The sequence below is a fragment of the Brevundimonas sp. NPDC090276 genome (assembly GCF_044772165.1).
Lineage (GTDB): Bacteria > Pseudomonadota > Alphaproteobacteria > Caulobacterales > Caulobacteraceae > Brevundimonas.
This window is the reverse complement of sequence record NZ_JBIVYK010000001.1, coordinates 1129482-1187152: the sequence shown is the minus strand read 5'-3', so window position 1 is coordinate 1187152 and position 57671 is coordinate 1129482. Positions and strand designations below refer to the sequence as shown.

Genomic DNA, 57671 nt, shown 5'->3' with positions numbered 1-57671 from the left:
CGGTGGACAGGCCATGCGGGGCCGCGCTCTGAACCGTGGTGCTGGGCGAGGCGTCGCTGGTCGAGCCGGCCAGAGTGGCCGCCGACGCCGTCAACACCGCATCATCGCCGCGCGGGGCGGTCGAGACGACGCCCTCGGGGTCCATGTTCGCCAGCAACAGCGCGGCGGCGGCCAGTTCGATCATCATGCGCCCATACTCCCGTTCATCCCCACCCTAACTGCAAATGCGGCTAAGGTCAGGCGGTCCCATCGCCGCGCCCCAGGGGGTCAGGCAAGGCCTCGCCCTCGGGCACGAAGCTGAGGGCCACCGAGTTGATGCAGTAACGTAGACCGGACGGCGGCGGGCCGTCCGGGAAGACATGACCCTGATGGCTGTCACAGCGGGCGCAGCGGGTCTCGACCCGGACCATGCCGTAGCTGTCGTCACGGACAGCGCGAACATGGGTCTCGTCCACAGGAACGCTGAAGCTGGGCCAGCCCGTGCCGCTCTCGAACTTGGTGGCCGAGCGGAACAGCGGAAGGCCGCATTCCCGGCAGCAGAAGACGCCGGCCCGCTTCTCGCCCAGCAGGGTGCCGCAGAAAGGCGCCTCCGTGCCGTGGGCCAGAAGGACTCGCTTTTCCTCGGGCGACAGATCGGCCTCCAGCGCCACGCGCTGGCTCTCGCTCGGCGGCGTCAGATCAAAGCCCGAAGGCGAACGCAGCGGCGTGGGAGATTCAGTCTGGGTCATAGGCCCAAAATAGGAAGGGCCGGACGATGTTTCCACCGTCCGGCCCCATAACCATCTTACTTGCCTTAAACGGGCCTCAAGTAGCCCGAAGGGCGATAGGCCCTAGAAAAGTGTGCCAACCCAGGTGCGGACAGCGGCTTCATCGGTCGGGTTGCCGGTGTAGGCCAGGCCCTGAGCAGGGACATAGCCCTTGTTGTTGCCGCGCTGACGCGTGGTCCAGGCCTTGTGACCGTAGCTGAGGTCCGAATAGTTCGAAGGCAGGCGCTGCACCGTCGGTTCGATGAAGATCGAGTCCACGGCGGTGGCCGAACCCGCCAGCTGCACGTTCGGCAGCCGGGTCAACAGGTCGAGCGTATCCAGGCAGCCGTTGGTGCAGCCGCCGTCGACCAGAACCACGACCTTGCCTTGCACCGGGTTGGCGGCGCCGGTGTCGGGCACCGACGGGCGGCCCGGCATGACGAAGGTCTGCTGACCGGCGGCCAGGGCGGCGTCAAAGGCGGCGACGATGGCCTGGGTCTGTTCGATGACCGGGGCCGATTCCTGCACGAAGCGCGGGTCCGATTGCATCCGGTTCAGAGTGTCAGCGAACCACTGGCGGTTGGCGGGGGTGGCGCGATAGGTGATCTGACCGGCTTCCGGCTGGCGGCTGACGGTGAACTCAGGCGTCCAGATGCGGTTGGCCAGGCCATAGCCGCGCGAGGTGGCGTTGACCGAGTCGCCCTCGGCGCCGCGCAGGTCGATGACCAGGCCCTGCGCACCGCGCAGAGCGCCGATCTGGCCTTCCACCTGGGCGAAGAAGGCGTCCCAACCGGCATTGTCTTCCAGCGAGTTGACGTGAACCCACGGACGGCCGTCGACCTGTTCGATCGACAGCTTGGTCGCGCCCGGCGTGAAGACCGAAGCGCGGTAGGCAGCTTCCAGGTTGGCGGCGGTCGCCGGTTGCGGGCTGAGGGTATATTCGCGCGAGCGGCGGCCGACCTGGAACTCGCAGGTCGAAGGCACGCCGCCAGCCATGGGGTTGTTGCGGTTCCACAGCAGGTAGGGCGCGGTGCGAACGCGGGCAGCCTCGGTCGTCAGGTCGCCCTCAAAGCCATCCAGCTTGGCCTTGGCGAAGTCGGCGATGGGCTGAAGGTTGCAGGTCTTGACCACGGCGCCGACCGGCGGCGCGCCGCGCACGCCCGGCTGGACGTAGGAGACGACGTACTCGCCGTTGCGCCAGGCGGTGGCCACGCCGGGCCAGCCGGTGGCGAAGAAGGGGCTGGCCCCTTCGAAGGTCGGGCTGGTGGCGATGTTCGAGTCGCGGAAGCCGTTGGCGTAGTAGCGCAGCAGGTAAGCGTGGCTTTCGCCGCTGTTGACCTGACCGGCCTTGGCCATGGCCTGCTGCAGACCGGCGCCGATCCAGCCGCGGAAGGCTTCACTGGCGGCGCCCGGCACCACGGCGGCGGGGTGGTTGGCTTTCAGAGCGTCGTGCGTGGCCTGAAGGTCCTGACGCGCGAGGTCGCTGAAGTTCTGGGCCGAAGCGCTGCCGGCCGCGAAGGCCAGAGCGATAACAGCCGCTGAAGCGGTGAGCAGACGTTGCATGAAGGGATCTCCCAGAGGGCCGTCGAAACGCGGTTTCGCCGTGTTTAAACCCAAGAAAGGCCCCCGTTAAAGCCCCGCGACGAATTGACCGCCGCGCTTGGCGCCGTCGCCGCCCGTTTACTCGAGGCGAGGTGGGCCCTAATCCGAGCGGATGCACCGCTTCTCTGACCTGTTCCTGACGTCCAGCGGCCGCATCGGTCGCATCGCCTTCCTTGTCGGGGCAGGCGCCGTGCTAGCGCTATGGGCGGCGTTCGACCTCTTGGCGTCGCTCAAGGCGCATGACCTCGTCGGCTGGCTCGTCGCGGCGGCCCTGCTCTATTGCGGCGCCTGCCTGCTGTCGCAACGCCTGCACGACCGGGGGCGGTCGGGATGGTGGAGCGGCTTGATCCTGCTGGCTTTCTCCATGGCCTGGCCGCGCCCGGCGGCGCCAGCCGACTGGGTCGCCCTGGGGCTGCTGAGTCTGGTCGCCGTCGATCTCGCCCTGCTGCCAGGACATAGGGCGTTCAACCGCTACGGCGCGCCTCCCAAAGCCTGACGTCCAAAGGTCAGAGCGGCGCTTCGCCCGCCTCGACAGAACCGAACACCCGCCGGAACGAAGCCTTCAACGCCCCGTCCGCCTCGTCCATCGTGGCCAGAACGCCCAGATCGACCAGGCTGGTGACGCCATGCTCGGTGATGCCGCACGGCACGATGCCGCCGAAGTGGTCGAGGTCCGGCTCCACGTTCAGGCTGATGCCGTGGAAGCTGACCCATTTGCGGACCTTGACGCCGATGGCGGCGATCTTGTCCTCGCGGCTCCAGCCCGCTCCCTTGCGCTCGACCCAGACGCCGACGCGGCCTTCACGCATCCCGGCCTCGACGCCGAACTGATCCAGCGCGCCGATGATCCAGTCTTCCAGCCCATGCACGAAGGCGCGCACGTCCTTGCCGCGCCCGTTCAGGTCCAGCATAACATAGGCCACGCGTTGGCCCGGCCCGTGATAGGTGAACTGCCCGCCCCGCCCTGTCCGGTGCACCGGGAAACGCTCGGGGGCCAGCAGGTCGTCGTCCTTTGCCGAGACCCCCGCCGTGTAGAGGGGCGGATGCTCCAGCAGCCAGACCACCTCCTCGGCCTCGCCCGCCGCGATGGCCGCGACGCGGGCCTCCATGGCCGCGACGGCGGGTTCATAGTCGACATAGCCGGTCGACACCGCCCATTGAACGGGGCGACCGTCAGCGCGGATCAAAGAAGGTTCGGGGATACTTAACGGGTCGGCAAGCATGACGCTTCAATGTGTCTCTCTACGCGGCGGCGCAAGGGCCTCCCGCTGTTTGTGAGTATCGTCTTGAGCCAGATCGAAGCCGTTGATGTCGAGATTTCGGTCGTGCTGGGCCGTTCGGTCCTGCCGATGCAACAGCTGCTGCGCATGGGGCGCGGCGCTGTGATTCCGCTCGACGCCTCGGAACGCGACGAGGTCTGGATCCTGGCCAACAACCACCCTGTGGCGCGCGGCGAGATCGAGATTCGCGATGACCGCATCGCCATCACCGTGACCCGCACCGCCGACATCTACGACTTTATGGCCGGCGCGGCTTAATTCTTAGCCGCGCTCAAAAGGCTCCGGGCTTTCTTGTTGAGCCGCGGTCAGAAGGCCCCGCCTTCCCGACCCGACGCGGCTTGCTTGCTCCCCACGAGACGGCAAATGCACAGGAAAAGCCGAGACTTCGCCTATTTCCGTAAAAGCCTCTTTTCTTTCCGCCGCCTCTCCGCTATTGCCCGCCCTCCGATGCGAGCGGTCGTGGCGGAATTGGTAGACGCGCAGCGTTGAGGTCGCTGTGGGGCAACCCGTGGAAGTTCGAGTCTTCTCGACCGCACCATCTGATCTGACAGGGCGAAACTCGGCTACTACCAGGCTGAACATCGGGGAGGCAGACACGTGACCAACACGGATTCCGCCTCCTCGGCCCCTGCTCCCGAAATCGAAACCGAAGATCACGTCGCCCTCGGCGAAGACTATGCCCTGACGGCGTCCTTCGTCGAAAAAGTCGTGGACGCCGCCGACGACGGCGACGGCATGCGCCTGCGCGGCCTGCTGGAAGACCTGCACCCGGCCGACGTCGCCGACCTGATGGGCTTCCTGACGGCCGAGCACCGCGCCGTGGTGGTCCAGTGGCTGCCCCCGGACCTTCTGGCCGACACCCTGCCCGAGCTGGACGACGGCATCCGCGAAGAGGTCCTGGAACGCGTGCCCTCGGCCACCCTGGCCGAAGCCCTGCAGGAGCTGGACTCCGACGACGCCGCCGCCGTGGTCGAGGACCTGGAAGACGACCAGCGCGAAAAGGTGCTGGCCGCCATGCCCGAGGGCGATCGCGCCGCGATCGAAAGCTCGCTGGGCTATGCTGAGGATTCCGCCGGCCGCCTGATGCAGCGTGAGGTCATGGCCGCGCCGCAGTTCTGGAATGTCGGCGACACCATCGACCACGTCCGCCGCCAGGGCGAGGACCTGCCCGAGCTCTTCTTCGACATCTATGTGGTCGATCCGGTGAACCGCCCCGTCGGCGGCGTGGCCATCAGCCGCCTGCTGCGCGCCCCGCGCGAGACGCCGTTGTCCGAGCTGATGGAGCCGGTCAACGCCATCGATGTCGATGTCGACCAGGAAGAGGTCGCCTACATCTTCGAGAAGTATAACCTGATCTCGGCCCCGGTCGTGGACAGCGGCGGACGCCTGGTCGGCCAGCTGACGGTCGATGACATCGTCCACATCATTCAGGAAGAGAACCGCGAGGACATCCTGCGCCTCGCCGGCGTCTCGGATGAAGACCGGTCCTCGGGCGTGCTGGAGATCGTGCGCGGCCGCGTGCCCTGGCTGGGCATCAACCTTTTCACCGCCATCCTCGGCGCCGGTGTCATCGCCTTCTTCGAGGGCACGATACAGCAGATCGTCGCCCTGGCCGTCCTGATGCCCATCGTCTCGGCCATCGGCGGCAACGCCGGCACCCAGGCCCTGACCGTCACCGTGCGCGCCCTGGCGACGCGTGAGCTGACCTCCTCCAACGCCGTGCGAACCTTCTGGCGCGAGATGACGGTGGGGCTGGCCAACGGCATGGTGCTGTCGCCCCTGGTCGGTCTGGCGGCGGGCTTCTGGTTCCACGACTGGCGCATCGGCGCGGTCATCGCCACGGCCATGATCCTGAACCTGCTGGTCGCGGCCACGGTCGGCGTGCTGACCCCGCTGACCCTGTCGAAACTGAAGTTCGACCCCGCCGTCTCCTCGGCCGTCTTCGTCACGGCGACGACGGACTTCTTCGGCTTCCTGATCTTCCTCGGCCTGGCGACCATCGTCCTGCTCTGAAGCGGGACGACGCTCTTCGGAACGCGGCTTGCTGCTTCGCCTGACGGGCGAGCGCGCCCGTTCCGAATTGGGTCAATCCGTGTCCGCAACTCCGTCCCAGCGTCTGAAGGTGTCCCGCGAGGGCCTGCTTCTGATCAAGAGCTTCGAGGGCTTTCGCCCCCGGACCGTGCGTCGCCGCGACGGCACGCCGGTCATCGGCTATGGCCACGCCAAGTCCGCCCGCCCGGGCGCCACGATCACCGAGGCCGAGGCCGAGTTGCTGCTGCAATACGACCTGCTGCCCATCGTGGAGGCTATCAACAGCCGCGTCTCGATCCCATTGAACCAGCATCAGTTCGACGCCCTGGCCAGTTTCATCTTCTCCGTCGGAATCCAGCGCTTTGACGGCTCCAACGTGCTGGAGCAATTGAACGCCGGCGCCCCCGCGCGCGCCGCCGAGGCCATGAGCGGATGGCCCGACCGCGTTCAGCCCCCCATCGACGCTCCCTATCGTCGCCGCTCGGCCGAGCGCGCCCTATTCGAGACTGCGCCCGACCGCGCCGCGCCGCTCGACCTGCTGCTTACGGCCCCGGTTCAGGGGCCAGGCGCCAAGGCGGAGCCCCCCGCCGAGGACGAGGCCCCCGCCACGGTTCAGGTCCTGCGACATGAAAGGCGCGCCGCGGCTCCTGTCCTCAACGACACCGGCGCGGTCGTCTTCATCGGCGGAATCGGCCTGTTGGCCTTCGCCGCCGGCGTGGTCGCCTTCCGCCGTGCTCTGGCGGCTCAGCAGGCGACCGACGGCACCATCGTGATCGGCGGCGTCCTGGCCGTCATCGGCCTTATTTTCATCGGCACGGCGGGCTGGAACCTGACGCGCAAGCGGAACAATAAACGCGCCGCCTGAGGCCGCTATGCGAAGCGCGTGCGCGATGCTACGCCTTGGGGCATGAGCATTCCCTTCGCGCCCCAATCCATGGAATTCGGCCTCGGCGAGAACGCCGACGCCATTCGTGAAACCACCGCCCGCTGGGCCGCCGATCGGCTGGCCCCCCTGGCCGCCGAAATCGACGAGAAGAACGAGTTCAAGCGCGAGCTCTGGCCCGAGATGGGCGAGCTGGGCCTGCACGGCATCACCGTCGAGGAAGAGTTCGGCGGCCTCGGCCTCGGCTACCTCGAACACGTGGTGGCGATGGAGGAAGTCTCGCGCGCCTCGGCCTCGATCGGCCTCAGCTACGGCGCCCACTCCAACCTGTGCGTCAATCAGATCCGCCGCTGGGGCACACCCGAGCAGAAGCACAAGTACCTGCCCAAGCTGATCTCGGGCGAACACGTCGGCTCCCTGGCCATGTCGGAGGCCGGTTCGGGCTCGGACGTCATGTCGATGCGCACCCGCGCCGACAAGAAGGGCGATCGTTACGTCCTGAACGGCACCAAGTTCTGGATCACCAACGCCCCCTCGGCCGATACCCTGGTCGTCTACGCCAAGACCGATCCCGAGGCCGGTTCCAAGGGCTGCACCGCCTTTCTGGTGGAGCGCGGCATGAAGGGCTTCTCGGTCTCCAAGAAGCTGGACAAGATGGGCATGCGCGGCTCCGACACCGCCGAGCTGGTGTTCGAGGACTGCGAGATCCCGGAAGAGAACGTCATGGGTCCGGTCGGCGGCGGCGCCGGCGTGCTGATGAGCGGTCTGGACTATGAGCGCGCCGTCCTGTCGGCCGGTCCCCTCGGCATCATGCAGGCCGCCCTGGACGTGGTCCTGCCCTACGTCCGCGAGCGCAAGCAGTTCGGCAAGGCCATCGGCAACTTCCAGCTGATGCAGGCCAAGGTGGCCGACATGTATGTCGCCCTGAACAGCGCCCGCGCCTATGTCTACGCCGTGGCTCGCGCCTGCGACCAGGGCAAGACCACCCGCTATGACGCGGCGGGCGCCATCCTGCTGGCCTCGGAAAACGCGGTGAAGGTCTCGCTGGAGGCCGTCCAGGCCCTGGGCGGCGCCGGCTACACCAAGGAATGGCCGGTCGAGCGTCTGGTTCGCGACGCCAAGCTCTATGACATCGGAGCCGGCACCAATGAAATTCGCCGCTTCCTGATCGGGCGCGAGCTTCTGGGCTGATGTGACGAAACATTAAGCCGCACCCCATGCGTCAGGGATGGCGCATGGGGGACGCCGCCCCTAACTTGGCGAAACTTCGCTCCCCGAGTCTCGCCTGATGACGCTTGTTTCCACGCCGCCGCCGGATGAGAGCCGGACGTTTTCGGACGTTCTGGAATCTCTCGGCCATGGCGCTGATCCCAAGCTAACCTTGAAGGAAATGGTCGAGGCTTTCGGCGAGCGCGGCTTTGGCGCCGTCATCCTGATGCTGTCGCTGATGGCTCTGCTGCCCTGGCCGCCGGGCGGAAAGGCCGTCTTCTCGGCTCCCATCATCCTGATCGCCGCCGAACTGGCCCTGCAACGCGACAAGGTCTGGCTGCCGCGCTGGCTGATGAAGGCCACCATCGGCCGTGAGACCTACAGGCGACTTCTGGCCTCCCACTTCGCCGCGCCGCGCTGGTTCCGGCGCTGGGTGCTTCTCGGCGGCTTTTCGGTCGGCTTCGGCCGCTGGCGGACGCGCTATGGCTTCTCGGATTGGGTCCGGCAAGTCGTCAGGAAGAAGCCCGACAGTCCCACGACCATCGAACTGGTCCGCCGCGCCGAACGCCTGACCCGCCCGCGCTGGCCGATCATGACGGGCGAGGCCGCCGACATGGTCGTCGGCGTCATCTGCATCCTGCTGGCGATGATGATGGCTCTGCCCGTGCCGTTCGGCGACGCCCTTCCGGGCCTGACACTGGCCATCTTCGCTCTCGGCATCATCCAGAGGGACGGCGTCTTCATTCTTGCTGGTCTGATCGGCACGGCGATCTGCGGCGTCTATGTGACCCTGGTCTGGACCACGGTCATCGCCGTCATCCACGGCATCGCCAACTGGTTCGGCACGCTGTTCTGACCGCACTCAAGCAGCGCGAAGGGCGGTAGCGCACAAAGATACAAAAAAGCGCCGCCGGGTTGCCCCAGCGACGCTTCATTGTCTGACCGCGAACGGTCTAACCGCTGCCTCCCCGAAGGATCAGGCCCGGACCTCCCTCGAGGTCCAGATCGCGGCTGTCGCTCGCGATTGATGACAATGAGACACTGGCCACCTCCTTTCAGCTGCTGAAACAGGAAGGTCAGGCTAGGACCGGTCGCGGCCCGTCGTAAAGGCCGCTCCCGCCATCGTGATCGGACCGCGTTTAGGCGCCTTGGGTCTGGGGCGCCAGGCCCTGCATGACCATGCGGTTGATGTCGATGAGGGTCTCGAAATCCCCGTCGCCGCGCATCACCGCCGAGCTGTGGCGGCCGATGAACAGGTCCAGCGAAATGATCTGCGCCCGCAGCGCCTGGGGCATGGCGTTGGACGGCTCGCTGCACGAGGTGGACAGGGTCGACCACAGCCGACGGTTCCAGTCGATCGCATCAATCCGGGTGGTGATATCCGACTTGTCGACCGTGGACGCGTGCATTAGCGCGCGCGTCACCTGGCCGAACAGCCGGTATTCCATTTCGCGCGGTGATTCAGCCCGCGTCGCCGCCGTCTTGTACGCCTGAAGCGACATTGCCGAGCCTTTGGTCTTCGTAATCGACGATTTTACGGGCGCCCATCAGGGCCTTGTAGTACTGGCGCGCCAGCACGTGCTTGGAGCAGGACACGCATTCCGCCAAGATATCGGGATTGCGGATCGCCCCCATGAACTCGGTCAGGCGCAGGGCGAATTCATCATAGAATTTCGGCGCCTCGGTCTCGTCCAGATACATCATCATGACGGGGAAATAGATGCGGCGCGCGGGCGTGGTCACGTCCTCGGGCTGCATGATGTCCTTTTCACGCAGGACGCTGGCCTTGTTCTGCAGGACCAGGACGCCGCGCCGGTCGCCATTCTGGACGACGGCGCCGTTCAGGACGAATTTCTCGCCGGGCTTAAGCGATAATTTCAGCGGCAAAGGGAATCTCCGTGACGCCCCAACCTGAACGGTCGGCGACTGAAGAACTGTAAAGCAGCGTGGTTAACCATCTCTTCCCGCCGCCCTTCGACGGCCGTCCCTGAGCCAAGGCGGAACGCCGCCCCGACCTGGGCCGTTGTCCTCAAGAATAGGGAGGTACAGGCCGTGGCGCATACGGACATCGAGTTCGACGCACAGGATCACGCCGAGATCTATGACGAAACCCACGTCGACGACGAAGGCGACGGGGACATTTCTCTGGACGAGGCCGACGATGTTCTGGACGTGACCCAGGCCGACGGAGACGCCGACGACGAGCCGTTCGACGAGAACGAGCTGGATCTGGACATGGAGTTGGCCCTGGCCGGCGTCGAGGCCGAAGCTGACGCCCTCCTGGGCGTGGAATCGCCCCGCATCAGCGAGATCGACGCCGACGGCGAGGTCGCCTCCGCCCCCGATGAGGTCGAGCTGGTCTACGCCGGTCTGATGCGTAACCAGCGCGGCGCTCAGGCCAGCGCCGCTCACTGGGAGGCGAAACGCCTGTCCGATGACGACATCGAGGACCTGGGCTACGGCCCCGACAACGAGGAGCGAGCATGAGCGAGCATCACCCCACCAAGACCCATGAAGACGCCGACCCCAACACGCCTCCGGCCAAGCCCGCCGCGCGCGAAGAAGGCAAGCCGGATCAGCTGAAGGACAAGGAAAAGGAGGCCGAGAATCGTCAGGAAGCCCTGATCGACGAGGGCGTCGAGGAAACCTTCCCCGCCAGCGACCCCGTCTCGGCCAAGCGCATCACCTGACCGTTCTCCAGACAGCCTGTTCAGGCGCGTCCTGATAAGCTACCTGCTGCTCTTCCCCCGATTGGAGCAGGTTTTCATGAGCCGGTTCGAAGGCACGTCCAACTACATCGCCACCGAGGATCTGAAGGTGGCGGTCAACGCGGCGGTGGCGCTGGAGCGCCCGCTGCTGATCAAGGGCGAGCCGGGCACGGGTAAGACGGTCCTGGCCTATGAACTGGCGCGTGCGCTGAACGCGCCGCTGATCACCTGGCATATCAAGTCGACGACCAAGGCCCACAATGGGCTTTATGAGTACGACGCTGTCAGCCGCCTGCGCGACAGCCAACTGGGCGACGAGCGGGTCCACGACGTCCGCAACTATCTGAAGAAGGGCAAGCTGTGGGAGGCCTTCACCGCCCCGGCCCGCCCCGTCCTGCTGATCGACGAGATCGACAAGGCCGACATCGAATTTCCCAATGACCTGTTGCAGGAACTCGACCGCATGGAGTTCTACGTTCAGGAGATCGACGAGACGATCCGCGCTGAAATCCGCCCGGTCGTCGTCATCACCTCGAACAATGAGAAGGAACTGCCAGACGCCTTCCTGCGCCGCTGCTTCTTCCACTACATCCGCTTCCCCGACGCGGAAACCATGCAGGACATCGTCGAGGTCCACTTCCCCGGCATCAAGGCGCGTCTGGTCTCCGAGGCGCTGAAGACCTTCTACGAAATCCGCGACACGCCGGGCCTGAAGAAGAAGCCTTCGACCTCGGAACTGCTGGACTGGCTGAAACTGCTGTTGGTCGATGATGTCTCGCCCGAGACCCTGCGTGAGAAGACGCCGGGCAAGCTGATTCCGCCGCTGCACGGCGCCCTGCTCAAGAACGAACAGGACGTGCACCTGTTCGAGCGGCTGGCCTTCCTGAACCGTCGCGAAGGCGCCCGTCCCGGTTCCTGAGACGGCCGTGATCCCGCCGCCTTCGATTACCGCGATTTCACTGGAATAGCCGCGCCTTGCGCGCACAATCGGACCCGAACAGGAGCCGACCATGCATCATCTCCTCTGGCCCGTCTGCGCCCTCGCGCTGATGACCGCCGCCTGCGACAACGCTGGCACGGTCCGCATTACCTCGACCTCGTCCGGCAAGGACGCCGGCGTGCTCAAGGTCGTGGACGCCCTGCAATGCCCACAGACCCAGGGCGTACTGACCCGCAAGGGCTCGGCCCAGGCTGACGGGACAACCTGCGTCTACAGCGGCCCACGCGGCTCCGAGGTCACCCTGCAACTGGTGAGCTTGAACGGCGGTTCGGTTCAGGACGCGCTGAAGCGGTTCGAAGACCGGCTGTCGGCCGATCTGCCGGAAGCTCTGGCCGAGGCCCGCGCCAACGAGGATCGCGCCCGCGCAGAGGCCGTTCGCGCCGAAGCCGACGCCGCCCGGGCCGAAGCCGAGGCGGAACACGCCGGCGCCGACGCCGAACGCGCCGCAGCCAAGGCGGAAGCCGCGGCCGATGCCGCAACGGATTCCGCCCACGTCAGCGCGCCCGGCGTGCGGATCGACGCACACGGCGACAAGGCCACCGTCCACCTGCCGGGCATGAGAATCGACGCCGACGGCGACCGCGCCAACATCAAGATCGGCGGCATCACCATCCGCGCCGACGACAAGAACAGTCAGGTGAACGTCCGCTCGACCGACGAGGTCGTCAGCATCGACGCCAATGACAACACCGCCCGCATCCGCACCAGCGCTCCGGGCGAGGCCGTTCGCGCCACCTTCCTGATGACCGCCGACCAGTCCTCGACCACCGGCTGGCGCGTCGTCGGCTATGAAGCGCGCGGCCCTTCCGGCGGCCCCATCGTCGTCGCCACCGTGCGGGGCAAGGATCGCAATGAAAACCGTGTGTTCGAGGCCGCCAAGGCCCTGGTGACGCTGAACGTCGGGGATTAACCCCCACGAATCGCAACGCTTGCCCTTGATCGGGCGTTCGGGATGGGTCACCTCACCTGCCCCATGCGCAGGACCCCGAACTTGGCCGAAGAACACGAAGACCTGGCGCCCAAGCCCAAGCCCAGAACCCCCAAGCCCCCGCGCGCCTGGCAGCGGATGCTGTCCGGCCGCCGCCTCGACCTGCTCGACCCGTCGCCGTTCGACATCGAGATCGAGGACATCGCTCACGGTCTGGCGCGCGTCGCCCGCTGGAACGGTCAGACCATCGGCGAGCACGCCTTCTCGGTCGCCCAGCACTCGCTGGTGGTCGAGGAGATCGCCGCCCACATCCGTCCAGGGCTGGAACCCAAGTGGCGCCTGGCCGCCCTGCTGCACGACGCCTCGGAATATGTGATCGGCGACATGATCTCACCGTTCAAGTCCGCGCTCGGCGCCGGCTACAAGGACTTCGAGGCCCGGCTGGAAGCCGCCATCCATGTGCGCTTCCAGCTTCCGCCCAAGACGCCGCAGACGATCAAGACCCTGATCAAGAAGGCCGACCGCGCCTGCGCCTTCTATGAGGCGACCCAGTTGGCGGGCTTCAACCGTCGCGAGTCGCTGCAGATCTTCGGCGCTCCGCCCGCCGGCTATGACCTGATCATCGACCCCCTGCCCGCCTCGGTGGCGCAGCAACGCTATCTGGACCGCTACCGCGTTCTGGCCGAAGCTGTCGGCATCCTGCCCGGCGCCGACGCCTGGCACACGGAATAGGGACTGCATGACGCAAGCGGGGGCGCTTCACGGGAACGAACAGGGCGTGCGGATCGGTCTGTCGGCCGTGGTCATCGCCCTGCGCTCGGGCCAGGCCGTGGTCCTGACCACCCACGCCGCCGACGGCGCCCCGGCCCTGCCCTTCGGCCCGTTCGATCCCGCGCGCGACCGCACCTTCGAGCTGGCCCTGCGCGCCTTCGTCACCGAACAGACCGGCTTCCCGCTCGGCTTTGTCGAACAGCTCTACACCTTCGGCGACGCCGGCCGCGCCTCGCCCCGCGCCACACCGGGCCCCGAGCGCGCCCGCGAGGTCTCGGTCGGCTACCTGGCCCTGACCGCCGAGGCGCCCGAAGCCCCCGGGCTGGACGCGGCCTGGACCCCGGTCTTCGACATCTTCCCCTGGGAGGACTGGCGCGACGGGGCGCCCGCCGTCATGGCGACGCTCGCCCCGGCTCTACGCGCCTGGGCCGACGGCGACGCCCGCCGTCTGGGCCGGGCCGAGACCCTGTTCGCCCTGACGCCTGAACGCCGCTGGAACGAGGAACGGGTGCTGGAGCGCTATGAGTTGCTCTATGAGGCCGGTCTGGTCGCCGAGTCCGCCCGTGACCACGACCGCCCTGCGCCGTCCGCTCTGCCCGACCTGCCCATGGCCTCGGACCACCGCCGCATCGTCGCCACGGCGCTGGGCCGCCTGCGCTCCAAGCTTAAATACCGCCCGGTCCTGTTCGACCTGACGCCGGACACCTTCACGCTTTCCGCATTGCAAGCCGCTGCCGAGGCCGTCGCGGGGCTTTCGCTGCACAAGCAGAACTTCCGTCGCGGCGTCGAACGCGCCGGTCTGGTTCAGGCCACAGGGGTCTTTTCCAGCGATACCGGCGGTCGTCCGGCCGAGCTTTTCCGCTTCGTCGGCGCCGATCCCCTGGGCGGTCCCGCGCCCGGCCTGACCCTGCCCGGACAGCGCTGAAACTTTTATCGAATTTCTTCGCTGGAATCGCTTGCGGCCCGCGCCGCCTTTGACTAGAGAAGCCCCTCGCTCGACCAAGCGAATATCGGCCCCGCGGAGAGGTGGCAGAGTGGTCGAATGTACCGCACTCGAAATGCGGCGTAGGTGGAAGCCTACCGTGGGTTCGAATCCCACCCTCTCCGCCACCGACCTACCAGATAGATATCTTCCCCACAGGGGGACACGGCCCAGCCGGTAAAGCGACCGTTGAAGGCCCTGCCTCTGCTCACTGACCGGACGGCGCGTCGAGCAGCCGACCGGCTCGCACCGACGCCGTGCCGGAGAAGGCCGGGCGCGTGATGGTCATGGTCTTCAGGTCGATCTCGCCGTCGACGCCCATCGTGATGACGCGCACGGCGGCATAGTCCAACGGTTGACCGAGCACAGCCTGCGGCGCGCCCTCGGGCTGGACCAGCCAGACATAGCCGCTGCTGGCGGTATGGAAATGACCGATCCCGTCGGCCTCGACGCACAGTGCCCCGTCCTCGTCCACGCCCAGGCCGACAGCGGCCGGATCATCGGTCGCCCGCGTCTGCGCCACAAAGGCGATCAGGCGGCCCAGACGGTCACGGACGCTGAAATGCGTGTCGGTCACCACATGGGCCAGATAGGGCATGTCCAGGAAATCGCGCACCATGGTGACCTCGGGCCCCATGGGGTCCTTCAGCGCCGCCTCGGAATCGACGCTGCCGTCGTCCATCGCCCCGTATCCGGCGCCGCCCAGAATGGCCAGGCCCGCGCTGGTGCCGCCGATCGGACGACCGCGCGCGACATGATGGTTCAGCGCCGCCTCGATCGGGGTGTCCTTCCAGAAGCGGACGTATTTCGCCTGATCGCCACCGGCCAGGAAGATACCGTCGGCGCGCTCCAGAATGGCCAGGACGCGCGGGTCCTGCGCCGCCTTGCGGTCGTCGAACAGCAGGGTCTGGACCGAGGCCGCGCCGCCGATGTCGCGATAGATCTCCTCGCCGGCCTCGCCATCGCCCGAGGCGCGCAGGATGACGATATGGCCGTTGCCCGCCTTGCCCAGGAACCATCGGAAGGCGCCGTAATCCCAGTCGCCGCCGCCCATCAGCATCATCGCCGCTTCAGTCCTCCCCGACGTCGTCGCCGAGACGTCGCCGACCGAGAAATAGGTGTAGCCGTCGGGCGTCCCCGCCGCCTTCGCCGACGCCGCTCCCGAAACCGCCGCGAGCCCAAACAGCAGCGCTAGGATCACCCGTCGCATGAAACATCCCCTGGTCCCAAATCGTGACAGGCATTAGCGCACACTTCGCTGAACAACGCGATACGAACGGTGATTTTTACCCTTCTAAAACAGTGAAATCGGTCCCATGGTGATCAAAAGAGGGACAGGGGGATCACCATGAAAAAAGTCAAATCCATCATTGGCGCTCTGACGGCCGGCACCAGCCTGATCGCGCTTTCCGCCGCCGCCCAGACCGCGCCGACGGAGCCGTCCGATCAGGCCACCACGGTTGACGAAATCGTGGTCCTGGGCTCGCGCATTCCGCGTCAGATCGACACCGAAGGCCCGGCGCCGGTGACCACGATCACGTCCGAGGACATCCTGCGCAACGGCTATCAGAGCGTGCCGGACCTGCTGCGCGCCGTGACGCAAAACGGCGGCGAGACGCAGAGTCAGCAGTCCTTCTCGGGCGCCTCCTTCACGCCTGGGGCCCAGCAGGTCGACCTACGCGGTCTCGGCCCCAATCATACCCTGGTGCTGGTCAACGGCCGCCGCATCGCCGACTTCCCCCTGCCCTTCCAGGGCCAGAGCAACTTCACCGACGTGTCGAACCTGCCCGTGGGCCTGATCGAACGCGTCGAGATTTTGAGCGGCAGCGCCTCGGCCGTCTACGGCTCCGACGCCATCGCCGGGGTAGTAAACTTCGTACTCAAGCAGTCGGCTGACGGGATCCGCGTCGACTTTCGCCAGGGCCTGACCGAGGACGGCGGCGGCGATTCTCAGCGCTTCACCGTCACGGCGGGCGGCACGCGCGGCAATTTCCACGGCGTGGTCGGCGTCGAACTGCTGCGTCAGAAGCCGCTGTGGGCCTATGACCGCGACATCCAGGACTCGACCAAGGACAGCCCGACCAACACCACGGCCCGCCGCGCCTATCTGCGCTTCGACGAGTACGACGACTATCTGGACCCCGGCGCGCCGACCTGCGCCGCCCTGTCCTCGCAGAACGGCGGCACGACCTACCACGCCAACCGCCCGCGTTACGGCTATTTCTGCGGCAGCGACGAATCCATCGGCTACGGCACCATCCTCAGCGACCGCAATGGGCTGAACAGCTACGCCTCCATGGGCTACACGCTCAGCGATCGGACCGAGCTCTTCCTGGACCTGCAGTACAGCCACAGCGACCTGAAGCTCTTCTCCGACGTCCAGTCCTGGCTCTATCAGGACGAGAACGGCAGCGAGGACGGCCTCTTCTTCAACGTCGACACCGGCATGGTCGAAGGCTGGCAGCGTCAGTTCTCGCCAGAGGAAATGGGCGGCCTGTCCAAGGGCTTCACCCGCAACCGCTCCGACAGCTTCACCATCACGCCCGGCATCAAGGGCACCTTCGGCGACGCCGACCAGTGGGGCTATGAGGTCGCCTTCAACCACGCCGAATACCGCTCGAAGGTCCGCTTCCCGCAGATCATCGCCTCGGCCGCCAATGACTTCTTCCTGGGTCCAAAACTGGGGATCGATCCCGACAGTGGCTACGCCATGTTCGCCGCCGGAGTGGACGCTGCACGGCTCTACAAGCCCCTGACCCCGGCCGAGTACGACCAGATCGCCCAGGACGCGGTCTACAATCCGCGCTCGCGCACCGACAACCTGTCGGCCACCATCAACAATCGCGCCCTGTTCGAACTGCCGGCCGGCCCGGTCGGCTTCGCCGCCGTGATCGAGGCGGGCAACCAGAGCTACAACCTGAAACCGGACCCGCTGGCCCTCAAGCCCTACTACTACGGTCTGGTGGATTCCGACGGCAAGGGCGACCGCGACCACTGGGGCGTCGGCTACGAAGTCCGCGCGCCGCTGCTCAGCAATCTCGAGTTCAGCACGGCGGGCCGCTACGACCACTACGAGTTCGCCGGCAACGGCTTCGGCAAGTTCACCTACAACGCCGGCCTCGAGTATCGCCCGATCAGCACGGTCCTGCTGCGCGCCGCGTATGGCACCGGCTTCCGCGCGCCCGACCTGCACTATGTCTTCTCGGGTCCGGGCAACACCCACCCGTCCGGCACGGACTATTACCGCTGCGCCACCGAGGAGCCGGACGAGGACATCGGCGACTGCAGCTACTCCGACGAAGGCATCGTCGCCCACCGCAACGGCAACCGTGACCTGCAGCCCGAGACCAGCAAGTCGTTCAATGGCGGCGTGGTCTGGCAGGCGACCCGAAACCTCAGCCTGTCGCTGGACTATTTCCGCGTCGAACTGAGCGATCAGGTCCGCGACATGAGCATCGACACCATCCTGCGGAACGAGGCCGCCTGCCGCCTGGGCGGCGCCGACGCGGCCTCGCCCACCTGCGTCGACGCCATCGCCCGCGTCGAGCGCCAGGCGACCGGCCCCCTGGCCGGAAGCCTGATCGGCGTCTTCACCAACCCGATCAACATCGCCCAGGAAACCACGTCGGGCTTCGACGTCGCCGCCCGCCTGCGCGTGCCGACCGAGCGCATCGGCGAGTTCAACGTCTCGCTGGCCTACACCTATGTCGACGACCACACCTTCCAGCAGTATCCGGGCGATCCGACCATCGACAAGCTGGCCTTCGACAGCGGCTACTACATCCCGCGCGACAAGGGCACGGCGAGCGTCAGCTGGGCGTTCGACAAGCTGACCACGACGCTGCAGGGCCAGTATCTCGGCAAGCTGCCGAACTATGACGAGGACGCCTACATCAGCGACAGCTGGATGTTCAACGCCTCGGCCCAGTACGACCTGACCGACCATGTCCGCCTGTCGATGACGGTCAACAACCTGTTCGACGAGGGCCCCGTCAAGGATCCGACCTACAGCGCCTACCCCTACTACGACATCTCCTGGTTCGACTCGGTTGGCCGCAGCTATTATTTCCAGCTGACCTACAAGTTCGGCGGCGCCGGGCTCTAGCCACGCTAGCATCTCCTCCAGCCCTGCCGACAGGACTGGAGGAGCCTGCCCTGTGTCGGCCTAACGGCCCTGTCTTCCAAAGGCCTGCGTGACAATTGGATGACACCAAGGGATGAGCCTGAAGCTTCAGCATAAATGCTGCATTGCACACCCTCACAAGCCCGATGATACATAGCCCCCGCGTTCGGGAGCCGTGCCTCGTTCGCAATTGCAACGCGACCCTCAGAATGGTCCGTGCAGCGTCATCGGGAGGAATGAGACGATGAATCGTCTGTTGGTCAGCGTATCCGCCGGGGCACTTGCGACCCTGTGTTCCACGACAGCCATGGCCCAGCAGGCGCCGTCCGAGCGCGCCACGACGGTCGGTGAGATCATCGTCACCGCCCAGCGCCGCGAACAGGCGGCCCAGGACGTGGGTATCGCCCTCAGCGTGCTCAGCGGCGAAAGCCTGACGCAGCAGGGCGTCACCAACATCAATCAGTTGCAGAACGCCACGCCCAATCTGGAGATCGAACCGGCTTTCGGCGGCGGCGCGGCCCAGTTCCGCCTGCGCGGCGTCGGCTTTCAGGACTACGCCACCAACAACGCGCCCACCGTCGGCGTCTATGTGAACGAGGTCGCCTATCCGGTCCCGGCTATGACCCAGGGCTTGATCTTCGACATCGACCGGGTCGAGGTTCTGCGCGGCCCGCAAGGCACTCTCTACGGCCGCAACACCACCGGCGGCGCGATCAGCTTCATCACCAAGCGCCCTACCGACAAGCCGTCGGCGGGACTGACGGCTGAATGGGGCGACCACGACCTGTTCCGCGCCGAGGGCCATGTCTCGGGCCCGCTGGCCTCGACCGTGCGCGGCCGCCTGGCCGTCTCAACCGAACAGGGCGGCGCCTGGCAGCGTCATCGCGACACTGGCGAGACCCTGGGTGACGCCGACCGCAGCGGCGCCCGCGCCCTGATCGACTGGACGCCGACCGACAGCCTGTCCCTGCTGCTCGACGTCCACGGCGGCGTCGACAAGTCCGAGAACCAGGGCCTCTATCTGATCAGTGACTTCCGGACGCGCGATCCCGACGGCGACGGCGCCAGCAGCGGAATCCTGATCCCCGCCGACAAGGACCGGTCCAAGACCGGCTGGGGCCTCTCGCCCCGCTTCGCCGCCGAGATCGGCCGCGACGTGAAGGCCAAGCCCGGTCGCGATAACTCCTCCTGGGGCACATCGCTGAACGCCAAGCTGGCGTTGCAAGGCCTGACCCTGAGCAGCATCAGCAGCTTCGAGACCCTGAAGCGCAGCGAATACGGCGACTGGGACGCCAGCCCCTCGGTCGAAGCCGATACCTTCTTCGGCAGCGACGTGGATGTGATCTCACAGGAACTGCGCCTGGCTTCTGACGCAGACAGCGCCCTGACCTGGCTGGCCGGCTTCTACTATTCGAAGCAGGACTTGAACGAGCGCTACTCCTCAGACTTCATCGACATCTACGGCACCTACGCCCAGGTCACCTATGACCAGAAGGTCGAGTCCTGGAGCCTGTTCGGACAGGCGGAGTACGCCTTTTCCGACCAGTTGAAGGCCATCTTCGGCCTGCGCTACGAAGAGGAAACCCGCGAGTTGCAAGGCTTCGGCTCGGCTTTCGGCGGCGCCACCGCCCTGCCCCCGACGACGGTCGATACCAGGATGACGCCCCTGACCGGCAAGGCGGCGCTGGAGTTCGCCCCCTCCGACAACCTGCTGATCTACGGCTCGGTCAGCCGGGGCGCCAAGTCGGGCGGCTTCACCACCTACAACACCGGCGCCCGCAGCGGCATCGAGCCGTTCGACCCGGAAATCCTCTGGGCCTACGAGGTAGGGTTCAAGGCCGACCCGTCGCGCGCGATCCAGATCAACGGCTCGGCCTACTACTACGACTACAGCGGGCAGCAGGTGCTGTCGGCGATCTGCGGCGCCAACGGCCCCATCGGTCGCTTCACCAACGCCGATTCCAAGATCTACGGCGCTGAGCTGGAAGGCGTCTTTCGCCCGAGTACCGGTCTGCGGATTTCGCAGAACCTCAGCTACAAGCAGGGCGAGTACACCGACTTCATCGATCTCGACATTCCCGCCTGCCAGCAAACGCGCACCACCGTCCTCATCGACAAGTCCGGCGACGAAATCCCCTTCCCTTCGCTCAGCTACGGCGGATCGATCTCTTATGACTGGACCGTCAACGGTTTCGCCGTCACCGCCGAGACCAACTACAGCTATCGTGACGATTACCCGTCGTGGCTGGGGCCGCTGTACGACGTCGAGGCCTACTGGCTGGCCAACGCCAGCCTGACGGTCGGCCCCGAAAACGCCAACTGGTCGGTCACCTTCTGGGCGCGCAACCTGTTCGATCAGGACTACGATCTGACGCGCAACTTCTTCACCAACGCCGACATCGCCCAGCCCGGTCGGCCCCGCACCATCGGCGCGCGTCTCAGCCTGCAGTATTAACGCACCGGCGGGTTTTTCTGACGCAGGCCCCGAGGCAGATGCGATATGGGGGATGCCGACGGGCGAACGGAAGGCGAGACCGCGTGAACTCAGGTGACTGGCGTCTGGCACGAGAGCGGCTGCGCGGCCTGCTGGCGACGGCCCTGCTGGTCGCCCTGACCCTCCTTGCGCCGCTGGCCGAGGCGACCGCCGCCCCGGCCCAGCCCCCGCGCGACCGTCTGGTGCTAGGCCTCCCGCTGGAGCCGCCGAACCTCGACCCGACCTCGGGCGCGGCGGCGGCGGTGGACGAGGTGGTTTACGCCAACGTCTTCGAGGGTCTGACCAGGCTGACGCAGACCGGCGTCGTCGCGCCCGCCCTAGCGGAATCGTGGGAAGCCGCGCCTGACGGCCTGACCTGGACCTTTCATCTGCGGCGCGGCGTCACCTTCTCGGACGGCTCGCCCTTCGACGCCTCGGTGGCGAAGTTCTCGCTGGACCGCATCACAGCCGAGGGTTCGACCAACGCCCAGAAGGCCCTGTTCGCGCCGATCCAGAGCGTCGAGGTCGTCAATCCGGCCACGATCCGCATCCGCCTGTCCCGGCCGATGGCCACCCTGCCCTACGTCCTGGCCTGGGGCGACGCCGTCATGGTCTCTCCGAACAGTGCGGCGGCCAACGCCGTCACGCCCGTCGGCACAGGCCCGTTCAAGCTGCAGAGCTGGCAGCGCGGCAGCCAGCTAACCCTCGTGCGCCGCGACGGCTACTGGGGAACGCCACCCCGCCTGAGCACGGTCATCTTCCGCTTCATCAGCGACCCGACCGCCGCCTTCGCCGCCGTCAGCGCCGGCGACGTGGACGCCTTCCCTAACTATCCCGCGCCCGAGAACGTGGCCCAGTTCCGGCGCGACCCGCGCTTCCGCGTTGTCGTCGGTGCCTCCGAGGGCAAGGTCATCCTGGGGATCAACAACACCAAGGCGCCGTTCAACGACGTGCGCGTGCGCCGCGCCCTGTCCTACGCCATCGACCGCGACGCCCTGATCCAGGGGGCCATGTTCGGCTTCGGCCAGCCCATCGGCAGCCACTATTCACGTCAGGCGCCGGGCTATGTCGACCTGACCGGCGCCTATCCCCACGACGTGGCCAAGGCGCGTCAGCTGCTGGCCGAGGCGGGCTATTCGAACGGCATAGACGCGACCCTGCGCCTGCCGCCCCGCCCCTACGCCCGACGCAGCGGCGAGGTGTTGGCCTCGCAACTGGCCCAGGCCGGAATTCGCGTAAAGATCGAGAACCTGGAATGGGCCCAGTGGCTGGATCAAGTGTTCAAGCGCCGCCAGTTCGACCTGACCATCGTCGAGCACGTCGAGCCGATGGATTACGACATCTATGGCCGCAAGGACTACTACTTCGGCTACGACAGCCCGGCCTTTGACGCCCTGCTGACCCAGGTTCAAAGCGCGCCGGATGAGCCGACGCGGCTGCGTCTGCTGGGCGATCTGCAACGCCGCATAGCCGACGACGCCGTCAACGGCTTCCTGTTCCAGTCGTCGCGCATCGGCGTGTGGAAGGCCGATCTGAACGGCCTGTGGATCAACGGCCCTATCGCCGCCAATGACGTCACCGGCGCCTACTGGGCCGGCGCAGATGTCACATCGAGCGCCAGCGCCAAGCGCACCGGCGACGGTCCGCCCTGGGGCTGGATCAGCCTGATCGCGGGCGCCGCCCTGCTGGCTTTCGTCGCCTGGCGCTTCGGCGCCGCCTGGCTGCTGAAGAAGCTGGGCGGCCACGCCCTGACCCTGCTGGCGGCGACCGTGGTTATCTTCCTTCTGCTGCAGGTCGTGCCCGGCGATCCGGCCAGCTACATGATGGGGCTGAACGCCAGCCCGGAATCCATCGCCGCCCTGCGTCAACAGATGGGCCTGGAGGGCTCGGGCCTCGAACGCTATTTCGCCTGGCTCGGCGACCTGCTGAGCGGCCAGTTCGGGACCAGCTACACCTATCAGGTGCCGGTCGGCGGCCTGATCGCGGAACGTCTGGCCGTCTCGGCGCCGCTCGCCCTGATGGCCACCTTCCTGTCGCTGGCCGTCGCCCTGCCCATCGGCGTCATGGCCGCCAGCCGTCGTGGCACGGCGGTCGACACCGGCCTGATCGGCGTCACGCAGGTCGGCGTCGCCCTGCCCAACTTCTGGATCGCCATGCTGCTGATCCTGCTGTTCTCGGTGAACCTGGGCTGGTTCTCTGCGGGCGGCTTCCCCGGTTGGAGCGCCGGCTTCTGGCCCGCCTTCAAGGCCCTGATCCTGCCCGCCGTAGCCCTGGCCGCGCCGCAGGCCGCCATCCTCGCCCGCGTCCTACGCACCGCCCTGCTGGACACCATGAACGAGGACTATGTCCGCACCGCCCGGGCCAAGGGCCTGTCGGTCAATCAGGCCCTGTGGCGGCACGCCCTGCGCAACGCCTGGATCCCGGTCCTGACCATTCTCGGCCTTCAGTTCCCCTTCCTGCTAGCCGGCGGCATCATCATCGAGAACGTCTTCTCCTTGCCCGGCCTCGGCCGACTGGTCTTCCAGGCCATCACCCAGCGCGACCTGATCGTGGTGCAGAGCGTGGTGGTGGTGCTGGTCTTCGCCGTGGTTCTGGTCAGCTTCCTGATCGACCTGGCCTATCTGTTCGCTGACCCGCGCCTGAGGGGACGTCGCACATGACCGACGCCCCCGCCATTCCCGCCGCCGAGCCCCGTGTGGGCTGGCCCCTGTCCTTGATCGTCGGCGCGACGCTGACGGCCGTGGTGCTGGCCACCGCCCTGCTGGCCCTCGTCTGGACGCCCTATGACGTCACAGCAGTGAACATCGCCGCCAAGCTGGCCTCCCCCTCCGCCGCCCATCCGTTCGGCACTGACCATTTCGGCCGCGACGTCCTGTCGATGATCATGGCGGGGGCGCAGAACTCACTCGTCGTCGCCTTCGTCGCCATCGGCATCGGCGCGGGCGTCGGCACGCCTCTGGGCCTGACCGCGGCGGCGCGGGGCGGTTGGGTCGATGACCTGGTCATGCGCGGCAACGACCTGATCTTCGCCTTCCCCGCCCTGCTGCTGGCCGTGATGATCACCGCCGTCATGGGACCGGGCGCGATCAACGCCGTCATCGCCATCGGCGTCTTCAACATCCCCGTCTTCACCCGCGTCGCGCGCGGCGCGGCGCAAGGCCTGTGGACGCGCGAATACATCCTGGCCGCCCGGACGGCGGGCAAGTCGAAAGCCCTGATCTCGCTCCAGCATATCCTGCCCAATCTGATCGGCCTGCTGATCGTTCAGGCCGCGATCCAGTTCGCCGTCGGCATCGTGGCCGAGGCCGGCCTTTCCTACGTCGGCCTGGGCGCCCAGCCGCCCGCGCCCAGCTGGGGCCGGATGCTGGCCGAGGCCCAGACCATGATCGGTTTCGCGCCCTGGCTGGCCGTCATGCCGGGCCTGGCCATCTTCGTGACCGTGCTGGGTCTCAGCCTGAGCGGCGACGGCCTGCGCGACCTGTTCGACCCGCGCGTGCGGCGGGAGCGTTGACCATGAGCGTCCTCGACATCCTCGACCTCAGCCTGTCGATCGTCCAGACGCCGATCCTCAAGCACGTCAGCCTGTCCGTCGCGCCCGGCGAAATCCTCGGCCTGGTCGGCGAAAGCGGCTCGGGCAAGTCGATGACAGCGCTGGCGGTGCTGGGCCTGACGCCGCCGCGCGCGACCATGACCGGCGAGATCCGCCTGAACGGCCAACTGATCTCGAACGTCTCCGACGCCGCCCTGTGTCAGGTGCGCGGCCGCGAGGTCGGCGTCGTCTTCCAGGAGCCGATGACCGCCCTGAACCCGGTCATGACCATCGGCGATCAGGTCGCCGAGACGGTGCGCCTGCATAAGAAGGCGTCGCGCAAAGAGGCCCTGGCCGTCGCCCGCGCCGTGCTGGAGCGCGTCGGCCTGCCCGCCGAACATTTCCCGCTGGGCCGCTATCCGCATGAGCTTTCGGGCGGCCAGCGACAGCGCGTGGCCATCGCCATCGCCATCGCCCTGACGCCGAAGCTGCTGATCGCGGACGAGGCGACCTCGGCATTGGACGTCACCGCCCAGGCCCAGGTTCTGGATCTGCTGAAGCGGCTGGCGCGCGAGGACGGCATGGGGCTGATCCTCATCGCCCACGACCTCGCCGTCGTGGCCGAAACGGCCGACAGCGTGGCGGTGATGAAGGACGGCGAACTGGTCGAACAGGCGCCCGCAGGGCGCATCCGCAATGGCTTAAGCCATCCCTATTCGCAACGCCTTCTGGCCCATGCGACCCATGTCCCCAAACGCACACGTAAGCCTGGCGCGGACGCCGCGCCGGTGCTCGAGGTCGAGGGACTGGTGCGTGAATACCCCCGACCGCGCCCCCTGTTCGGCAAGGCCGCTCCCTTCCGCGCCGTTGATCAGGTCAGCCTGTCGATCCAGCCTGGCGAGAGCATCGGACTGGTCGGCGAAAGCGGCTGCGGCAAGTCCACCCTGCTGCGCGCCATCCTCGCTCTGGAGCCACCGCAAGGCGGCCGCGTCCGGGTCAAGGGTCGCGACATCACCGCCGCGCGCGGCGCCGCCCTGAAGGCCATCCGCCGCGACATCCAGGTTGTGTTCCAGGACCCCTATGGCAGCTTCGATCCGCGCTGGAGGGTCAGCGACCTCGTGGCCGAAAACTTCCACCTGCTGGACGCCCGCCCCAGCCCCGCCGAGGCCCGCCGTCGCGTCGATGAAATGCTGGAGCGCGTGGGCCTGAACAGCAAGGCCGCCGACCGCTATCCGCATGAGTTCTCAGGCGGCCAGCGCCAGCGCATCGCCATCGCCCGCGCCCTGATCACCGAACCCTCGATCATCTGTCTGGACGAGCCGGTCTCGGCGCTGGACGTCTCGATCCGGGCGCAGATTCTCGATCTTCTGGCCGATCTATCGAACCGCCTGGGCCTGTCCTATCTGTTCGTCAGCCACGACCTGGCCGTGGTCCGCGCCGTGACGGACCGCCTGATGGTCATGCAGGCCGGGCGGATCGTCGAGCAGGGGCCGACCGCCGCCGTCTTCGCCGCGCCGTCGCACCCCTATACGCAGAAACTACTGGCGGCGACGCCGGAACTGGTCCGCAATGGCGCTCTGGAAAAGGAAACCGCCGGATGAACCGCAGAACCGTCCTCGGCTCGGCCCTGATCGGCGCCGCCGCCTCCGCCGCCCATGCGTCCGGCGCCACCGCGAGCCCCGCGCAAGGCGCCCGCGCGTCCGGCCGCACCGGCCCGCTGAACCTCATCACCGACGTCGAGGGCGTCCTGGTCGGTCAGGCCCATGACGTAGGCGTCCGCACCGGGGTCACCGTCATCCTGGCCGAAAAGCCCGCCGTTGCCGCCGTCGACGTGCGCGGCGGTGGCCCCGCTGGACGCGAAACCGACGTGCTGAAACCCGAGAATCTGGTTCAAGAGGTGGACGCCATCATCCTGTCCGGCGGTTCGGTCTATGGTCTGGCGTCCGGCGACGGCGTCGCCGCCTGGATGGGGATGCGCGGGCGCGGCTACGGCATGGGCGGGGCGCCCGGCGTGCCCCCCTCGCCCATCGTTCCGGCGGCCTGCCTCTATGATCTGGCCAACGGCGGAAACAAGAAGTGGGAGATGGACCCGCCCTATCGCCGCCTCGCCGTCGAGGCGCTGGAGACGGCGGGCGACCGCTTCGACCTGGGCACCGCCGGCGCCGGCTACGGCGCCTCGGCCGGCGCGCTGAAGGGCGGAATCGGCTCGGCCTCGGCCGTCATGGCCTCGGGCTGGACGGTGGGCGCCATCGTCGCCGTCAACAGCGTCGGCTCGGTCGTGGCGCCGGGGGGCAAGAGCTTCTGGGCCGCCCCCTATGAGATCGGCGACGAGTTCGGCGGCCTCGGCTCATCGGGCCTGCACGCCTCCGCCGAGGACTGGGGCGCGGCCAAGTTCCGCCCCCAGCCACGAGAGAACACCACTCTCGCCTGCATCGCCACCGACGTGGCCCTGACCCGCGTCGAGTGTCAGCGTCTGGCCATCATGGCCCAGGACGGACTGGCGCGCGCCATCCGCCCGGCCCACGCCCCCTACGACGGCGACACCCTGTTCTGCCTGTCCACCGGCAAGAAGATCATCGAGGACCCCGCCATGCGCCAGATCGCCGTGGCCCAGCTGGGCAATGTCGCCGCCGATGTCCTGGCCCGCGCCATCGCGCGCGGCGTCTATCACGCCGCCAACTATGAAGGTGTCACCGGCCAGACCTGGCGGGAGTTGTAAGCTCCCGCCCACACTCTAGTGCCACTCGCCGCCGCCGATCGGCGCGCCCGGCGGCACGGCCTGCGCGACCGGCAGGGTCTCGCTCAGCGCCTTCAACCCATCGACCGGTCCAGTCAGAGCCTCGGCCAGCCAGGCGCATTGCGCCGTCTCCAACCGGTCGCCGCGGCACCGCGTCAACTGCTCGCCGAACCGTCGCGAGCTGTCGCGCACTGCCCCCTGGGCTGTGGACGACAGGTCCTTGCCCTGGATCAGGGCCGCCAGATAGGCGGCGTACCGCGCGCGCGTCACACGGCGCAGTTCCGCCTGACGCGGGCTGAGGTTCCCGCCCGGCCCCACCGCCGTGGCCACCCGATCCAGCACCTCGTTCAGGCCCAATTGCCCCCCATCGCGACGCTGCTGCTCGACTAGACGGTTCAGCCGCTCGGGCGCCAGCAGGGTCTCGAACACCACCTCGGACGCCGCCGCCGCCGCCGATGACGGGTCGAACACGGCGTCGGTCTTTCCCTCGAACAGCTCGATCTGCATCTGCCGGTCAGGATTGCCCGACTGGGCCGAGGACAGCAGGTCGATCAGGTCGTCGCGCAGGTCCAGCTCGGCCGGCGACAGCGCCTGCATCAGGGCCTCCAGCGCGGCGCGCTGTTTGTCCGCAGGCACGACCTCGGCCCGCTCATGACCGTCGCCGCTGATGGCGTAGCCATAGTCCACGCCGCCGATCTGCCGCCCGACCGCCGTGGTCTGATAGCGGTGATAGAGGTAGATGGGCACGATCACCCGGCGCAGGTCCGCCGCCGGCGCGCCCGTCGGCAGGTTAGCCAGGCCGAAGCGCGACAGGGCGATGCGCCGCACCGCCATGACGTTGGCGAACTCGGCGACCGGGTCAGTCCCGTTGTCCCACATGGCGGCGTAGGGCTGCAGACTGCCCAGCGGCCGGGTGTCGGTGTCGTTGACGAAGCGATAGCCCTTGGCCTGCGCCTCGGCCGCCAGCCCGGCGCGCCGGGCGACCGGGTCCTGTCCCGGCGCATCGCCGTACAGCCAGTCCACCACATAGTGGTCCCAAGCCCCGACGCCGGTCGTATAGGCGCGGCTGAAGTCCAGACGCTCGCCGTCGGCGATCACCCAGGGGGCCGGATAATCCATGACCGAGGCCCGGTCCTCAAAGGTCGAGGCTGCGAAGTTGTGCGAAATCCCCAGCGCGTGACCGATCTCGTGCGCCGACAGGTGGCGCAGGCGCTGATAGGCTAGACGGTCGGGATCGTCCTCGCCGCCCGTGCCGCTGCGCGCCGCGCCGACCAGACCCTCAAAGATCATCTTGTCCTGACGGTCGCGCAGGGAGCCCAGTTGCACCACGCCGCGCACGATCTCGCCGGTGCGCGGGTCGTTGACGCTGGTGCCGGTGGACCATCCGCGCGTCTCGCGGTGAACCCAGGAGACGATGTTGTAACGGGCGTCCATCGGGTGCGCGCCCTCAGGCAGCAGCTCCACCCGGAAGGCGTCGATGTAGCCCGCCTTGTCAAAGGCTTGCGCCCACCAGTTGCCGCCCTCGATCAAGGCCTGACGGATAGCGGGCGGGGCGGCGCGGTCCACGTAGAAGACGATCGGCGTCTTCACCGTCGAGCGCGCGGCGGTCGGATCGGTCTTCTCCAGCCGGAAACGACGGGCCAGGCGGCTGACCACCGGCTGATCCAGATCGGCGGCGAAATCCGTCACCGTCACCTGGGCCGAGGTGCCCGAACGCGGGTCATGCAGAACCGTCTGGAAGCCGTCGTCCGGCAGGCGGATGAAGGAGTGGCGCACCGCCAGGGTGACCGAGCGCGAGTCCGGCGAGACGCGCGACAGCTCCGCCCCCGGCTCGTCGCTGGTGAAGGTCTGAACGGTCTGGAACTCGACATTGTCGGGGAAGACCAGGGTCTGGTCGGCGTCCAGATAGCCAAGGCTGGGCGCCGCCTTGAACGTGCCCAGCCGCGCCCGCTTCAGGCGTCCGACGGCGTTGATCGCGTCGCGCTCAAGGAAACCCGACAAGTCGACGTTGACCGAACCGTCCGCCCCCGTCTCGACCACCTCGCCGGACCAGACGACCGACGGCGCGAAGGAGGCGGCGACCGCGTTCACCTGATCGGCGTCGGCGTTCTGGGCGCGGAAGCGGGTGTTCTCGAACTCGGCGAAGACGCGGTTGCCTGCCTTGCGGAAGGCCACGACCTGGGCCGCCCCCAGACCCGAACGGTCCAGCCCGGCCCCGTCCATCCCCAGCCCCGCCGACAGACCGGGCTGATAGAGGTAGCGGCCCAGCACCCCGTCCGCGCCCGGCGCGGGCAGACGCACCGTCGCCTTGCCCTTCTGCCGATCCAGCTTCACGCCGAACAGGCCGTCCTGCCAGGTCGAGGCCGACGACGCGGCAGCGGCCGGGCTTCCCGTTCGAGCCAGAACCGGCGCCGCCCCCGCGGCTACGACCAGGCCGGCGACGCTCGCCAGCAGAACCTTGCGCAACATGAGCCGCCCCCGCGGTTGACTGAAATCTACTGGACGCCAAGCGCCAGGGCGTCGGGCCGGCGGGTGTCCGCCGCGCCTAGGAATCGATCGCCCTCAATCATGATGGACTGGGTGCTGCCCATTGTCATGGACGGGCGGACCGTGTGGCCGCGCTCGCGCAGCAGGCGCTCGACGTCGGGCGAGAAACCGCCTTCCAGCTCCAGCGGGCTGTCGCCGCCGCCCTGGTTCAGGCGCGGACGCATGGCGGCCTCGGCGATGTTCAACTGGTGGTCGATGACGTTGGAGACCAGTTGGACCATGGTCGCGATGATGTAGCCGCCGCCCGGCGTACCGGTGACCAGCCAGGGCTTGTCGTCGTCAAAGACGATCATCGGCGTGATGGTCGAGCCCAGACGCTTGCCCGGCGCGGGCGAGTTGGGCTCACCGCGCGTGCCCCACGAGAAGTTGTCGAGCGAGTTGTTCAGCAGGATGCCCGTCCCCACCGGAGCGACGTGCGCGCCATAGGAGTTGGACAGGGTGTAGGTGTTCGACACCGCATTGCCGTGGGCGTCGGCCACCGAATAGTGGGTCGTGTCCTGGCTCTCATAGGGATAGGGGTTGCCCTCGGGGATGTCGGCGGCGGCCAGCGAGCGATCCATGCGGATCAGCTTGACCCGCTCGGCGGCGAATTCCTTGCTGGCCAGCCCCTGCGCGGGCGTCGTCCACTGGGGCGCGCCGCCGACCAGGCGACGGTCCGAGGAGACGATCTTCATCGCCTCGGAAATCAGATGCAGGCTGTCGACGCTGCCCCAGCGCAGGTCGCGCATGGGGAAGTGCTCCAGCAGGTTCAGCCCCTCGGCCACGCTGACGCCCGAGGCGGTCGGCGGCATGTAGGCGATGCGGTGATCGCGATAGGTGGACCAGATCGGCGCGGTCACGTCGGCGCGATAATCAGCCAGATCCTGCGCGTCCATGACGCCGCCGCGGGCCCGCACGCCCTCGACGATCTTTTGCGCCAGTTCCCCGCGATAGAAGGCGTCGGCGCCGCCCTGCTGCACCTGACGCAGGCTCCAGGCCAGTTGGGGCTGCTTGAACAGCTCGCCCGCGCGATAGGGCGTGCCGTCGGCTTTCAGATAGGCTTCGCGCGCGCCGGGATCGGTAGCCAGGACCGTAGCGCGGCCGGCAGTGGCGTCGGCCTCGCCATCCGACAGGATGACGCCGTCCTCGGCCAGCTTGACCGACGGCGCCACGACTTGAGCCCAGGTCAGGACGCCGAAACGCTTATGCGCCTCCCACATGCCCGCGACCGTGCCGGGCACCGAGACGTTGCGGAAGCTGGAAGGCGCGCGGCGATCGAACTTGCCGCTGTCGTCCAGCAGGAAGTCAGGCGTCGTGGCGCGCGGCGCCGTGCCGTAATAGTTGATGGCGATGTCCTGGGCCGGGCGATCCGCCGTCGCCGCCATGTGGACGATCATATAGCCCCCGCCGCCGATGTTGCCGGCGCGCGGCAGGGTCACCGCCTCGGCGAAAGCCACGGCCACCGCCGCGTCCACGGCGTTGCCGCCCTGTTTCAGGATGTCGACGCCCACCTGAGTCGCCAGCGCGCTCTGGCTCACCACCATGCCGCCGCGTCCGACCGTCGGGCTGTGGATCTGGCCGTAGCTGACGATGTCGCCGCCGCTGCCGACCGTAGGCCGGGTCGGGACCGCCGCTTCTTGCGCGAAAGCAGGCGCCGTCGCCAACAGGGCCGCCGCCGCGACCGTCAGAATCTTCAGATGAGAACGCATAGCCACCCCGTCACAATTCGCACGCCACCGAACTCCCAAGGGCGGAAAGCCTGATTTCACCCTGAGGAGGCGCAGCCGAAACAAGCGATAGCATTGCCAAAACAACGAACTCAAGAGAGACATTTGGCGATTACGTTGCGCTCAATCTTGAATAACGGCAATATTTAACCTTGAGCGGTTGACGTCTCGATTGTGGCCGCTTTTAGTCGCGATTGAGGAGAACTCTCCGGACCTGCCGCAAACTGCGCCATCCGGACAGACACCTTGCGTCTACGGAAATCCGGCCGCCGCCGGACGAGCATCGGGGGGATACCGGGTTCGATGACCAATAACGGGGATAGTATGACCATGCGTGCAGCCTTCGCTCGTCGAAGCTTGAAGACGGCCATGTTGGCCACTACGGCGCTGTTCGGCGCCGCCACCGCCGCCGTCGCTCAGGACGCTCCTGAGCCGGAAGCCACCCAGGTGGACGAGATCGTCGTCGTCGGTTCGCAAATTCGCGGCGCCAAGGTCACCGCCGCCCTGCCCGTCACGGTCGTCGGCGAGGAGCAGATCCTGGCCACCGCCGCGTCATCCGGCGACGAACTGATCCGCTCGATCCCCCAGATGGGCGACGTGACCTTCAACGCCAGCTACCTGCCCAACAGTTCGAACTCGGCGCGCGGCGACACCGGCTCGGTCAACCTGCGCGGCCTCGGCATCGGCAACACCCTGGTCCTGCTGAACGGCCGCCGCGTGGTCGGACACCCGACGTCGCAGGCCAACGAGCACCTGGTGCCAGTCCTGACCTACAACACCAACGCCATTCCGGTGACGGGCCTGAAGCGCCTGGAGGTCCTGCGCGACGGCGCCGCCGCCATCTATGGCGCCGACGCCGTGGCCGGGGTGATCAACACCGTCCTGCGCGACGACCTGAACGGCCTGACCGTCTCAGCCCAGTACGGCGGCGCCGAGGGCACCGGCATGCGCGAGACCAACTTCAGCGCCTACGGCGGCCGTGACTTCCTCGACGGTCGCGCCAACCTGTCGGCCTTCCTCAACTACGACCAGCGCACCGAACTTTCGACGACGGATCAGGACTACACCGCCTCGCTGGACAAGCGCCCGCTGTTCGCCGGCACCGGCTTCGAGGGCAACACCTCGCTGAACAGCCGCTCGTCGCTGACGCCCTGGGGCCTGTTCCGCCCCACCGGCGGCACGGTGCGCCTGCCCGGCGCATCGGCCAACCTGACGGCGTTCAGCACCCAGCCCTCGACCTTCGCCGGGTGCGGCCCCGCGCTCGGCAATGGCCTGTGCCTCAAGTCCGGCACAGGGATCGATGCCCGCCTCTATTCGGACTCGGCGGCCCAGGGCCTGACCGTCATGCCCGAGGTCGAACGCCTCAACCTCTTCGTCACGGGCAAGTACAAGCTGAACGACAGCGTCGAGGCCTTCGGCGAGCTGGGCTATTATCACGCCGAAACCACGGCTTGGCAGGCGCCGATCAGCACCCTGTCCTCGATCGTCCTGACCATTCCCAAGACCAACTATTACAACCCCTTCGGCGCCACGACCCTGCCGGGCGGCGCGCCGAACCCCAACCGTCTGCCCGGCATCACGGCCCCGGCCGGCGGCGTGGATCTTCTGCTCAGCGGCTACCGCTTCGACGATCTGGGCCCGATCGAGGTCAACGTCACCAACAAGCAGTACCGCGCCCTGGGCGGCCTGCGCGGCGAGTTCGCGGGTTGGGACTGGGAAAGCGCCCTGCTCTATTCCGAAGCCAGCGCCGAGGACATCAGCGACAACGTCTCGACCACGGCCCTGCAGAAGCAACTCGCCCTGTCGACGCCCGACGCCTACAACCCGTTCAACGGCGGCGACCTGAACAATCCAGCCTTCGGCGACGGCACGCCCAGCAGCAAGGCCGCACTGGACGCCATCCGCCAGAAGATGCGGCGCTATACCGAGACCACCCTGGCCCTGTGGGACTTCAAGGTGTCGCGTCCCGACCTCTTCGCTCTGCCCGCCGGCGATCTCGGCATGGCGGCCGGCGTCGAGGCCCGCCGCGAAACCCAGCTGGATGATCGCGACGCGCGCATCGACGGCACCATCACCTTCACCGACGCCTCGGGCGCAGTTTACGGCGACCTCATCAACTCCTCGATGAACCCGGACACCGAGGGCGACCGCACCGTCTATTCGGCCTACGCCGAACTGGCCGTGCCCATCGTCTCGCCCGAGATGAACATCCCCTTCGTCCATAATCTGGAAGCCCAGATCGCGGGCCGCTACGAGCACTATTCGGACTTCGGCGACATCGCCAAGCCCAAGGTCGCCGTGGCCTGGGATCTGGCCGAGGGCCTGCGTCTGCGCGGCTCCTGGGCCCAGGGCTTCCGCGCGCCGAACCTGGAGCAAATCAACGCCAGCATCGTCACCCGCTCGAACAGCAGCACCGACTGGGCCTATTGCGAAGCCCTGCGGATCACCGGCGCCATCACAGGCCTGGATAAGTGCGTGGGCGCCACCGGCGGCACGATCAACAGCGTCCGCATTCGTCGCAACGTCGCCGAGCAGCGCGCCGGCAACCCCAACCTGAAGCCGGAAGAGTCGGAAACCCTGTCGTTCGGCACGGTGATCCAGCCGGACTTCACCCCCGCCGAACTGGGTGACTTCACCATCACCATCGACTGGTGGAACGTGAAGCAGGAAGGCATGGTCGGCGTCTTCCGTGGTCAGAACGCCCTGACGCTGGACTACCTGCTGCGCAAGCAGGGCAGCTTCAACCCCAACGTGGTCCGCGCCGCTGCGAGCGCCGAAGACGCCGCCGTCTTCACCGCCGCCGGCATGGCTCCAGCCGGCGAGATTCTGTACGTCAAGGACCTCTACGACAACCTGCAGCCGCAGGAGGTCCAGGGCATCGACCTGGGCGTCATGTGGAGCCTGCGCGGCACCCGCTTCGGCGACTTCAGCGCCAACCTGAACGTCTCGCACCTGCTGAAATACTACCTGGAGCCTTCGCCGGCCGTTCAGGCCCTGATGGCCGCCAAGGCCGAAGGCAAGATCGACAGCGTCATCGGCTTCAGCGGCAGTGCCGGCGACCTGATCCGCGCAGGCGGGCGTCCCGAGTGGAAGTGGTCGGGTTCCGCGACCTGGCGCTATCAAAACATCACGGTCGGCGCCTACACATCCTACATCGGCAGCGTTGAACAGGACACCCTGACCAACTCAGCCGGCGAGGTCTGGACGGTGGACTCGCAGATCACCGGCAACCTGTACGGCGAGTATGAGTGGGATGGCGGCCGCCTGGCCGGAACCGCCGTCCGCGTCGGCGTGCGTAACCTCGCCGACGAAGCCCCGCCCCTGGCTCTGGACGGCTACCTCGGCACGGTGCACCAGCCCTACGGTCGCTACTGGTACGCCAGCATCCGCAAGAGCTTCTGATCGCTCTTGATCCTGTCGGGCGGAAGGCGAGCGATCGTCTTCCGCCCTCTTCTGTTTTGACGTCTGTTTGGAGTTCCCGATGAAACCCGTCTCCCTGAGCGTGCTGGCCGTCGCCGCCGCCCTGACCGGTCTGGCCGCCCCGGCCCTCGCCGGCGAACTGTCGCCGCAGGCCCGGAGCCAGATCACCGGCACGGTCGAGCGCAACCAGCCCGCCCTGGACCACGCCGCGCTCGAAATCTGGAAGTTCGCGGAGCTCGGCTATCAGGAGACGCAAAGCTCGACCCTGTTGCAGGGCCAACTGCGCGAGGCGGGCTTCCAGGTCACGCCGGGCATCGCCAACGAACCGACCGCCTTCCTGGCCAGCTTCAAGAACGGCGCCGGCCCGGTCATCGCGGTTCTGGCCGAGTACGACGCCCTGCCCGGCCTGTCGCAGACGATGAACCCGGTGCAGGAATCCGCCGGCGGCCACGCCGGCCACGGCTGCGGCCACAACCTGTTCGGCGCCGCCTCGGTTCACGCCGCCATCGCGGTCAAGGACTGGATGGTCGCAAACAACATCAAGGGCGAGTTGCGCGTCTATGGCACGCCCGCCGAGGAAGGCGGCTCGGGCAAGGTCTATATGGTCCGCGACGGCCTGTTCGACGACGTCGACGTGGCCGTCCACTGGCACCCCGGCAACGTCAACAGCGCCCGTCAGGGCGACACCATGTCCAACGTCTCGGGCAAGTTCCGCTTCTACGGCACGGCCGCCCACGCCGCCGCCGCCCCGGATCGCGGCCGCTCGGCCCTGGACGGGGTCGAGGCCATGAACGCCATGGTCAACCTGATGCGCGAGCATATTCCCGATCGCACCCGCATCCACTACGCCATCACCGACGGGGCCAAGGCGCCCAACGTCGTCCCGGCCTTCGCCGAAAGCTACTACTACGTCCGCCACAACGACCCGCAGATCGTCCGCGACGTGCTGGAGCGGGTGAAGAAGGCGGCCGAGGGCGCCGCGCTGGGCACCGGCACCCGCGTCGAGTTCGAGGCCATCGGCGGCGTCTATTCCATGCTGCCCAATGAGGCCCTGATGACCGTCATGGACCGCAACCTGCGCCATGTCGGCGGCATCACCTGGACGCCAGAGGAAATCGCCCTGGCCACCGAGATCCAGAAAACCCTGCCGACGAAACCCGATCTGGCCAGCGTCGGCACGATCGAACCGGCGGTGATCGGCGGCGACTTCGGCGGCTCGACCGACGTCTCGGACGTCTCCTGGGTCGCGCCGACGGTCGGCCTGTCCACCGCCACCTTCGTCCCCGGCTCGGCGGGCCATAGCTGGCAGAACGTGGTCGCCGCCGGTTCAACCATCGGCCTCAAGGGCGCCCATCTGGCCGCCAAGACCCTGGCCCTGACCACCGCCGAACTGTTCCAAAGCCCCGACACCATCGCCACGGCCAAGGCCGAGTTCGAACGCCGCCGCGGCCCGGACTTCAAATACGAGGCCTTGCTGGGCGACCGCGCCCCGGCGCTGAATTACCGCGACTAGGACGCCTTGCCGCGTCCAGCCCGGCCGTCATGCGACGGTCGGGCGACCGCCGGCTGTTCGGCCTCGATCTCCTCGGCCCGAACGGCGGGCTTGCCCTTGATCGCCCGCGCCGGGTGACCGGCATGGATGGCCAAGGCCCGCGCCTCGACCTCTTCCAGAATGGCGGCCAACTGCTTGTCGGTCAGATGTTCGATGCCGATGAAGCGGGCGTCGGCCTTCCTGACGGCATAGATCAGCTCGTCCATCTTGGCGTGCATGGCCGCCGCGTCGCGGTTCTGAGTGTTCTGGATCAGAAAGACCATGAGGAAGGTAATGATGGTCGTGCCGGTGTTGATCACCAGTTGCCAGGTCTCGCTGAATTTGAAGGCTGGCCCGGTCACCGCCCAGACGAGAACCAGCAGAAGGCACAGGAAGAAGGTCCACGGCCGGCCCGCCACCTTGGCCGTCGCATTGGCGAAATGGTTGAACAGCTTTTCCATAACCGGTTAACCCGCCTGAACGGCCGAGGTTGCTCAGCGACTCGGCGGCGCCGGACGTTCCCGCGTGGCCTGTTCATAGGCATGACCCAGCGACAGAATGCGGGCGTCCTGCCATTTCCCGCCAATGAAGCTGAGGCCCACGGGCATCCCGCGATCAAAGCCCATCGGCACAGTCAGGTGCGGATAGCCCGCCACCGCCGCCAGCCGACTGGCCGAGCCCTGCATCTCGTCCCTGTCCTTCGGGTTATTGGTCCAGGCGCGTGAGGTCGTCGGCGCGATCAGGGCGACCACGCCATGTTCGGCCATCATCCGGTCGATCCCATCCGGCCCCGCCGCCTGCAGCGATTTGGCCCGCGCCTCCACATAGGCGGGATCGGTCAGTCCCACGGTCGCCTGGGCGCGTTCGAACAGGTCCTGGCCGAACAGCACCGTCTCGCGCGGCTCGGCGGCGTTGAAGGCGATGACGTCGGCCAGGGTCCGCGTCTTGACCTGCGCCGGGTCGGTCGAGGCCAGGTAGGCGTTCAGGTCGTGTTTCAGTTCCGTCATCAGGACCGTCATCTCCCACCCCCCGATGACGCGCAGGTCGGACGGCGCCTGTTCGATCTCGACCACCTCGGCCCCCGCCGCGCGCAGGGCGGTCAGCGCCCGCTCGAACTCGTCGCGGGTCTCAGCCGAATAGGAGGGCAGCAGGAAACGCATGACCCCGATCCGCGCGCCGCTCAGGCTGCCCGCGTCCAGCGCCGCGCGGTAGTCGACCTTGCGCGTATCCGCCTCGACAGTGGCCGGATCGGCGGGATCGGACCCGGCGATGACGCTCAGCACGATGGCCGCGTCCTCGACCGTCCGGGCGATGGGGCCGGCGGTGTCCTGCGAATGGCTGATGGGCACGATGTGGGTGCGGCTGACCAGACCCACGGTCGGTTTGAACCCGACCACGCCGTTGACCGAGGCCGGGCAGACGATGGAGCCGTCCGTCTCGGTGCCGATGGCGACGGGCGCCAGGCCGATGGCCACCGCCACCCCGCTGCCGGAAGACGAGCCGCAGGGCGTCCGGGCGGGGTCATAGGGATTGCGCGTCTGACCGCCGACCGCGCTCCAGCCGCTGATCGAGTCCGATGAACGGATATTGGCCCATTCCGACAGATTGGTCTTACCGAGGATGATCGCCCCGGCATCCCTCAGCCGCGCGACCAGAGGCGCGTCGCGGCCCGGCGCATTGGCGGTCAGGGCCAGCGAGCCCGCCGTCGTCGGCATATCGCGCGTCTCGATATTGTCCTTCAGCAGGACGGGAAGGCCGTCCAGATAGCCCCCCCCCTCGCCCTTCGACCAATGGAGGCTCGGCGCCAGCGTCACCAGGGCGTTCGGCGCGACACCCCCGCGCACGCCTCGGTCGACCTCCAGCGCCCACGAGGCATGGCCCGGTCCATAGATGGCCATGCCGTCGACGATCCTGGCGGCCGAAACGGCTTCGTAGCCGGCCGTCGCCGCCGCCGGTTCCTGCTTGACCGTGGCGCACGCCGTCAGCGCCAGGGCACTGACGGCGGCGAGGATCAGTCCGCCTTGGCGGGCGCCCGTGTGCCGATGGTGCGGTCGAGGAAGTCGAGGTAGGTGCGCCATAGGTGAAGCTGCCTCTCGTTGCCGCGCACGCCGTGGCGCTGTCCGGGATAGAGCATGGTCTCGAAGGGGATGCTCTTGGCCTGAAGGCCGTCCAGCACCCGCGTCGTGTTCTCGAAGATGACATTGTCGTCGGCCATGCCGTGCAGCAGCAGCAGACGCCCCGTCAGGTTGTCGAGGCGGCCCAGCACGTCGGACGCGGCATAGCCCTCTACGTTCCCCTGCGGCGTCGACATGTAACGCTCGGTATAGGCCGTGTCGTAGAGGCTCCATTCGGTCGGCGGGGCGCCGGCCAGGGCCGAGGCCAGGCCCATCTTGGGCTCGGTCAGGGCCATCAGGCTCATGAAGCCGCCATAGGACCAGCCCATCATGGCCATGCGGCTGTCGTCGACGTAGGGCAGCGACCGCAGATAGTCGGCGGCGATGACCTGATCCTCGATCTCCGGCTGACCCATCTTCAGATAGAGGGCCTGCTTGAAGGCCGCCGAACGGTCGCCCTCGCCCCGGTTGTCCAGACGGAAGACGATGTAGCCGGCCTCGGTCAGAAGCTGGTTGGTCGCGCCCTGCCAGGCGTTCTTCACACCGCCGCCCGAGGGACCGCCGTACACCTGCATGACGACCGGATAGGTCTTGGTCGGATCAAAGCCCGGCGGCGTGGTCATCTGCCACATCAGCGTCTCGCCGTGGCTTTGCAGCGTGCCGAAAGTCGGCTTCTGCTGGCGCTCGGCATAGGGCCAGAAGGGATGGCCGGGCTGAAGTTTGTTCTCTTCGATCCAGCGCACGCGCTGGCCGTCGATGGTGTAGAGCGCCGACTGGGCCGGGGTGTTCACGTCGGTGTAGTTGCCGACATAGGCCGTGCCCGTGTCGTTGACCGAGGCGTTCCACCAACCGCCGCGCGGGGTGACCTCGGTCGGTGCGCCCGTCCGCTTGTAGCTGGCGCGGAACAGTTGCTGTTCGATCGGGTATTCCTTGCCGTCGCGCATGGAGGCGGTGAAGAAAACCTCGCCCGTCGTCGGATTGACGCCAGCCAGCGACTTGACCGGATAGTCGCCGCGCGTGATCGCGCGCAGGCGGCGACCGTCGCGGTTGTAGAGGTAGAGATGGTTCCAGCCGCTCTCTTCCGAAGACCAGATGAAGTTGCCGTCGGCCAGGGCCTTGAAGCTGTGGCTCAGCGGCACCCAGGCGTCCGAGCGCTGGGTGGCGATGACGCGGCTGGAGCCTGTGGTCGGATCGACGCTCAGCAGGTCCAGGGTCTTCTGGTCGCGCGACAGGCGCTGGACGTACATGGTCCGCCCGTCCTTGGCCCAGTTGACGCGGGCCAGATAGATGTCCGCGTCGGCGCCCAGATCAACCTTCACCCGTTTGCCCGCCTGCACGTCCTGCACATAGAGCTCGACCACGGCGTTGGGGCGACCGGCGCGCGGGTAGCGCTGCTCAATCACCGAGGCGCCGCCGCCGGTGATGTCCAGACGCGGGATGACATCGACCTGGGTCTCGTCGGTGCGCTGCAGGGCGATGAAGCGCTCGTCAGGGCTCCACCAGTAGCCGGTGTCGCGATCAAGCTCCTCCTGGGCGATGAACTCGGCCGTGGCCCAGGTGATCAGGTCCTTGCCGTCCGCGGTGATCGCCTGCTCGGCGCCGGTCTCCAGGTTGACGACGACCAGGTTCTGATCGCGCACGAAGCTGACATAGGCGCCCTTGGGCGAGACCTTGGCGTCGATCTCGTCCGCCGTGGTTTCCGTCAGACGACGCACGCTGCCGTCGGCGCGATTGGCCAGGAAGATGTCGCCTTCCAGCGGGGCCAGGATGTACCGCCCCTGCTCGTCCCACGAATATTCGACCACGCCGCGCTGCGAAATCCGCATCCGCTCACGGCGCGCCTTCTCGGCCTCGGACAGTTCGCCCGCGTCAGGCACCAGGGCCCGCGCGTCGATCAGCTTGAACGGCTCGCCGCCCTTCACCGGCGCGGCCCACAGGTCCAGCACGTCCACATCGTCCTCGCGCGAGCGCAGGAAGGCGACCAGTTCGCCGTCAGGCGACAGGCTCACGCCCTTGGCCACCGGCCCCGACAGGGACGGATTGGCGAAGACCCGCTCAACCGTCAGGATCGAGGAGGCCGGGGCCGTGGCGGCCGGCGGCGTCACGGGCTGCGGAGAGGACTGGGCGAAGGCCGAGGTGGCAGCCATCAGGATCGTCGAAGCAAGAAGGAATGTGCGCATGGCGGCGAAGCTAGAGGCGGATTCTTCCGCCGTCATCCGCAAATCTGCGCGGCTGCGGCGCCCGCGAGCCTTTCGCATTCGCCCGCGACCGCCTAGTTAGGCCCCATGTCCGACGCCTCCCTCGCCGCGCCGCCCGTCAAGGCCAGCCCCTTCCACGACCTCGAGGTCCTGTGGGTCCGCCACTGGAACGACCAGTTGTTCAGCTTCGGCGTGAAACGGCCCGAGGATTTCCGCTTCCGTTCGGGCGAGTTCGTCATGATCGGTCTGCCCGGCGAAGACGGCGCCAAGCCGGTGCTGCGCGCATACTCCATCGCCAGCCCCTTCTGGGCCGAAGAGCTGGAGTTCTTCTCCATCAAGGTCGAGGACGGCCCGCTGACCTCGCGCCTGCAGAAAATCCAGCCCGGCGACAGCGTCCTGATGGGCAAGAAGCCGACCGGCACCCTGGTGCTGGACGCCCTGACCGGCGGCGAGCGTCTGTGGCTGATCGGCACGGGCACGGGCCTGGCGCCCTGGCTGTCGGTCGCGCGCGATCCCGAGACCTACTCGCGCTTCAAGCAGGTCATCGTCTGCCACACGGTGCGCAATGTCGCCGATCTGGCCTACCGTGACTTCTTTGCGCATGAGATTCACGACGATCCGCTGATCGGCGATGAGGCCAAGGCCCAGCTGACCTACTACCCGACCGTGACCCGCGAACGGTTCGAGACGCCGGGCCGCATCACCGACCGCATCAAGTCGGGCGACGTCTTCGCCGACCTGCAACTGCCCATCGGCTTCTCGCCCAACAGCGACCGCGTCATGCTGTGCGGCTCGATGGCCATGATCAAGGAGACCGGCGAACTGCTGGAATCCTACGGCCTCAAGGAAGGCTCGAACGCCGAACCCGGCGACTATGTTCTGGAGCGCGCCTTTGTCGGCTGACCTGATGACCTCTCCCGCCGCCGTCGCGATCGACGACCGCAAGGCCCCGGAAGACTGCGCCACCATGGTCGACGTGCGGCAGGGCGTGGATGCGCTCGACCGCGCCCTGGTGACCCTCCTGGCCGAGCGTCAGCGCTACATGGACGCCGCCGCCCGCATCAAGCCGAACCGCGACGCCGTCTTCGACCAGGCCCGCATCGACGACGTGGTGGCCAAGGTGCTGGCAGCCGCCCAGCCCGCCGGCCTGTCGCCCGACATCGCCGAACCGGTCTGGCGCCTGCTGATCGACCGCTGCATCGCCCACGAGTTCGCCAAGTACGACGCGACGCGGGGCTGAGGCGAACCTCAGCCCTTCAGGCTTCTCAGCATCAGTTCATGGCGATAGGCGGCGATGTCGCCCAGAGCGACGTCCAGCGCCGTCCTGACCCGCTCCAGCCCTGCCGCGGCCAGCGCCTGCTCGCCGTGCTCTACCTCGTTGCAGACCGCAGCCAGATCGCCCGCGCCGATGCCGGCGCTTGCTCCGCGAATGGTGTGGACCGCATCGCGCCAGCCCTCGGACGCGGCGTCCAGCAGTGGCGACCACAGGGCCGCCTGCTGAACGAACAGGCCCAGCACCTCTTCGGTGATGTCGTCCATGCCGCCCGTCATGGTCTCGAGGACGGTGAAATCCACCGCCCCCGTCAGATCGCGCCGCGCCATCAGACTTCCGGCGTCTTGGCCAGGCGGGCGTTCTTCGACGACCACAGCAGATAGATGGCCAGACCGCCGAGGTTCCACAGCAGGAAGTAGAGCTGGGTCGAGGCCTTCAGGCTGAAGAAGAAGGTGATGCAGCCAACGATGGCGATGCCGCCGACCAGCCACCACAGCGGCGCTTTGAACTTGCGCTCGCGGTTCGGTTCACGCACGCGCAGCACGATCAGGCTGACGCCCACGGCCATGAAGGCCATCAGGGTGCCGGCGTTCGCCAGCGAGGCCAGTTCGTCCAGACGCATGATGCCGGCCAGGATTGCGACGACGACGGCGGTGAAGACGGTCACCACGACCGGCACGCCGCGCGTCGAGATCTTGGCCAGACGATTGGGCAGCAGGCCGTCGCGGGCCATGCCCAGGAAGATGCGGCTTTGGCCGAACAGGAAGGCCAGCAGCACAGTCGGCAGCGCGATGACGGCTGCGGCGGCGATCCACTGGGCCGCGACGCCCTGGCCCAGACCGCGCATGATCAGGGACAGGGGCTCGGGGCTGTTCGAGAAGGAATCCACGGGCGCCGCGCCGATCGCAGCGGCGGCGACGACGATATAGAGGACGGTGCAGACCACCATCGAGCCGATGATGCCAATGGCCAGATCGCGCTCGGGCTTCTTGGTCTCTTCGGCCGCCGTGGCGATGGCGTCGAAACCGTAGAAGGCGAAGAAGATGATGGCCGCCGCCGCCATGACACCCGTCTGGACGAAGGGCGCGCCGAAACCGTGCGGCATGAAGGGGGTGAAGTTGGCCGTGTCGAAGTGCGGCAGGGCGATGGCGACAAAGGCCACCAGGGCTGCGATCTTCACCAGCACCAGCAGGGCGTTCAGCGTGGCGCTTTCCTTGGTGCCCATCAGCAGCAGGCCAGTGACGACGGCAATGATGAAGACGGCGGGCAGGTTGATCAGGCCGCCCTCTACGTGTGGACCGACCGTCAGCGCCAGCGGCAGGTCGATGCCCAGCCCGGCCAGGAAGGGAATGGCGTACCCGGACCAGCCGACAGCCACCGCCGAAACGACCAGCGAATATTCCAGGATCAGGCTCCACCCCACGACCCAGGCGAAGATCTCGCCCAGCGAGGCATAGGAATAGGTATAGGCGCTGCCTGAGGCGGGCATGATGGTCGATAGCTCGGCATAGGCCAGGGCCGCGCAGGCGCAGACCAGGCCCGCCAGGGCGAAGCTGATCAGCACCGCCGGACCCGCCAGCCCCGCTCCGACCCCAATCAGGGTCAGAATGCCGGTGCCCACGATCGCCCCCACGCCCAAAGCCATCAGGTGCGGCCAACTCAGGGTCTTCTTCAGGGCCGGCCCTTCATGCGGGACCAACATCGCATCGATCGAGCGTCGACGGTTCCAGAACGCCATCTTCATTTCCTCACTGCCGCGTCTGTCGGCGGCTGATTCCGGGCGCGACATTAGCGCGCGCTCGAAACTTTTAGAAATGCCGCAATTCAGCCCTTGCGCCCCACCGGCATCCTGAGTAATAGGACGGCCCTTCCGGCGACCCAGTGGGCCGTTACGAAGAACCGGCGCCACACCAAGGGCGCAGACGACGGTACGGGTGATTAGCTCAGTTGGTAGAGCAGCTGACTCTTAATCAGCGGGTCCACAGTTCGAACCTGTGATCACCCACCATCGTCTCTCTCCACAGACCAAAGATACTCAGCCCTTCGGGGGCGATCATGATTTGCGTCCTCAGGTGACCTGACGCTTCTCCAGCTTTCTCGCCAGCGTGCGGCGATGCATCCCCAGACGGCGCGCGGTCTCCGAGATATTGAAATTGGTCTCGGCCAGAACCTCGTGGATGCGTTCCCACTCCAGCGTCTTGATCGAGGTCGGCCGGGCGCTGAGGACCGCGTCGGGATCACCTTCCTGACGGGAGAAGGCGGCTTCGATCTCGTCGGTGCCGGCAGGCTTGGCCAGATAGTGGCGCGCCCCCAGCTTGATCGCCTCCACCGCCGTGGCGATGCTGGCGAAACCAGTCAGGACCACGATGTCCAGCTCAGGATCGAAGGCGTGCAAGGTCTGGACGCAGGTCAGGCCCGACGCCGCCCCCAGCTTCAGGTCCACCACGGCGTATTGCGGGTGATGGATGGCCAGCAGCTCAACCAGTTGCTCGTGGCTGCGCGCCGACACCACCTCATAGCCGCGCCGTTCGAACGACTTGCGCAGGGTCTTGGCGAAGGCTTCGTCGTCCTCGACGATCAGTAGTTGGCGCGGGGCGTCGGTCATATCGGTCATTTAGGCGCCAAGGCCTCCAAAGGCAGGGTCAGGCGGACGCTGGCGCCGCCGTCGCGTCGATTGGTGGCGACCACGCCGCCGCCCAGCTTGCGCATCACATTGACCAGCAGGAAGAGGCCCAGTCCCGCCCCTGCCCGGCCCTTGGTCGACTGATAGGGCTGGCCCAGCCGCTCCAGAATATCGGCGGCGAAGCCCGGGCCATCGTCGTTGAACTCGACCGACAGCAGATCGTCGTCCAGCGCCGCCGTGATCACCATCCGCTCGGCTCCGGCCTCCTGGGCGTTGTCCAGCAGGGCGCTGAAGACCTGCTTCAGGGCCGGGTCGGCGATGATGCGCGGATCGCGCGGCGTCGGGCTGCGCAGGACCACGGCCATGGCGTCGTTGGCTTTCTCGCGCCACTCGGCGACGATCTCAGACAGGAAGCCCCCCAGGGTGGTGATGGTCGGCGCTTCGCCCCGCGCCTCGCCCGCCGACATCAGAATGCCGGTGACGATGGTTTTGCAGCGCTCGACCTCGGCCTGCATGTCGGCGATGTCGGACATCAGGTCGGCGTTGGTCTGAAGGTCAGGCATCCGCTTCCAGTCGCTGAGAATGACGGACAGCGAGGCCAGCGGCGTGCCCAGCTCATGCGCCGCCCCCGAGGCGAGCAGGCCCATGCGGACGATGTGATCCTGTTCCGCCGCCTGCTGCCGGGCGTCGGCCAGATAGGCGTCGCGCGCCCGCACGTTCTGGGTGATCCGCGTCACGAAGGCGACCAGCAGCACCGCGATCAGGATGAAGTTGACCAGGGCTCCCGCCTGGATCAGTCCCATGTGGGCGTCGGTGTCGGGCGGCAGCAGCAGCGGCTGGTGCCAGACGGCCAGCAAGGCCAGGCAGGCGCTGGTCACCAGCACGAAGCCCCAGGCATAGGGCGGCCGCAGCAGCACCGCCGCCAGCACGATCTGCATCAGATAGAGGGCGGCGAAGGGGTTGCCCGTCCCGCCGCTGAAGAACAGCAGCCAGGTCAGGGCGGCGACGTCGGCGAACAGGGCCAGCAGCAACTCGGGATCGGCCACGCTCTGACGACGCAGGGTGACCGGGGCGCTGGCCAGATTGATCATCGCCAGCCCGGTCGGGGCCAGCAACAGCATCCCCAGCGGCAGGGGGATCTTCAGCCCCCAGTGGACCACGGCGATGGTCACCACCTGACCGATCACCGCCAGCCAGCGCAGTTGGATCAACAGCAGCATGTTGCGCCGCCCGGCCGCGCCCGGCGACACCGGCGCCTCGGCGCGGTCGTCCAGACCCAGCAGGCTGCGCGCGAACCCGATCGCGCTCATCGTCTGCGCTTCCTTTCCTCACGCAGGAAGAAGACGAAGCCTGCCGCCGACATCAAGGCCAGTCCGAACCAGGTCAGGGCGTAGATCAGGTGGCTGTTGGCGAAACGCACCACGGTCAGGCCCCCGCGCGGCCAGCCGCCGGGATTGGGCGTGGCGTCGGCGTCAATGAAGTAGGACGCGACCGGCCCGGCCAGCCCCCTCGCCTTCGCGATCGCCGTCACATCGCGCGAGAACCAGCGATCCCCCGCCGGGTCATTGGCGCGCAGGAAGCCGCCGTCCGGCTCGCTCAGACGCAGCAGGCCAACGACAGTCGCCTGCCCTTCCGCCTGACCCTCGGCGCGATCCGCCGGCTTCTGGCGCTCAGGCGGGACGAAGCCCCGGTTGATCAGAACGGTGAAGCCGCGATCCGTGACCAGCGGCGTCATGACCCAATAGCCCGGGCCCAGGTCGGTCACCGCCTTGATCAGAGCCTCGTGCTGATGATCGAAGCGGCCGCTGACGACGACCCGACGATACTGATCAGCCTGACGCGTAATGGTCTGCTCCGGCGGCGGGGCGGCGACGGGGGCGGCGTGGATGCGGGCGTCGACCTGACGGATCAGGTCCTGCTTCCAGACCAGCCGCTGCACCTGCCAGACGCCCAGAGCCGAGAAGCCCGCGAACAGCAGGGCGAACACAACCGCGCCCAGGATCAGGACGGTCATGCTGCGCGGCGGCCGGACAGGTCGCGACGACGGCTCTATGGCGCTTCTCCCCTGCCTCGCCCGATCAGGCTCAGCCCATGGTCTGCATGTCGTGGGTGGGCATCATGTTGACGTTCAGATGGTACATCACCCAGACCGAGCCCGCGACGGCGATCACCACGATGACGATGGTGAAGATCAGCGCCAGCATGTTCCACCCGCCCTCGGACTTATGGTTCATGTGCAGGAAGAAGATCATGTGCACGATGATCTGCACCACGGCGAAGGCCGTGATGACCAGACCGGTCGTCTGAGGCGCCAGGGCCTCGGTCATGACCAGCCAGAACGGGACCGCCGTCAGCACGACCGACAGCAGGAAGCCGATCATGTAGCTCTTGAACGAGCCGTGGTCGTGATCGTCGCCGTGGTGGTGATCGTCGTGGGTCACGGCGTGTTCGTTGTGAGTATCGACGCTCATCGCAGCATCCCGAACAGATAGACGAAGGTGAAGACGCCGATCCAGATGACGTCCAGGAAGTGCCAGAACAGGCTGAGGCACATCAACCGGCGCTTGTTGGCCGGGATCAGGCCCTTGCGCCAGACCTGGACCATCAGCGTGACCAGCCAGATGCAGCCGAAGGTGACGTGCAGGCCGTGGGTGCCGACCAGGAAGAAGAAGGCCGACAGGAAGCCGCTGCGCTGGGGCGTGGCGCCCAGGTGGATCATGTGGGCGAACTCATAGAGTTCGATCCCCAGGAAGCAGAGGCCGAACAGGCCGGTGACCGCCAGCCAGGTCTGCATCTGCGCCGTGCGGTTCTTGACCATGGCCAGCATGGCGAAGCCGTAGGTGATCGACGACAGCAGCAGCATCGAGGTGTTCAGCGCCACCAGCGGCAGGTCGAACAGATCCTTGGGCGCCGGACCGGCGGCGTAGTTGCCGCCGATCACCGCATAGACGGCGAACAGCATCGCGAAGATGAGGCAGTCGCTCATCAGATACATCCAGAAGCCCAGCATGGTGCTGTGGCCTTCCGGGTGATGAGGCTCCTCGACCGGGTGGTAGATCGGCCGCCCGGCCTCGTCGACGTAGTCGGGGTTCAGGGAAGAAGCGTGGCTCATCGGATCACCCCTGCGAAGCCGCTGCGGCCGCCAGGGCCCTGGCGTGCGCGTCCTCGGTCGCCTGCACCGTCTCGGCCGGGATGTAGTAGTCGCGCTTGTAGTTGAAGGTGTGGAAGATGGCGTAGGCGATCAGGGCGAAGAAGCCGAGGGCCGCCAGCCACCACATGTACCAGATCAGGGCGAAGCCGACGACCGTCGACAGGCCGGCCAGGATCACCCCCGCGCCCGTGTTGGCGGGCATGTGGATGGGCTGATAGCCGCCGGTCGGCCGCTCGTAGCCGCGCGCCTTCATGTCCCACCAGGCGTCCGAGTCGTGGATGATCGGCGTCTTGGCGAAGTTGTAGTCCGGCGGCGGCGACGACGTGGACCACTCCAGGGTGCGGCCGTGCCAGGGGTCGCCCGTCTCGTCGCGCAGCTTGTCGCGGTTGATGATCGAGACGGCGAACTGGATCAGCATGGCCAGGATGCCGATGGCGATGATGCCGACGCCGACCGCCGCGATGGCGAACCAGATCTGGTAGGACGGATCGTCGAAGACCCGCATCCGCCGCGTCACGCCCATGAAGCCCAGGACATAGAGCGGGGCGAAGGCGACCCAGAAGCCGACCACCCAGCACCAGAAGCTGACCAGACCCCACTTCTTGTCCAGCTTGAAGCCGAAGGCCTTGGGCCACCAGAAGTTGATGGCCGCGAACAGGCCGAACAGGACGCCGGCGATGATGACGTTGTGGAAGTGGGCGATCAGGAACAGCGAGTTGTGCAGGACGAAGTCCGCCGGCGGCACCGCCAGCATGACGCCTGTCATGCCGCCGACCACGAAGGTCAGCATGAAGGCGACCGTCCACATCATCGGCAGCTCGAAGCGGATGCGGCCGCGGTACATCGTGAACAGCCAGTTGAACAGCTTGGCCCCTGTCGGGATCGAGATGATCATCGTCGTGATCCCGAAGAAGGAGTTCACGGATGCGCCCGAGCCCATGGTGAAGAAGTGGTGCAGCCACACCAGGTAGGACAGGATGGTGATGACCACCGTCGCATAGACCATGGATGTGTAGCCGAAGAGCTTCTTGCCCGAGAAGGTCGAGGTGACTTCCGAGAAGACGCCGAACAGCGGCAGCACCAGGATGTAGACCTCGGGGTGGCCCCAGATCCAGATCAGGTTCACGTACATCATCGGGTTGCCGCCGAAGTCGTTCGTGAAGAAGTTGGTGCCGATGTAGCGGTCAGCCGTCAGCAGGGCCAGAACCGCGGTCAGCACCGGGAAGGAGGCCACGATCAGGATGTTGGCGCACAGCGAGGTCCAGGTGAAGACCGGCATCTTCATCAGGCCCATGCCCGGCGCGCGCATCTTCACGATGGTCGCGATCAGGTTGATGCCGGACAGGGTGGTCCCTACCCCCGCGATCTGCAGGGCCCAGATGTAATAGTCGACCCCGACGCCCGGACTGTAGCCGATGCCCGACAGCGGCGGATAGGCCAGCCACCCGGTGCGCGCGAACTCGCCGATGAACAGCGAGGCCATGACCAGCACCGCACCCGCCGTCGTCATCCAGAAGCTGAAATTGTTCAGGAAGGGGAAGGAGACGTCCCTCGCCCCGATCTGCAACGGCACCAGATAGTTCATCAGGCCGGTGATCAGCGGCATGGCCACGAAGAAGATCATGATCACGCCGTGGGCGGTGAAGATCTGGTCGTAGTGGTGAGCGTTGAGGTAGCCCTCGGATCCGCCGAAGGCCATGACCTGTTGCAGGCGCATCATGACGGCGTCGGCGAAGCCGCGCAGCAGCATCACGATCCCGAGGATCATGTACATGATGCCGATCTTCTTGTGGTCGACCGTGGTGAACCACTCGGTCCAAAGATAGCCCCACAGCTTGAAGCGGGTGATCAGGGCCAGGGTCGCCAGACCGCCGAGCACGACGACGGTGAAGGTGGCGACCAGGATGGGCTCGTGGAACGGCAGGGCGTTCCAGTCCAGCCTTCCGAAGATCATGGATGCGATTTGATCAATAGACATGTCGGTCAGGCGCTCAGGATTGCGACGCGGACGCGTCGGCGGCGGTCGGCGCGGTGAAAACGGAGACGAGAGACGGGGCGGACTGGGCCAGTTCGGTCTGCTGCCCCGGACGCGCGAGGCCGGCGCCCATGACGCGGGCGGTCGGCGCCGACCGGATCATCTCGGCGGCCAGCTCCTGACGGCGGCGGGCGGCGTCGATGGCGGCCTTCTCGGCCTCCAGCGGCGTGCAGACGGCCATGACATAGGAGTCACCCGAACCCAGAACCGCCTCGCCGCGACGGGCGTACTTGTCGTGGACCAGCGGCCAGGTGGCGTGGACGGCGGTCAGGCCCAGGCCGCCCTTCCTGTCGATGGCCATCATCTCGCCCATGCACATCTTGCCCGGCTCGACGCACATGTTCAGCACGGCGTCGAATAGGCCTTCGTCGACCGAGGCGTAGTGGATGACCGGCACCTTTTCGCTGGGCTTCTCCAGCTCCAGATAGGTCTCGCGGTCCAGGCTCTTGCTGTCGGCGCGGACGCCCGCGACCCATTGATCAAAGCCGGCGTCGTCCAGACCGTGGAAGGCGAAACGCATGTGGGAGAAGCCGTCGCCGGAATAGTTGGCCGAGAAGCCGACGTACTCGCCCGGACGATTGATGACGGCGTGCAGCTTCGTCTCCATGCCCGGCATGGCGTAGATCTGACCGGCCAGGGCGGGGATGTAGAAGGAGTTCATCACCCCGGTCGAGGTGATGTGGAAACGGATCGGCCGGTCGACCGGCGCAGCCAGCTCATTGACCGTGGCGATGCCGTACTCGGGGTAGATGAACAGCCACTTCCAGTCCATGGCGACCACGTTGACCTGAAGCGGCTCGACCCCGGCGGCGACGGCCTGATCCTTATTGACCCGATCCAGCGACCGGTAAGGGTCCAGCAGGTGGGTGCCCGACCAGGTGATGGCGCCCAGGCAGATGATGATCAGCAGCGGCGCTGTCCAGATCACCAGCTCCAGATGGGTCGAGTGATCCCAGTCCGGCTCGTAACGGTTTTCCTTGTTCGATTCCCGGTACTTCCAGGCGAAAAACACGATCATCGCCATCACCGGAATGACGATGATGAGCATCAGCGCCACCGACCAGACCAGCAGGTCACGCTGCTGGGCGGCGATATCCCCGGCGGGCGACAGCACCACGGCTTTACAGCCTGACATCAAGGCCAGGAGGGGCAACAGCAATAGGGGTCGCAGGCGGCGCACGGCGGTTCCTGTCCGGGAAGAGGGCTCTGGCACGGTCATTGTGCGCCGCCCGTACCGCCGCCCGCCAAGGGGGGACATTGGACAATCCGTCCTATCCCCCGCGCAGATGATCGGGAGCAAATGACGACTTTCGCCATTCTTACCATGTCGGCGCGCGTGTCGCGCTCGGGTCCAGGGAACGTCATCGGTCATGAACGCCACCAGCGGCGCGCCTTCTTCAGAGTCCCTCGAGCGGGACGCCAGCCAGATCAACGCGCGACACGGCAAAATCGACGCCGGAGAAATTGCGATCGGCGTGATCATCGGTCGCACGTCGGAATTCTTCGACTTCTTCGTCTATGCGATCGCCTCGGTCGTGGTCTTCCCGCAGTTGGTCTTCCCCTATGCGGGACCGCTCGGCGGGACCTTGCTGTCCTTTGCCGTCTTCGCCGTGGCCTTCCTGGCCCGCCCCTTCGGCACGGCCCTGTTCATCGAGATCGACCGGCGCTTCGGGCGCGGAACCAAGCTGACCATCGCCCTATTCCTGCTGGGCTTGTCCACGGTCTGCCTGGGCTTCCTGCCCAGCTACGCCCAGGCGGGTCACTGGGCGGCAGTCATGCTCATCGTGCTGCGCATCGGTCAGGGCGTGGCCCTGGGCGGCGCCTGGGACGGCATGGCCTCCCTGCTGGCCGTCAGCGCGCCTGAGAACCGTCGCGGCTGGTACGCCATGGTGCCGCAACTGGGCGCCCCCTTCGGCCTGATCGTGGCCAGCGCCCTGTTCGCCTACTTCCTCAGCAAGCTGTCGGCCGCCGACTTCCTCGACTGGGGCTGGCGCTATCCCTTCTTCGTGGCTTTCGCCATCAACGTGGTGGCGCTGTTCGCCCGCCTGCGCATCGTGGTGACGCCCGCCTTCCAGGCCGCGTTCGAGACGCTGGAGCTGCACCCCGCCCCGGTCACCAAGGCCGTGCGTGAGGAAGGCGGCGACATCATCATCGGCGCCTTCGCCCCCCTGGCCAGCTTCGCCATGTTCCACATGGTGACGGTCTTCCCGCTGTCCTGGGTCTTCCTCTACACTGAAGAAGCGCCCAGCCGCTTCCTGATGATCGAGCTGGTCGGCGCCGTCTTCGGCCTGGCCGCCATCCTGGCCTCGGGCTGGCTGGCCGACCGCTACGGCCGTCGCGCCCTGCTGGCCGTGACCGCCGCCGGCATCGCCGTCTTTTCGGGCTTCGCGCCGCAGATGCTGGACGGCGGTCCGGTCGGCGAACTGGCCTACATGATCCTGGGCTTCATCCTGCTGGGCCTGTCCTTCGGTCAGGCCTCGGGCTCGATCGCCTCCAGCTTCAGCTTAGGCAATCGCTACACCGCCTCGGCCCTGACCTCGGACCTGGCCTGGCTGTTCGGCGCAGGCTTCGCGCCGCTGGCCGCTCTGGCCCTGTCGGGCAAGTTCGGCCTGGTGGCGGGCGGCGGCTACCTGCTGTCGGGCGCCATCTGCACCCTGCTGGCCCTGTGGTTGAACCGCGAATTGGGCCGCGGCCGGGCTGGAGCCAAGACCTGACGCCACCCGTTCAGGCTAACCCATCTTATCGGGGGCGCGATCCGGATCGCGCCCCCTTTTTCATGCGTTCCAGCCCCCGACCATCGCCGTGCCAGGCGCTCCTCGGTCAACAAGGTTAGCGACGGTTTACGATGGCGCTTAAGCGCCCGCTAAGCCTGTCTGATCGCGTGAAGTTAAGAGCCGCCAAGTATCGTCCCATTGAAACCAAGGGTGATGAGGACGTCATGACCAAGCTGTTCCCGGCAAAACGCCGTAGTTTTCTTGCAGTCGCCGCTGGTCTGACCGCTCTTCTGGCGCCGCAGATCGCATCGGCAGGACCGACGGCGGGTTATTCCTACCGCCTGAAAGCCACTGTACCGGTGTCCTGCTGGGTGCGCCCCAGCGGTACGGTCATGGCAGAGACGGGCCGCACGGGCTCTGTCGTCGAGGCCTGCAACAGCCCAGGCGGCTTCACGGTTTCGGCCCAGTACCGTCCCCTGGGCGGTACGGAGAAGGCCAAGATCATCTACGGCGACCGGTCGCTGAGTCTGGCCAAGGAAGGCATGCTGGAACTGCGTCGCTCCAACATGGCCACCATCCGCACGGTCGATTATCGTTTCGACGACGTTCAACTGGATGAGCCCCTGATCCTGGCTCTGACGATCCAGCCAATCTGAACCGGACCAAACGTCCAACAAAATAACGCCCCGCAGATCATTCTGCGGGGCGTTTTCGCATTGCGGAGCGACGGGTCCGCCGCCGCGATCAGATCGCGGCGACGGTGAAGGTCAGGATGTCGCTATAGTCCCCTGCCCGCTTGCCCGAGGTGTCCCCGATCTGCACGGTCAACGGATAGTCGTCGTTGCGGGCCCGGGCCGAAACCACGTCAAAGCTGTAGGGTGCAGTCAGGTTCACCTGCCGCGCCCCCATTTGCAGACCATAGTCGATCGACCAGTTGGTTCCCGCCTGGCGCAGCTTGCCCAGGTTTTGCGAGGTGACGGACACACGGTATCCGGCAGTGCTATGCACATAGACCGAAGTATTGAGCGCGCGCGTCCCCTGGCTGAGGTCGCCCAGACTAATGGTCGGGATGCCGTTCTGTCGGGTGAACTCGCCCTTGAGGCCGATAATGGTGGCCGGCGCCGTTTCCAGCACCAGGGTCACCGGCCGCTCGGCATGAACCTCGCCATTGGCCGCCTGCAGGGCGATGTAGGCGATCTGCGTGTAACGACCATAGCCCAGGTTCGCCGGCGGGCGAACGGCGACGCGGATCCGCGCCAACTCGCGCCCTTCTTTGGGGACATGGATTTGCGCCCCGGTCACGATGCCGCTGGTCCCGGACCGCGGGGTGATGTCCGCGCCGCTCTGCTGGTCCTGCATGGCGTAGGGCACCCGCACCGAGGTTCCCGGCGCACCGAGTCCGAAGGGCTCGCCGCGCAACGAGACGTTGAAGCGCCCGTTGCACGGCGTCTTGCCTGCATTGATCAGAGCCAGGTCGAAGTCGCGTACCGCCGCGTCGTCCTCCAGGGGATTGTAGCGGATGATCCACTGGTCGGCGCCCGGGTCGAGCGTCAGGTCGCATTTGGCCTGGGCCGAAGCCTGGCCGGCCAGCGCCACAGCGCCCAGAACCGCCGCCGCGGCGATCAGGGGATTACGGACGGATCGGGAAATCATGGGCATCTTCCTTCCAGTCATTCTTCCGGCACATCGATCGGCAGGGTGACAGTCTGCATATCCAGCAGACCCTCGTTGTCCGCCGGGACGGTGAACTCGAAACCAGCAGACGGGCTGGTGAACAGATCAACGCGATAGGTCTTGCCGGGCTTCAGCTTCTGGACGGCGAAACGACCAACCGAATTGGTGAAGAACAGTTCCGGTTCGGCGTTCGGCTCGTCGACCGGACGCACCCGGCCCGACAACAGGGCGGCGGGACGCCCGCCGTTGCCCACCACGCGCCCCAGCGCAGACACGAAGGCGTCGCTGCCGACCTGAATGGCGTAGCCGCTCTTGTAGGTCGGGCGCACCCGCAGGATGCCGTCGCCGATGTCATAGCCGAGAGGCGCGTCCAGCACGTCATAGCGCACCGACTGGTTCACGTAGGACGTCAGGGTGTTCGACACCGCCGGTCCCAGCGCCCCGCTACGCGAGGTATAGTTCCCGCGCTGGAACGACTCGCCGACGATGACCGAATGGTCGCCGAGGGTTTCGTGCGGATAGACGATGGCGAAGCTGTCGTAGATGTTGCGGCCGATCGCGACCTTGCCGCCCGTCGTGGCGATCGAACTGCCCAGCCGCAGGGTGGTGATCTGCTCGTCGGTGATGTTGCTGAACGACTGACCGAAGGCGGTGTGCGAGAGACTTGCGTCGAAACGGTTGCCAACATAGTCGACCTGCCCGGAAACCGAGCCGGGTCCGTCGTCGTAGTTGGACTGCAGCGAATAGCCCAGGGATCCGACGCGGTTCTCGCTGGATTGCTGGAAGCGCATGCTGGCCGTGTTACGTGCCGAATTATAGCGCGCCTCGCCGCGACGATCGTACCGCGGCGACCAGATCAGGGCGATGGTGAAGCCGAAGCCGTCGCGACCGGCGCCGAAGCTGGAACCATAGTCGGTATACTCAGCCCCGAACTGAAGCCCCCAGGCCGGCGTCACGCGATAGGTGGTCGTCGCGCCCAGGGTATAGGAATCATCCAGGAAGGCGCTGCGGCTCATCCGGTAGGACGCCGTGGCGTTGGCCAGCCAGTCGGTTGAAAAGCGGTGCGAATAGGCGCCGGTGAAGATCCACGAGATGGGATTCTGCCCCGAGCCGTTGCCGAGTGTGGCGTAGTCCTCGGAGGTATAGTCGGCGACCAGGGTCCAGCTGTCGTAGGTGTCGCCCCGATCAACCGCCAGATCATAGCTCAGCGCATAGGCGTAACCGCCGCCGTTGTCGCTGTTGCTGGCGGACACGTCCAGACGCGCGCGCGCGCCGTTCTTCAGAATGACCTGGGTCTGGCCGGTCAGGTTCTGAACCTGCTCAGACGCCTGCAGGCCGATGCCGAGGGCCGGCCGGTTCTCAAAGGCCTTGCGCCAGTAGCCGGTGAAGGCCAGTTCGCCGTCGTTGTATTCCGGCGAGCCGAACAGACCGGTGTTCGTCACCCCCAGATAGGCCCCGTACTCATAATCGCCGGGTTCCAGATCGATGGCGTCCAGATAGGCGCTGTAGGCGATCGTCTCGGTCCGGCCCGACTCGTTCTGGACCTCCAGCTGGACGTCGTTCGAGCCGATCTCCAGCGGCAGGTTGGTTAGGTCGTACTGGCCGGGATCAAGACGAAACTCCCGCACGAAGACGCCGTTTCGCAGCACCCGCACCGTCGAGGCTTCCTGAAGAACCAGCTGGCGTCCGCCGGCCAGGACGTTGTTGCGGAAAGTCTCGAACCGCTGGCGCTGACGCGCCACGCCGACGCCGCCCATCTGGACATAGCCTTGGCGGCCGCGCGTTTCGGGGTCCATGTCGCCCAGGTACCAGCGACGGAAGGCTTCGGGCTCGTCATAGACGAAACGCGCATAGCGGCGGCTGACTTCATAGTCGCCGGTGAACAGGTCTTCGCGTCCCTGAACATCGCTCTCGAAGACCAGATTCTTGAAGCGGATCGCGCCGTTCAGATAGACGCTCGGCGTTCCCACATCACCGTTGGATTGCCGGCGCTGCACCAGCATGTTGGTGTTCAGATAGGCTGAAATGTCCTCAGGCGAGGCTCCGGGCTCGTCAGGACGACCGCCCTGGAAGAGCGACTCGATCGACCGTTTCGTCGGGTCGATCCGTAGCACCAGAACCGCCAGCTGATCCGGATCGTATTCCAGGCGGATGCCTGTGGTGTTGATCTCTTCAGGCGCGAACGACTCGACGCCTTCCAGCCGCCCCGCCAGTTCGGCCTGGGCCTCCGGCGTCAGCAAGGGGTCAATCAGCTTCCTGAAGCCTTCGCTTTCAACGATGAAGCGGTCGTCGCGCGTCAACAGGACCGGCATTTCGCCCAGGACACGCCGGTTGAAGTTCAGCGGCACCGTCATGGCGATGTCGCGGTCATAGGGGTTGATGTTCGGCCGCTGAGCCGGCGTCTCAACCGCCTGACCGCCTGGCAGATCCTGACGTCCAGGCGCCATTGGCGACACGTCGCTTTCCGCACGCGCCATGCTCGCCGTGGCCGCCATGGCGGCGACCAGAGCGATGCGGGATGTCGTCCCCGCGATTCCCCCCACCCGTATTCTCATCGCGCGAACCGCAAGGTCACGGGCTTGGTCGCGTCCAGTTCAACGCCGGTCGGCACCTTGAAAGTGCGGCGGCCGCCGCCGGGCGCCAGATAGCCGACGCCGACGGTCTTGGAGACTTCATCGCTGTTCAGTTCGCGACGATAGGGCTGGCCCGAGACGTCCGTGCCTTCGATCACCCAGGTCGCGCCGCTCATCAGGGCATAGCGCTTGCCGCTATTGCTTACGACCACCTCTACGCCGGGCTCGGCCGGCGGCTGGACGACAGGCGCCCCGCCCGTCAGCGAAGGATCGATTTCAGGCGCGGGCGGCGTCACCATCGCCGGGCGGACCGAAACGACCTCGACCTTGGGCTCCGCCCCGGGCGGCGCCACCACGATCAGCGCCTTCATGGTGTAGAGAACCTGCACGGCGACCGCGCCGCCGCTTTCGGTCACGGTCGGGTCGGTCGCCACGGGCAATTGCTTCACCCACAGATAGTAGGCGCGCGAAACGTCGATGTTCGGCTCGCCGATCCACTGGACGCGAACCACCTGACGGCCGCTGACCGGCACCAGACCTTGCGGCGGGAAGACCAGGAAGTCCTCGTCCGCCGGCGTCTCGACGATGTTGCCGTCAGCGTCGATATCCATGCGCGTGATGCGCGTCTCGAACGGCAGGGCGGCCGTGCCGACGTTTCCGACCTCGATGCGGGCCGCCGATCCGGCGCCCGAGGTGGTCAGTTCGGACACCATTGGCGAGACACGCATCGCCCAGGCGGCCGTGATAACCAGAAGCCCCGCAACCAACGCCGCCAGACCGCTGCAAACCCGCGTCATCCGCGAGAAACGCACACTCCGTCGCACCATCACAGATACTTCCCCAAAGCCGCCGTCTCGGCGGTGTCCCGTTCCTGGCCGCCTCAGGGGCGACAAGGTCATGTCTCGCAAAATTCGCGCCGCAGGCGAGCGCTGAAGTTAAGCCTAAAGACCAATGATCACCGAAAGGAAAACGCGCGGGCCGGCTTCAGCCGCCCCGCGCGCGATCCGTTCTGAACGTCAGTCGCTTAGAAGGCGGCGATGTTGACGGTCAGGTCGCCCTGGTAGCTGCCGGCGAGCAGCGACTTGGAGGGGACCGGGATGTTGACGTTCA

General features: G+C 66.9%; 48 protein-coding genes and 3 tRNA genes (1 of these 51 only partly in view). 27 read left to right on the top strand and 24 right to left on the bottom strand.

Going from position 1 to position 57671, the window contains the following annotated elements; genetic code table 11:
* From ACIQTU_RS05785 to ACIQTU_RS05775, 3 genes are all read right to left on the bottom strand, one after another.
* A protein-coding gene (locus ACIQTU_RS05785) for a hypothetical protein (RefSeq protein WP_400543611.1) crosses the window boundary here: on the bottom strand, positions 1-187 show its beginning. The gene continues 416 nt to the left of window position 1, outside the view; only the first 187 of its 603 coding nucleotides appear in the window; its start codon is at positions 185-187; its stop codon lies off the left edge, out of view.
* Positions 188-236: 49 nt separating this feature from the next.
* Positions 237-728, bottom strand: a complete 492-nt coding sequence (gene msrB / locus ACIQTU_RS05780; protein ID WP_400543608.1) for a peptide-methionine (R)-S-oxide reductase MsrB — start codon at positions 726-728, stop codon at positions 237-239.
* Positions 729-830: 102 nt separating this feature from the next.
* The gene (locus ACIQTU_RS05775) at positions 831-2309 is read right to left on the bottom strand and encodes a hypothetical protein (protein WP_400543605.1); all 1479 of its coding nucleotides are present in this window, start codon (positions 2307-2309) and stop codon (positions 831-833) included.
* 151 nt (positions 2310-2460) lie between these two features.
* Here ACIQTU_RS05775 and ACIQTU_RS05770 point away from each other — a divergent pair, with 151 nt between their 5' ends.
* Positions 2461-2844, top strand: a complete 384-nt coding sequence (locus ACIQTU_RS05770; protein WP_400543602.1) for a DUF805 domain-containing protein — start codon at positions 2461-2463, stop codon at positions 2842-2844.
* Between the two features lie 10 nt (positions 2845-2854).
* Here the strand turns inward: ACIQTU_RS05770 and lipB are convergent, their stop codons facing one another.
* Entirely contained in the window at positions 2855-3571 is a 717-nt protein-coding gene (gene lipB, locus ACIQTU_RS05765; RefSeq protein WP_400543599.1) for a lipoyl(octanoyl) transferase LipB, read from the bottom strand.
* Positions 3572-3634: 63 nt separating this feature from the next.
* Between lipB and ACIQTU_RS05760 the strand changes: the two genes are divergently transcribed.
* From ACIQTU_RS05760 to ACIQTU_RS05735, 6 genes are all read left to right on the top strand, one after another.
* The gene (locus ACIQTU_RS05760; protein WP_400543596.1) at positions 3635-3886 is read left to right on the top strand and encodes a FliM/FliN family flagellar motor switch protein; all 252 of its coding nucleotides are present in this window, start codon (positions 3635-3637) and stop codon (positions 3884-3886) included.
* Positions 3887-4081: 195 nt separating this feature from the next.
* A tRNA-Leu gene (locus tag ACIQTU_RS05755) sits at positions 4082-4166 on the top strand.
* Between the two features lie 59 nt (positions 4167-4225).
* Entirely contained in the window at positions 4226-5641 is a 1416-nt protein-coding gene (mgtE, locus tag ACIQTU_RS05750; protein WP_400543593.1) for a magnesium transporter, read from the top strand.
* A 28-nt stretch (positions 5642-5669) separates the two neighbouring features.
* Positions 5670-6524 (top strand): lysozyme, encoded by an 855-nt coding sequence (locus ACIQTU_RS05745; protein WP_400543590.1) that lies wholly within the window; start codon positions 5670-5672, stop codon positions 6522-6524.
* Positions 6525-6566: 42 nt separating this feature from the next.
* Positions 6567-7733 carry an isovaleryl-CoA dehydrogenase gene (locus ACIQTU_RS05740; protein ID WP_105564466.1) on the top strand — a complete coding sequence of 389 codons (1167 nt, stop codon included), beginning with the start codon at positions 6567-6569 and terminating at the stop codon, positions 7731-7733.
* A 97-nt stretch (positions 7734-7830) separates the two neighbouring features.
* A complete protein-coding gene (locus tag ACIQTU_RS05735; RefSeq protein WP_400543587.1) occupies positions 7831-8607 on the top strand; it encodes an exopolysaccharide biosynthesis protein in 777 nt (258 codons plus the stop codon).
* Between the two features lie 283 nt (positions 8608-8890).
* Here ACIQTU_RS05735 and flaF read toward each other — a convergent pair whose 3' ends face one another.
* Both flaF and flbT read right to left on the bottom strand, forming a co-directional pair.
* Entirely contained in the window at positions 8891-9253 is a 363-nt protein-coding gene (gene flaF / locus ACIQTU_RS05730) for a flagellar biosynthesis regulator FlaF (protein ID WP_400543584.1), read from the bottom strand.
* The gene (gene flbT, locus ACIQTU_RS05725) at positions 9213-9638 is read right to left on the bottom strand and encodes a flagellar biosynthesis repressor FlbT (protein ID WP_400543581.1); all 426 of its coding nucleotides are present in this window, start codon (positions 9636-9638) and stop codon (positions 9213-9215) included. Before flbT ends, flaF begins: the two co-directional genes overlap by 41 nt.
* Positions 9639-9803: 165 nt before the next feature.
* Here flbT and ACIQTU_RS05720 point away from each other — a divergent pair, with 165 nt between their 5' ends.
* The 7 genes from ACIQTU_RS05720 to ACIQTU_RS05690 all read left to right on the top strand — a co-directional run bounded on the left by ACIQTU_RS05720 (position 9804) and on the right by ACIQTU_RS05690 (position 14268).
* A complete protein-coding gene (locus ACIQTU_RS05720) occupies positions 9804-10238 on the top strand; it encodes a hypothetical protein (protein ID WP_400543578.1) in 435 nt (144 codons plus the stop codon).
* Positions 10235-10441 (top strand): hypothetical protein, encoded by a 207-nt coding sequence (locus ACIQTU_RS05715; RefSeq protein WP_400543575.1) that lies wholly within the window; start codon positions 10235-10237, stop codon positions 10439-10441. Before ACIQTU_RS05720 ends, ACIQTU_RS05715 begins: the two co-directional genes overlap by 4 nt.
* 76 nt (positions 10442-10517) lie before the next feature.
* Positions 10518-11378 (top strand): AAA family ATPase, encoded by an 861-nt coding sequence (locus ACIQTU_RS05710; protein ID WP_400543572.1) that lies wholly within the window; start codon positions 10518-10520, stop codon positions 11376-11378.
* A 91-nt stretch (positions 11379-11469) separates the two neighbouring features.
* Positions 11470-12369: a methyltransferase type 11 gene (locus tag ACIQTU_RS05705; protein ID WP_400543569.1), complete on the top strand. Its 900-nt coding sequence runs from the start codon at positions 11470-11472 to the stop codon at positions 12367-12369.
* 156 nt (positions 12370-12525) lie between these two features.
* Positions 12526-13119, top strand: a complete 594-nt coding sequence (locus ACIQTU_RS05700) for a YfbR-like 5'-deoxynucleotidase (protein WP_114817816.1) — start codon at positions 12526-12528, stop codon at positions 13117-13119.
* A 7-nt stretch (positions 13120-13126) separates the two neighbouring features.
* Positions 13127-14083, top strand: coding sequence for an NrtR DNA-binding winged helix domain-containing protein (locus ACIQTU_RS05695; protein WP_400543566.1), 957 nt, complete (start codon positions 13127-13129; stop codon positions 14081-14083).
* 95 nt (positions 14084-14178) lie between these two features.
* Positions 14179-14268 (top strand) — tRNA-Ser (locus ACIQTU_RS05690).
* Between the two features lie 80 nt (positions 14269-14348).
* On the opposite strand, the gene ACIQTU_RS05685 is transcribed toward ACIQTU_RS05690, so the two are convergent.
* Positions 14349-15350, bottom strand: a complete 1002-nt coding sequence (locus tag ACIQTU_RS05685; protein ID WP_400543563.1) for a cyanophycinase — start codon at positions 15348-15350, stop codon at positions 14349-14351.
* Between the two features lie 138 nt (positions 15351-15488).
* On the opposite strand from ACIQTU_RS05685, the gene ACIQTU_RS05680 reads away from it, so the two are divergent.
* The 6 genes from ACIQTU_RS05680 to ACIQTU_RS05655 all read left to right on the top strand — a co-directional run bounded on the left by ACIQTU_RS05680 (position 15489) and on the right by ACIQTU_RS05655 (position 26984).
* On the top strand, positions 15489-18245 hold the full coding sequence (locus ACIQTU_RS05680) for a TonB-dependent receptor plug domain-containing protein (RefSeq protein ID WP_400543560.1): 2757 nt from the start codon (positions 15489-15491) through the stop codon (positions 18243-18245).
* Between the two features lie 262 nt (positions 18246-18507).
* Positions 18508-20718, top strand: coding sequence for a TonB-dependent receptor (locus tag ACIQTU_RS05675; RefSeq protein ID WP_400543557.1), 2211 nt, complete (start codon positions 18508-18510; stop codon positions 20716-20718).
* Between the two features lie 83 nt (positions 20719-20801).
* Positions 20802-23396, top strand: a complete 2595-nt coding sequence (locus tag ACIQTU_RS05670) for an ABC transporter substrate-binding protein (protein ID WP_400543554.1) — start codon at positions 20802-20804, stop codon at positions 23394-23396.
* Complete coding sequence (locus ACIQTU_RS05665) at positions 23393-24247, top strand: ABC transporter permease (RefSeq protein WP_400543551.1); 855 nt, start codon at positions 23393-23395, stop codon at positions 24245-24247. Before ACIQTU_RS05670 ends, ACIQTU_RS05665 begins: the two co-directional genes overlap by 4 nt.
* 2 nt (positions 24248-24249) lie before the next feature.
* On the top strand, positions 24250-25866 hold the full coding sequence (locus ACIQTU_RS05660) for an ABC transporter ATP-binding protein (protein WP_400543548.1): 1617 nt from the start codon (positions 24250-24252) through the stop codon (positions 25864-25866).
* Positions 25863-26984: a P1 family peptidase gene (locus ACIQTU_RS05655; RefSeq protein ID WP_400543545.1), complete on the top strand. Its 1122-nt coding sequence runs from the start codon at positions 25863-25865 to the stop codon at positions 26982-26984. Before ACIQTU_RS05660 ends, ACIQTU_RS05655 begins: the two co-directional genes overlap by 4 nt.
* Before the next feature lie 15 nt (positions 26985-26999).
* Here the strand turns inward: ACIQTU_RS05655 and ACIQTU_RS05650 are convergent, their stop codons facing one another.
* Positions 27000-29471, bottom strand: a complete 2472-nt coding sequence (locus tag ACIQTU_RS05650) for a zinc-dependent metalloprotease (protein WP_400543542.1) — start codon at positions 29469-29471, stop codon at positions 27000-27002.
* Between the two features lie 26 nt (positions 29472-29497).
* Complete coding sequence (gene ggt, locus ACIQTU_RS05645; protein ID WP_400543539.1) at positions 29498-31237, bottom strand: gamma-glutamyltransferase; 1740 nt, start codon at positions 31235-31237, stop codon at positions 29498-29500.
* A gap of 387 nt (positions 31238-31624) precedes the next feature.
* Between ggt and ACIQTU_RS05640 the strand changes: the two genes are divergently transcribed.
* Together ACIQTU_RS05640 and ACIQTU_RS05635 are read left to right on the top strand one after the other, a co-directional pair.
* The gene (locus tag ACIQTU_RS05640) at positions 31625-34657 is read left to right on the top strand and encodes a TonB-dependent receptor domain-containing protein (protein WP_400543536.1); all 3033 of its coding nucleotides are present in this window, start codon (positions 31625-31627) and stop codon (positions 34655-34657) included.
* 79 nt (positions 34658-34736) lie between these two features.
* Positions 34737-36188 carry an amidohydrolase gene (locus ACIQTU_RS05635; RefSeq protein ID WP_400543533.1) on the top strand — a complete coding sequence of 484 codons (1452 nt, stop codon included), beginning with the start codon at positions 34737-34739 and terminating at the stop codon, positions 36186-36188.
* Here the strand turns inward: ACIQTU_RS05635 and ACIQTU_RS05630 are convergent.
* The 3 genes from ACIQTU_RS05630 to ACIQTU_RS05620 are packed head-to-tail and all read right to left on the bottom strand — an operon-like array spanning position 36185 to position 40467.
* Positions 36185-36667 carry a low affinity iron permease family protein gene (locus ACIQTU_RS05630; RefSeq protein WP_400543530.1) on the bottom strand — a complete coding sequence of 161 codons (483 nt, stop codon included), beginning with the start codon at positions 36665-36667 and terminating at the stop codon, positions 36185-36187. The two genes, ACIQTU_RS05635 and ACIQTU_RS05630, sit on opposite strands and share 4 nt — an antisense overlap.
* A gap of 33 nt (positions 36668-36700) precedes the next feature.
* Positions 36701-38284: an amidase gene (locus ACIQTU_RS05625; RefSeq protein WP_400543527.1), complete on the bottom strand. Its 1584-nt coding sequence runs from the start codon at positions 38282-38284 to the stop codon at positions 36701-36703.
* A complete protein-coding gene (locus ACIQTU_RS05620; RefSeq protein WP_400543524.1) occupies positions 38218-40467 on the bottom strand; it encodes a S9 family peptidase in 2250 nt (749 codons plus the stop codon). Before ACIQTU_RS05620 ends, ACIQTU_RS05625 begins: the two co-directional genes overlap by 67 nt.
* Positions 40468-40605: 138 nt before the next feature.
* Here ACIQTU_RS05620 and ACIQTU_RS05615 point away from each other — a divergent pair, with 138 nt between their 5' ends.
* Both ACIQTU_RS05615 and ACIQTU_RS05610 read left to right on the top strand, forming a co-directional pair.
* Positions 40606-41421 (top strand): ferredoxin--NADP reductase, encoded by an 816-nt coding sequence (locus ACIQTU_RS05615; protein WP_400543521.1) that lies wholly within the window; start codon positions 40606-40608, stop codon positions 41419-41421.
* Between the two features lie 4 nt (positions 41422-41425).
* A complete protein-coding gene (locus ACIQTU_RS05610; protein WP_400543518.1) occupies positions 41426-41758 on the top strand; it encodes a chorismate mutase in 333 nt (110 codons plus the stop codon).
* A gap of 8 nt (positions 41759-41766) precedes the next feature.
* On the opposite strand, the gene ACIQTU_RS05605 is transcribed toward ACIQTU_RS05610, so the two are convergent.
* A complete protein-coding gene (locus ACIQTU_RS05605) occupies positions 41767-42120 on the bottom strand; it encodes an Hpt domain-containing protein (protein ID WP_400543515.1) in 354 nt (117 codons plus the stop codon).
* Complete coding sequence (locus tag ACIQTU_RS05600) at positions 42120-43529, bottom strand: amino acid permease (RefSeq protein WP_400543512.1); 1410 nt, start codon at positions 43527-43529, stop codon at positions 42120-42122. The genes ACIQTU_RS05605 and ACIQTU_RS05600 overlap by 1 nt, the downstream gene beginning before the upstream one ends.
* A gap of 194 nt (positions 43530-43723) precedes the next feature.
* Here ACIQTU_RS05600 and ACIQTU_RS05595 point away from each other — a divergent pair.
* Positions 43724-43799, top strand: a tRNA-Lys gene (locus ACIQTU_RS05595).
* A 60-nt stretch (positions 43800-43859) separates the two neighbouring features.
* Here the strand turns inward: ACIQTU_RS05595 and ACIQTU_RS05590 are convergent.
* From ACIQTU_RS05590 to cyoA, 7 genes are all read right to left on the bottom strand, one after another.
* On the bottom strand, positions 43860-44396 hold the full coding sequence (locus ACIQTU_RS05590) for a response regulator transcription factor (protein ID WP_400543790.1): 537 nt from the start codon (positions 44394-44396) through the stop codon (positions 43860-43862).
* A 5-nt stretch (positions 44397-44401) separates the two neighbouring features.
* Positions 44402-45724, bottom strand: coding sequence for an ATP-binding protein (locus tag ACIQTU_RS05585; protein ID WP_400543509.1), 1323 nt, complete (start codon positions 45722-45724; stop codon positions 44402-44404).
* Positions 45721-46428 carry an SURF1 family protein gene (locus tag ACIQTU_RS05580; RefSeq protein WP_400543506.1) on the bottom strand — a complete coding sequence of 236 codons (708 nt, stop codon included), beginning with the start codon at positions 46426-46428 and terminating at the stop codon, positions 45721-45723. The genes ACIQTU_RS05585 and ACIQTU_RS05580 overlap by 4 nt, the downstream gene beginning before the upstream one ends.
* A gap of 70 nt (positions 46429-46498) precedes the next feature.
* Entirely contained in the window at positions 46499-46885 is a 387-nt protein-coding gene (gene cyoD, locus ACIQTU_RS05575; RefSeq protein ID WP_400543503.1) for a cytochrome o ubiquinol oxidase subunit IV, read from the bottom strand.
* Complete coding sequence (gene cyoC, locus ACIQTU_RS05570; RefSeq protein ID WP_400543500.1) at positions 46882-47526, bottom strand: cytochrome o ubiquinol oxidase subunit III; 645 nt, start codon at positions 47524-47526, stop codon at positions 46882-46884. The genes cyoD and cyoC overlap by 4 nt, the downstream gene beginning before the upstream one ends.
* A gap of 4 nt (positions 47527-47530) precedes the next feature.
* On the bottom strand, positions 47531-49543 hold the full coding sequence (gene cyoB, locus ACIQTU_RS05565; RefSeq protein ID WP_400543497.1) for a cytochrome o ubiquinol oxidase subunit I: 2013 nt from the start codon (positions 49541-49543) through the stop codon (positions 47531-47533).
* Positions 49544-49556: 13 nt separating this feature from the next.
* Positions 49557-50759, bottom strand: a complete 1203-nt coding sequence (gene cyoA, locus ACIQTU_RS05560) for a ubiquinol oxidase subunit II (RefSeq protein WP_400543494.1) — start codon at positions 50757-50759, stop codon at positions 49557-49559.
* 211 nt (positions 50760-50970) lie between these two features.
* On the opposite strand from cyoA, the gene ACIQTU_RS05555 reads away from it, so the two are divergent.
* Entirely contained in the window at positions 50971-52314 is a 1344-nt protein-coding gene (locus ACIQTU_RS05555) for an MFS transporter (protein WP_400543491.1), read from the top strand.
* 224 nt (positions 52315-52538) lie between these two features.
* Positions 52539-52970, top strand: a complete 432-nt coding sequence (locus ACIQTU_RS05550; protein WP_400543489.1) for a hypothetical protein — start codon at positions 52539-52541, stop codon at positions 52968-52970.
* 88 nt (positions 52971-53058) lie between these two features.
* On the opposite strand, the gene ACIQTU_RS05545 is transcribed toward ACIQTU_RS05550, so the two are convergent.
* Genes ACIQTU_RS05545 through ACIQTU_RS05535 form a run of 3 tightly spaced genes read right to left on the bottom strand, consistent with a single transcriptional unit; the run spans position 53059 to position 57388 of the window.
* Complete coding sequence (locus ACIQTU_RS05545) at positions 53059-53967, bottom strand: hypothetical protein (protein ID WP_400543486.1); 909 nt, start codon at positions 53965-53967, stop codon at positions 53059-53061.
* Between the two features lie 17 nt (positions 53968-53984).
* On the bottom strand, positions 53985-56531 hold the full coding sequence (locus tag ACIQTU_RS05540; RefSeq protein ID WP_400543483.1) for a hypothetical protein: 2547 nt from the start codon (positions 56529-56531) through the stop codon (positions 53985-53987).
* A gap of 8 nt (positions 56532-56539) precedes the next feature.
* Positions 56540-57388 (bottom strand): hypothetical protein, encoded by an 849-nt coding sequence (locus ACIQTU_RS05535; RefSeq protein ID WP_400543480.1) that lies wholly within the window; start codon positions 57386-57388, stop codon positions 56540-56542.
* Positions 57389-57671 lie beyond the last annotated feature (283 nt).

What these genes read in the sequence shown, in the direction of transcription:
- msrB (WP_400543608.1), bottom strand. Translation starts at nt 728, where the DNA reads ATGACCCAGACTGAATCTCCCACGCCGCTGCGTTCGCCTTCGGGCTTT.
- ACIQTU_RS05775 (WP_400543605.1), bottom strand. Translation starts at nt 2,309, where the DNA reads ATGCAACGTCTGCTCACCGCTTCAGCGGCTGTTATCGCTCTGGCCTTC.
- ACIQTU_RS05770 (WP_400543602.1), top strand. Translation starts at nt 2,461, where the DNA reads ATGCACCGCTTCTCTGACCTGTTCCTGACGTCCAGCGGCCGCATCGGT.
- lipB (WP_400543599.1), bottom strand. Translation starts at nt 3,571, where the DNA reads ATGCTTGCCGACCCGTTAAGTATCCCCGAACCTTCTTTGATCCGCGCT.
- ACIQTU_RS05740 (WP_105564466.1), top strand. Translation starts at nt 6,567, where the DNA reads ATGAGCATTCCCTTCGCGCCCCAATCCATGGAATTCGGCCTCGGCGAG.
- ACIQTU_RS05735 (WP_400543587.1), top strand. Translation starts at nt 7,831, where the DNA reads ATGACGCTTGTTTCCACGCCGCCGCCGGATGAGAGCCGGACGTTTTCG.
- flaF (WP_400543584.1), bottom strand. Translation starts at nt 9,253, where the DNA reads ATGTCGCTTCAGGCGTACAAGACGGCGGCGACGCGGGCTGAATCACCG.
- ACIQTU_RS05715 (WP_400543575.1), top strand. Translation starts at nt 10,235, where the DNA reads ATGAGCGAGCATCACCCCACCAAGACCCATGAAGACGCCGACCCCAAC.
- ACIQTU_RS05710 (WP_400543572.1), top strand. Translation starts at nt 10,518, where the DNA reads ATGAGCCGGTTCGAAGGCACGTCCAACTACATCGCCACCGAGGATCTG.
- ACIQTU_RS05705 (WP_400543569.1), top strand. Translation starts at nt 11,470, where the DNA reads ATGCATCATCTCCTCTGGCCCGTCTGCGCCCTCGCGCTGATGACCGCC.
- ACIQTU_RS05700 (WP_114817816.1), top strand. Translation starts at nt 12,526, where the DNA reads ATGCTGTCCGGCCGCCGCCTCGACCTGCTCGACCCGTCGCCGTTCGAC.
- ACIQTU_RS05695 (WP_400543566.1), top strand. Translation starts at nt 13,127, where the DNA reads ATGACGCAAGCGGGGGCGCTTCACGGGAACGAACAGGGCGTGCGGATC.
- ACIQTU_RS05685 (WP_400543563.1), bottom strand. Translation starts at nt 15,350, where the DNA reads ATGCGACGGGTGATCCTAGCGCTGCTGTTTGGGCTCGCGGCGGTTTCG.
- ACIQTU_RS05680 (WP_400543560.1), top strand. Translation starts at nt 15,489, where the DNA reads ATGAAAAAAGTCAAATCCATCATTGGCGCTCTGACGGCCGGCACCAGC.
- ACIQTU_RS05675 (WP_400543557.1), top strand. Translation starts at nt 18,508, where the DNA reads ATGAATCGTCTGTTGGTCAGCGTATCCGCCGGGGCACTTGCGACCCTG.
- ACIQTU_RS05665 (WP_400543551.1), top strand. Translation starts at nt 23,393, where the DNA reads ATGACCGACGCCCCCGCCATTCCCGCCGCCGAGCCCCGTGTGGGCTGG.
- ACIQTU_RS05660 (WP_400543548.1), top strand. Translation starts at nt 24,250, where the DNA reads ATGAGCGTCCTCGACATCCTCGACCTCAGCCTGTCGATCGTCCAGACG.
- ACIQTU_RS05655 (WP_400543545.1), top strand. Translation starts at nt 25,863, where the DNA reads ATGAACCGCAGAACCGTCCTCGGCTCGGCCCTGATCGGCGCCGCCGCC.
- ACIQTU_RS05650 (WP_400543542.1), bottom strand. Translation starts at nt 29,471, where the DNA reads ATGTTGCGCAAGGTTCTGCTGGCGAGCGTCGCCGGCCTGGTCGTAGCC.
- ggt (WP_400543539.1), bottom strand. Translation starts at nt 31,237, where the DNA reads ATGCGTTCTCATCTGAAGATTCTGACGGTCGCGGCGGCGGCCCTGTTG.
- ACIQTU_RS05640 (WP_400543536.1), top strand. Translation starts at nt 31,625, where the DNA reads ATGTTGGCCACTACGGCGCTGTTCGGCGCCGCCACCGCCGCCGTCGCT.
- ACIQTU_RS05635 (WP_400543533.1), top strand. Translation starts at nt 34,737, where the DNA reads ATGAAACCCGTCTCCCTGAGCGTGCTGGCCGTCGCCGCCGCCCTGACC.
- ACIQTU_RS05630 (WP_400543530.1), bottom strand. Translation starts at nt 36,667, where the DNA reads ATGGAAAAGCTGTTCAACCATTTCGCCAATGCGACGGCCAAGGTGGCG.
- ACIQTU_RS05625 (WP_400543527.1), bottom strand. Translation starts at nt 38,284, where the DNA reads ATGGCGCACCTACCTCGACTTCCTCGACCGCACCATCGGCACACGGGC.
- ACIQTU_RS05620 (WP_400543524.1), bottom strand. Translation starts at nt 40,467, where the DNA reads ATGGCTGCCACCTCGGCCTTCGCCCAGTCCTCTCCGCAGCCCGTGACG.
- ACIQTU_RS05615 (WP_400543521.1), top strand. Translation starts at nt 40,606, where the DNA reads ATGTCCGACGCCTCCCTCGCCGCGCCGCCCGTCAAGGCCAGCCCCTTC.
- ACIQTU_RS05610 (WP_400543518.1), top strand. Translation starts at nt 41,426, where the DNA reads ATGACCTCTCCCGCCGCCGTCGCGATCGACGACCGCAAGGCCCCGGAA.
- ACIQTU_RS05605 (WP_400543515.1), bottom strand. Translation starts at nt 42,120, where the DNA reads ATGGCGCGGCGCGATCTGACGGGGGCGGTGGATTTCACCGTCCTCGAG.
- ACIQTU_RS05600 (WP_400543512.1), bottom strand. Translation starts at nt 43,529, where the DNA reads ATGGCGTTCTGGAACCGTCGACGCTCGATCGATGCGATGTTGGTCCCG.
- ACIQTU_RS05590 (WP_400543790.1), bottom strand. Translation starts at nt 44,396, where the DNA reads ATGACCGACGCCCCGCGCCAACTACTGATCGTCGAGGACGACGAAGCC.
- ACIQTU_RS05585 (WP_400543509.1), bottom strand. Translation starts at nt 45,724, where the DNA reads ATGAGCGCGATCGGGTTCGCGCGCAGCCTGCTGGGTCTGGACGACCGC.
- ACIQTU_RS05580 (WP_400543506.1), bottom strand. Translation starts at nt 46,428, where the DNA reads ATGACCGTCCTGATCCTGGGCGCGGTTGTGTTCGCCCTGCTGTTCGCG.
- cyoD (WP_400543503.1), bottom strand. Translation starts at nt 46,885, where the DNA reads ATGAGCGTCGATACTCACAACGAACACGCCGTGACCCACGACGATCAC.
- cyoC (WP_400543500.1), bottom strand. Translation starts at nt 47,526, where the DNA reads ATGAGCCACGCTTCTTCCCTGAACCCCGACTACGTCGACGAGGCCGGG.
- cyoB (WP_400543497.1), bottom strand. Translation starts at nt 49,543, where the DNA reads ATGTCTATTGATCAAATCGCATCCATGATCTTCGGAAGGCTGGACTGG.
- ACIQTU_RS05555 (WP_400543491.1), top strand. Translation starts at nt 50,971, where the DNA reads ATGAACGCCACCAGCGGCGCGCCTTCTTCAGAGTCCCTCGAGCGGGAC.
- ACIQTU_RS05550 (WP_400543489.1), top strand. Translation starts at nt 52,539, where the DNA reads ATGACCAAGCTGTTCCCGGCAAAACGCCGTAGTTTTCTTGCAGTCGCC.
- ACIQTU_RS05545 (WP_400543486.1), bottom strand. Translation starts at nt 53,967, where the DNA reads ATGATTTCCCGATCCGTCCGTAATCCCCTGATCGCCGCGGCGGCGGTT.
- ACIQTU_RS05535 (WP_400543480.1), bottom strand. Translation starts at nt 57,388, where the DNA reads ATGGTGCGACGGAGTGTGCGTTTCTCGCGGATGACGCGGGTTTGCAGC.